We start from the raw sequence: 55317 nt of genomic DNA, 5'->3' as shown, positions 1-55317 counted from the left end.
TTCGCGGTCGAAGACGAGAAGGCCCAGTCCGAACTCGAAGCGCTTCGCGGTCAGTACGACGAGTCCAAGTCGCGCCTTGAACAGCGCTTCATGGACAAGGTCGAAAAGGTCCAGCGCGGCGATGAAATGCCTCCGGGCGTCATGAAGATGGTCAAGGTCTTCGTTGCTGTTAAGCGCAAGATCCAGCCGGGCGACAAGATGGCCGGCCGTCACGGTAACAAGGGCGTCGTCTCGCGTATCGTTCCTGTCGAGGACATGCCGTTCCTCGAAGACGGCACGCATGTCGACATCTGCTTGAACCCGCTCGGCGTGCCTTCGCGCATGAACGTCGGCCAGATCCTCGAAACCCACCTCGCATGGGCATGCGCAGGCATGGGCAAGAAGATCGGCGAGATGCTCGAAGAGTATCGCAAGACGATGGACATCAGCGAGCTTCGCAGCGAGCTGACGGAAATCTACGCGTCTGAAGCCAATGACGAGGTTCAGCGTTTCGACGACGACTCGCTGGTGAAGCTTGCCGAAGAAGCCAAGCGCGGTGTTTCCATCGCGACCCCGGTCTTCGACGGTGCGCATGAGCCCGACGTCGCCGCGATGCTGAAGAAGGCAGGTCTGCATGAATCCGGTCAGTCCGTCCTTTATGACGGTCGTACCGGTGAGCCGTTCGACCGTAAGGTCACCGTCGGCTACATGTACATGATCAAGCTGAACCACCTTGTCGACGACAAGATCCACGCTCGCTCGATCGGTCCTTACTCGCTCGTTACCCAGCAGCCGCTGGGCGGCAAGGCGCAGTTCGGCGGACAGCGCTTCGGGGAAATGGAAGTCTGGGCTCTGGAAGCATACGGCGCGGCCTACACGCTGCAGGAAATGTTGACCGTCAAGTCGGACGACGTGGCCGGCCGCACCAAGGTCTACGAAGCGATCGTCCGTGGCGACGATACCTTCGAGGCCGGTATTCCGGAGAGCTTCAACGTTCTCGTCAAGGAAATGCGGTCGCTCGGTCTTTCGGTTGAGCTGGAAAACTCGAAGATCGAGAACCAGCCAGAAGACCAGCTGCCCGACGCGGCGGAATAAAAATGAGAGAGGCGGGCGCCTTCCGGGCGCCTGCCGGTTTCCCGTCAGCCCGGCTGGCGTGGGACACTTTCGCCGCATTGTGCGGTTAATCCGTATTTAAAGCTCTGGACGGCGACCCGGGAAGAAACCGGTCCGGATGCAAACAGGGGCAGCAGCTAGCCTCTCAAGGAGACAAGGCATGAACCAAGAGGTCATGAATCTTTTCAATCCTCAGGTGCCTGCGCAGCATTTCGATTCCATCCGGATTTCGATTGCTTCGCCGGAAAAAATCCTGTCGTGGTCCTACGGCGAGATCAAGAAGCCGGAAACCATCAACTACCGTACGTTCAAGCCGGAACGCGACGGCCTTTTCTGCGCGCGCATCTTCGGACCGATCAAGGACTACGAGTGCCTGTGCGGCAAGTACAAGCGCATGAAGTACAAGGGCATCATCTGCGAAAAGTGCGGCGTCGAAGTCACGCTGTCGCGCGTTCGCCGTGAGCGCATGGGCCATATCGAGCTCGCAGCGCCGGTTGCCCACATCTGGTTCCTGAAGTCGCTTCCCTCGCGTATCTCGACCCTGCTCGACATGACGCTGAAGGATGTCGAACGCGTTCTTTATTTCGAGAACTACATCGTCACCGAGCCTGGCCTCACTTCGCTGAAGCAGAACCAGCTTCTGTCCGAAGAAGAGTACATGATCGCCGTCGACGAGTTCGGCGAAGACCAGTTCACCGCCATGATCGGCGCTGAAGCCATTTACGAGATGCTGGCTTCGATGAACCTCGAAAAGATCGCCGGCGACCTGCGTGCCGAACTTGCTGAGACCACGTCTGATCTCAAGCAGAAGAAGCTGATGAAGCGCCTGAAGATCGTCGAGAACTTCATGGAGTCGGGCAACCGTCCTGAATGGATGATCATGAAGGTCGTTCCGGTCATTCCGCCGGACCTGCGCCCGCTGGTTCCGCTGGATGGCGGCCGTTTCGCGACGTCCGACCTCAACGATCTCTATCGCCGCGTCATCAACCGTAACAACCGTCTGAAGCGCCTGATCGAGCTTCGCGCACCTGGCATCATCATCCGCAACGAAAAGCGTATGTTGCAGGAATCCGTCGATGCGCTGTTTGACAACGGCCGTCGCGGTCGCGTCATCACGGGTGCCAACAAGCGCCCGCTGAAGTCGCTCTCCGACATGCTCAAGGGCAAGCAGGGCCGCTTCCGCCAGAACCTTCTCGGCAAGCGCGTCGACTATTCCGGTCGTTCGGTCATCGTGACCGGTCCGGAACTGAAGCTGCACCAGTGCGGCCTGCCGAAGAAGATGGCGCTCGAACTGTTCAAGCCGTTCATCTACGCCCGCCTCGACGCCAAGGGTTACTCCTCGACCGTCAAGCAGGCCAAGAAGCTGGTTGAAAAGGAAAAGCCTGAGGTCTGGGATATCCTCGACGAGGTCATCCGCGAGCATCCGGTTCTTCTGAACCGCGCACCGACGCTGCACCGTCTGGGTATCCAGGCTTTCGAACCCATGCTGGTCGAAGGCAAGGCCATCCAGCTGCACCCGCTCGTCTGCACGGCCTTCAACGCCGACTTCGACGGTGACCAGATGGCTGTCCACGTGCCGCTTTCGCTGGAAGCCCAGCTGGAAGCACGCGTGCTGATGATGTCGACCAACAACATCCTGCATCCGGCGAACGGTCATCCGATCATCGTTCCGTCGCAGGACATGGTTCTCGGCCTCTATTACCTGTCGATCATGAACCAGAACGAGCCGGGCGAAGGCATGGCCTTCTCGGATATCGGTGAGCTGCATCACGCGCTTGAAAACAAGGTCGTGACGCTGCATGCCAAGATCCGCGGCCGCTTCAAGACCGTGGATGCCGATGGCAAGCCGGTTTCGAAGATCCATGAAACGACCCCTGGCCGTATGCTGATTGGCGAACTTCTGCCGAAGAACGTCAACGTGCCTTTCGACGTCTGCAACCAGGAAATGACCAAGAAGAACATCTCCAAGATGATCGACACGGTCTACCGTCATTGCGGCCAGAAAGACACGGTCATCTTCTGCGACCGCATCATGCAGCTCGGCTTCAGCCACGCCTGCCGCGCCGGCATTTCGTTCGGCAAGGACGACATGGTTATTCCGGACAGCAAGGTGAAGATCGTTGGCGACACCGAAGCCTTGGTGAAGGAATACGAACAGCAGTATAATGATGGTCTCATCACCCAGGGCGAAAAGTACAACAAGGTTGTCGACGCCTGGGGCAAGGCAACCGAAAAGGTCGCCGAAGAAATGATGGCACGCATCAAGGCTGTCGAGTTCGATCCGGAAACGGGCCGCCAGAAGCCGATGAACTCCATCTACATGATGTCCCACTCGGGCGCCCGTGGTTCTCCGAACCAGATGCGTCAGCTGGGCGGCATGCGCGGTCTGATGGCGAAGCCGTCGGGTGAAATCATCGAGACGCCGATCATCTCGAACTTCAAGGAAGGCCTGACCGTTAACGAGTACTTCAACTCGACCCACGGTGCCCGTAAGGGTCTTGCAGACACCGCCCTGAAGACGGCGAACTCGGGTTACCTTACCCGTCGCCTCGTCGACGTCGCGCAGGATTGCATCGTCGTTTCCACCGATTGCGGCACCGACAAGGGCCTCACCATGACCGCCATCGTCGATGCCGGTCAGGTCGTTGCCTCGCTCGGCGCGCGTATCCTCGGTCGTACGGCTCTTGATGATATCGATCATCCGGTTTCGGGCGAAAACCTCGTCAAGGCCGGCACGCTCATCGATGAAGCCGATGTGGCCGTCATCGAAAAGGCGGGCATCCAGTCCGTGCGCATCCGCTCGGCTCTGACCTGTGAAGTGCAGGTTGGCGTCTGCGGCGTCTGCTACGGTCGTGACCTTGCACGCGGTACGCCTGTCAACATGGGCGAAGCCGTTGGCGTCATCGCCGCACAGTCGATCGGTGAACCGGGCACGCAGCTCACCATGCGTACCTTCCACCTTGGCGGTACGGCGAACGTGGTTGACCAGTCGTTCCTCGAAGCCTCTTACGAGGGCACGATTGCGATCAAGAACCGCAACATTCTGCGCAACTCCGAAGGCACTCTCATCGCGATGGGCCGTAACATGGCCGTCACCATTCTCGATGAGCGCGGCCAGGAGCGGTCTTCGCAGCGCGTTGCCTATGGTTCGAAGATCTTCGTGGACGATGGCGACAAGGTAAAGCGTGGCCAGCGTCTGGCAGAGTGGGACCCCTACACCCGTCCGATGATGACGGAAGTGGAAGGTACCGTTCACTTCGAGGACCTCGTCGACGGTCTTTCCGTTCTGGAAGCCACCGACGAATCCACCGGCATCACCAAGCGTCAGGTTATCGACTGGCGTTCGACGCCGCGCGGTTCGGACCTCAAGCCCGCGATCGTCATCAAGGACGCTTCCGGTGCGGTCGCAAAGCTTGCCCGTGGTGGCGAAGCCCGCTTCCAGCTGTCCGTGGACGCCATCCTGTCGGTCGAGCCGGGTTCCAAGGTCTCCCAGGGTGACGTGCTTGCACGTTCGCCGCTGGAAAGCGCCAAGACGAAGGACATCACCGGTGGTCTGCCGCGCGTTGCCGAACTGTTCGAAGCACGTCGTCCGAAGGATCACGCCGTCATCGCAGAGATCGACGGTACGATCCGCCTGGGTCGCGACTACAAGAACAAGCGTCGCGTGATGATCGAGCCTGCGGAAGACGGCGTCGAGCCGGTCGAATACCTGATCCCGAAGGGCAAGCCCTTCCATCTTCAGGAAGGCGACTACATCGAGAAGGGCGAATACATTCTCGACGGCAACCCGGCACCGCACGACATTCTGGCAATTAAGGGCGTGGAGGCTCTGGCTTCCTATCTCGTGAACGAAATCCAGGAAGTCTACCGACTGCAGGGCGTTGTGATCAACGACAAGCACATCGAGGTGATCGTTCGCCAGATGCTGCAGAAGGTCGAAATCACCGATGCCGGCGACAGCCAGTACATCGTCGGCGACAATGTCGACCGTATCGAGTTGGACGACATGAACGACCGCCTGATCGAGGAGGGCAAGAAGCCGGCTTACGGCGATCCTGTTCTGCTCGGCATCACCAAGGCTTCGCTGCAGACGCCGTCCTTCATCTCGGCCGCATCCTTCCAGGAAACCACCAAGGTTCTCACGGAAGCTGCGATTGCCGGCAAGACGGACACGCTGCAGGGCCTCAAGGAAAACGTCATCGTCGGCCGTCTCATCCCGGCCGGTACTGGCGGCACCATGACGCAAATCCGCCGCATCGCCACCTCGCGCGACGACCTCATTCTCGAGGAACGCCGCAAGGGTACGGGTGCAGGTTCTGCGAACCAGATGCTGCAGGACATGACGGATCAGGTTCCGGCCGCCGAATAAGCTTGGGGCAGGGGCTTTACGAAGCCCCGCCAAAATTCAGTAAAAACGCCCGGAGCAATCCGGGCGTTTTTTGTTTGGTGGGTGGGAGAGCTGATCCGATCTTTCAGATCATCAGTGCCGGCGTGTTCTCAGCCCTGTTCGCCGATGGTGTAGCGCGTCAGAACGGAGAGGCGGCGGACGAGATCGGTCTGGCCGGTACTGCCGGTTTTGGCATAGATCGACTTGGCGTTGCTGCGCACCGTTTCGTGGGAAATCCGCAATTGCTTTGCCACGGCGGGAAGGGAAAGTCCCTTCATGATTTCCAGCGCAACACGGGCTTCGCCCTTGGTGAGGTCATAAAGCCCCTTCAGCAGCGGCGTGGCGTCGAAGACCGTGTCTGAGGGCTGGGATATCAATACGATGGCCGAGCCGTTCGGGGAAAGGTCCAGCGCGTCCTTACGTAGCGGTATGACGTGCAGTATGCATGCCCTGTCTTCGGTCGGCAGGGGGAAGGAACCGACGCTATGTCCGGCAAGTGCATTGTAAAGCAGCCGGTTGACCCTTTCATCGGAAATCAGAATCCTGTCACGGGCGCGTGTAGAGATACATTTCTGAAGTGAAAGAAACAGGTCATTGGCGGAGAGAAGGCGTCCGCTTGCCTGAAGCACTGCCGCCGGCGCGCCGATGGCGTTGAGGCCAAGCGTCATCGCATCGGCTTTCTGACGCTGCAGCCGGGTCGCCAGCGTGAGGCTGCGGGCGATATGCGGTCTCAGCCCGCCGAGAGCCGCCATCGTCTCCGGGCCAATGATGCCGCTGTCGAGCTTGCGTTCGAAAATCACCGTCATTTCCGGATGATCGGGTGGAGCGACCTGGGTCGCCACACCATAGCCCAGTCCGCGCGGCATCAGGAAGTCACGCACGATCGGCAGCCCGGCCCATTCATCATGGGTAAAAACATCAAAATCATGCACGAAGGAAAATTGTCCCTCGCGGATTGCGCGGGTGAGGCGGTCATTGCGATGATTCCAGCCGCCCTCCATGAAGGCCTGCATCAATTCCTGGAAATTGGGCGTGAAAAGCCAGGCTTCTTCCTCTCCCTTGCCCCAGGTAAGGGCGCCGCCCCAGAAATCCAGCTGTTGACCGATTGTGGCGATGACTTTCGCCCAGCGGTCGGGAAAAAGCGCCGCTTCGTAAATGTCATCGATGATGTCTGCCGAAGATATATGATCCAACCTGCCACCGGAGATTCATGTCAGGATTGTTTTACGCCAATATATTCGCGTTGTTCAACAGAAATGAAATAATACTACTGAACTTAAAGTATATAATCTATAAGTGACTTAATATGTTGATCAGTCTGCCAAAGGGATCGCGCAGGAACAGGCGGCGCACACCCCATGTTTCGATGGCCGGGCCGTATTCGACCGGTAGTCCGGCTTCAACTATGCGGGCGTGAACCTCGTCGAAATTGTCGACCTCGATGGAGATGTCGGGGACCGCCGTGCCGGAGCCGCCTTCACGGGCAAAGCTGATCTGGGCAGGTGTTTCAACCGGGCTTGCATAGGTCACGATCCAGCCGTGATCCATGGCGATGGTCATGCCGAGAATATCGCCATAAAAGACACCCGCCCGTTCAAGGTCGGGTGTCGCGATGTTGGTGACGATGCGTCTCACCACCATGGCCGCGCCTCAGGCGAAGCGGATGATGGCCACTTCGCCTTCCAGTGCGCCCTGATAGGCGGAAGCGTGCGGCTCTTCATCGGGGATTTCGGTCAGCATGCCGATCTGGTCGAGGTCGGCCTCGATGAAGCCTTCCTCGGAAAGCGCGTTCAGCGTTTCACGCACGGCGGTGTCGTCGTCCGGGGCGCGAAGGATGACGTGGATGTCGATGCCCTCGGAGTTATCGGTCTCGTAAGCCTTGCCGATGACGATGAAGACCATCGGCTCGTCGCGTCCATTGTCGTTGTCGGGGAGGGTGCTCATGACGCGGTTCCTTGATCTGTCGTTGCTATGTACGCGGGTCGACCGGAGCGGGTCTTGCGCGTGGCGGGCCAAGTCTGGCCGCTTGAGGGAATCAATAGACGGATTTTATGAAAAGCCAAAGGCCGGAGCGCAAAATCGCTGTTGCCGATGGTGACTTCTGTTAGAAGGAGGGCGAAATGGCCCGCCTGCGGGCTTTGTGGCCGCGGGCGCGGGCGCAAAATGCGGATTCGGCCTTGACGAAAGCTGGCTAAAACAGTAGTACGCCCGCCATCGGAGCCTCTGTGGGTGCTGGCCGTTCGGAAACCTTTTTTCCGAACATCATCTCAAACAAGACTCCATTGCACGTAGAAGACACGAATGTTGCATGCAAGACGCCTCGTTGAGGTGTCCTCTGCTCTTGGTGGTCCATCCGTGAAAACGGATCGGGCCACGTTTTGCGCATGAGGATATATACGTGCGTCGTCGCCGGCAACGGCATAGCCGCCACCCGTTCGGGTGGCTAAAGTAGTTTTTGCAAGGGATGGTTATATGCCTACCGTAAACCAGCTGATCCGCAAGCCCCGCCAGGCACAGGTAAAGCGCAACAAGGTTCCTGCTCTTCAGGAAAACCCGCAGAAGCGTGGTGTTTGCACCCGCGTTTACACGACGACCCCGAAGAAGCCGAACTCGGCTCTGCGTAAGGTTGCCAAGATCCGCCTCACCAACGGCTTCGAAGTCATCGGCTACATTCCGGGCGAAGGTCACAACCTTCAGGAACACTCCGTGGTCATGATCCGCGGCGGCCGCGTAAAGGACTTGCCGGGTGTGCGTTACCACATCATTCGCGGTGTTCTCGATACCCAGGGCGTCAAGAACCGCAAGCAGCGCCGCTCCAAGTACGGTGCGAAGCGTCCGAAGTAATTCGGTTTAAACAAATTCCGGCGCTGCGCGAGGTTCTCCGCGTGGTAAAGCGTCAATAACATTGAGAGACAAAGAATATGTCCCGTCGCCATAGTGCAGAAAAGCGTGAGATCAACCCGGATCCGAAGTTCGGCGATCTGATCGTTACCAAGTTCATGAACGCCATCATGCTTCACGGCAAGAAGTCGGTCGCAGAAAGCATCGTTTACGGCGCGTTCGACGTCGTTCAGGGCAAGACGAAGCAGGAGCCGCTCGGCGTGTTCCATTCCGCCCTCGACAACGTTGCTCCGCACGTTGAAGTGCGTTCGCGCCGCGTTGGTGGTGCTACGTATCAGGTTCCGGTCGACGTTCGCCCCGAGCGCCGTCAGGCTCTGGCCATCCGCTGGCTGATCACCGCTGCGCGCAAGCGCAACGAAACGACCATGGTCGATCGCCTTTCCGGCGAACTCATGGACGCTGCGAACAACCGTGGTTCGGCTGTCAAGAAGCGCGAAGACACGCACAAGATGGCTGACGCCAACCGCGCATTCTCGCATTACCGCTGGTAATCTTAACCGGTCGCATATCGAAAGGCAGTCCATTATGGCTCGCGAATATAAAATCGAAGACTACCGCAATTTCGGTATCATGGCGCATATCGACGCCGGCAAGACGACGACCACCGAGCGTATCCTTTATTACACCGGTAAGTCGCACAAGATCGGCGAAGTCCATGATGGCGCTGCCACGATGGACTGGATGGAGCAGGAGCAGGAGCGTGGTATCACCATCACGTCTGCTGCGACCACGACCTTCTGGAAGGGCCGTGACGGCAAGATGCGCCGTTTCAACATCATCGACACCCCCGGCCACGTTGACTTCACCATTGAAGTCGAGCGTTCGCTGCGCGTTCTCGACGGCGCCATCGCGCTGCTCGACGCCAACGCCGGTGTTGAGCCGCAGACGGAAACCGTCTGGCGCCAGGCTGAGAAGTATCATGTTCCGCGCATGATCTTCTGCAACAAGATGGACAAGACCGGTGCTGACTTCTACCGCTCGGTAGAAATGATCAAGACCCGTCTCGGCGCCATTGCCGTCGTCATGCAGCTGCCGATCGGCGCTGAGACCGAGTTCAAGGGCGTTATCGACCTGATCGAGATGAACGCACTCATCTGGCGCGACGAATCGCTCGGCGCTCAGTGGGACGTCGTCGAAATTCCCGATGACATGAAGGCCAAGGCTGACGAATATCGTGAAAAGCTGATCGAGACCGTTGTCGAGATCGACGAAGAAGCGATGGAAAACTACCTGAACGGCATCATGCCCGACAACGAACAGATTCGTGCACTGGTTCGCCGCGGCACCATCGACGTGAAGTTCCACCCGATGTTCTGCGGTACCGCGTTCAAGAACAAGGGCGTTCAGCCGCTTCTCGACGCCGTCGTCGACTACCTGCCTTCGCCGCTGGACATTCCGGCGATCAAGGGCATCGACTTCAAGACCGAAGCCGAGATCGAGCGTCATGCTGACGACAGCGAGCCGCTTTCCATGCTCGCGTTCAAGATCATGAACGACCCCTTCGTCGGTTCGCTGACGTTTGCGCGCATCTACTCGGGCAAGCTCGAAAAGGGTACGTCCGTCATCAACACGGTCAAGGACAAGCGCGAGCGCGTCGGCCGTATGCTGCAGATGCACTCCAACTCGCGTGAAGACATCGAAGAAGCCTTTGCAGGCGACATCGTTGCTCTGGCCGGCCTCAAGGAAACCACCACTGGCGATACGCTCTGCGATCCGCTGAAGCCGGTTATCCTCGAGCGCATGGAATTCCCCGAGCCGGTCATCCAGATCGCGATCGAGCCGAAGACCAAGGGCGACCAGGAAAAGATGGGCCTTGCGCTCAACCGTCTGGCTGCTGAAGATCCTTCGTTCCGCGTCAAGACCGACGAAGAGTCCGGTCAAACGATCATCGCGGGCATGGGCGAACTTCACCTTGACATTCTCGTTGACCGTATGCGTCGCGAGTTCAAGGTTGAAGCAACCGTTGGCGCGCCGCAGGTTGCCTATCGCGAAACGATCACGCGTCAGCACGAAGAAGACTACACGCACAAGAAGCAGTCCGGTGGTACCGGTCAGTTCGCGCGCGTCAAGATCATCTTCGAACCGAACCCTGAAGGCGAAGACTTCAAGTTCGAATCCAAGATCGTCGGTGGTGCTGTTCCGAAGGAATACATCCCGGGCGTTCAGAAGGGTATCGAAAGCGTTCTGTCTTCCGGTCCGCTCGCTGGCTTCCCGATGCTCGGCGTCAAGGCGACGCTGATCGACGGTGCATTCCACGACGTCGACTCGTCGGTTCTCGCCTTCGAAATCGCATCGCGTGCCTGCTTCCGTGAAGCAGCCAAGAAGGCTGGTGCACAGCTTCTCGAGCCGATGATGAAGGTCGAAGTCGTAACGCCGGAAGACTATGTCGGCGACGTTATCGGCGACCTGAACTCCCGTCGTGGTCAGATCCAGGGCCAGGAAAGCCGTGGTATCACCATCGTCATCAACGCGCATGTTCCGCTCGCGAACATGTTCAAGTACGTCGACAACCTGCGCTCCATGTCGCAGGGTCGCGCTCAGTACTCGATGACGTTCGACCACTACTCGCCGGTTCCGTCGAACGTGGCGCAGGAAATCCAGGCAAAGTACTCCGGTCAGAAGTGATCGGGGTACGCCCCACCAGATTTGAAGATTATTCCCGTCAAGGGACAAGAATGGAGAGCCACTAATGGCAAAGAGCAAGTTTGAGCGCAATAAGCCGCACGTCAACATTGGCACGATCGGTCACGTTGACCATGGCAAGACGTCGCTGACTGCCGCGATCACGAAGTTCTTCGGCGAATTCAAGGCGTATGACCAGATCGACGCCGCGCCTGAAGAAAAGGCCCGTGGTATCACGATTTCGACGGCACACGTTGAGTATGAGACGCCTGCCCGTCACTACGCGCACGTCGACTGCCCCGGCCACGCCGACTACGTGAAGAACATGATCACCGGTGCTGCGCAGATGGACGGCGCGATCCTGGTTTGCTCGGCTGCTGACGGCCCGATGCCGCAGACCCGCGAGCACATCCTGCTTGCCCGTCAGGTTGGCGTTCCGGCAATCGTCGTGTTCCTCAACAAGGTCGACCAGGTTGACGACGCCGAGCTTCTCGAGCTCGTCGAGCTTGAAGTTCGCGAACTTCTGTCGTCCTACGACTTCCCGGGCGACGATATCCCGATCGTCAAGGGTTCGGCACTTGCCGCTCTTGAAGATTCTGACAAGAAGATCGGTGAAGACGCGATCCGCGAGCTGATGGCCGCTGTTGACGCCTACATCCCGACGCCTGAGCGTCCGATCGACCAGCCGTTCCTGATGCCGATCGAAGACGTGTTCTCGATCTCTGGCCGTGGTACGGTTGTGACGGGTCGCGTTGAGCGCGGTATCGTCAAGGTTGGTGAAGAAGTCGAGATCGTCGGCATTCGTCCGACCTCGAAGACGACGGTTACCGGCGTTGAAATGTTCCGCAAGCTGCTCGATCAGGGCCAGGCTGGCGACAACATCGGTGCTCTGGTTCGCGGCGTTACCCGTGACGGCGTTGAGCGTGGTCAGATCCTGTGCAAGCCAGGTTCGGTCAAGCCGCACAAGAAGTTCATGGCCGAAGCCTACATCCTGACGAAGGAAGAAGGCGGCCGTCATACGCCGTTCTTCACGAACTACCGCCCGCAGTTCTACTTCCGCACGACGGACGTTACCGGCATCGTTTCTCTGCCGGAAGGCACGGAAATGGTTATGCCTGGCGACAACGTCACGGTTGAAGTCGAGCTGATCGTTCCGATCGCGATGGAAGAAAAGCTGCGCTTCGCTATCCGCGAAGGCGGCCGTACCGTCGGCGCCGGCATCGTGGCCTCGATCGTCGAGTAATTTCGACTTTTAAAATTCGCTCCGACGGCGGTGTCACAAACACCGCCGTCGGGCTTTTAATAAAAAGCCTGGCGGCGTTGCATTTTTAGTGCTTGAAAAATTCGGTGAAAGCGCGTAAACGCGCACTCACACTCACCGCTGGATTCGCAAGAATTTGCGAAACGCGGTGTTTTAGCACAATACAGACTACTGAAATGATTGGGGTGCGAGGCGCATCTCTCTCGATTTTTGAAAATCTGCGGCGCCACGATCAATAGAAGTTCATGTGTTTCCGCGTGCGGAAACGAATAACAAAGAACAAGGACAAGACGAATGACCGGCCAGAATATCCGTATCCGCCTCAAGGCGTTCGATCACCGGATCCTCGATGCCTCTACCCGTGAAATCGTGTCGACCGCAAAGCGCACCGGCGCCAGCGTTCGCGGCCCGGTTCCACTTCCTACCCGCATCGAAAAGTTTACCGTCAACCGCTCTCCTCACGTTGACAAGAAAAGCCGTGAACAGTTCGAAATGCGGACGCACAAGCGTCTTCTCGATATCGTTGACCCCACCCCGCAGACTGTCGATGCTCTTATGAAGCTCGACCTCGCTGCTGGCGTTGACGTGGAAATCAAGCTCTAAGACCCGGCCCGATCCATCCAAGGTGAGGGCTGAAATAACAAGGAAGGTACGTGGAGCAATCCAACGACTTCCAAACCGGAGACCGGAAACATCGTGAGATGTCGAAGGGCACTCCTTAACAAAGGCCAGAGAGGGTTTTCCCTTCAAGGCTCGCAAGAGGATGAACCAATGCGTTCAGGTGTGATTGCACAGAAAGTGGGTATGACACGCGTCTATAACGACGCAGGTGAACATATCCCCGTAACAGTATTGCGACTGGATAACGTACAAGTCGTTGCCCAGCGCACGGAAGACAAGAATGGCTATACCGCAGTTCAGCTCGGTGCCGGCCAGTCCAAGGTCAAGAACACGACGAAGGCGCTTCGCGGTCATTTTGCCGCTGCCAATGTCGAACCGAAAGCCAAGCTCGTCGAGTTCCGGGTTTCCCCCGAGAACCTGATCGACATCGGTGCAACACTGACCGCAACTCATTTTCAGAACGGCCAGCTGGTGGACGTCACTGGAACCACGATCGGTAAAGGTTTTGCCGGTGCTATGAAGCGTCACAACTTCGGTGGTGGCCGCGCTTCGCACGGTAACTCCGTATCGCACCGTGCACACGGTTCGACCGGTAACAACCAGGATCCGGGCCGCGTCTGGAAGGGCAAGCGCATGGCTGGTCATATGGGCCAGACGCGCGTTACGACCCAGAACCTTGAAGTCGTTTCGACTGATGAAGACCGTGGCCTCATCCTCGTGAAGGGTGCAGTTCCCGGTTCCAAGGGTTCCTGGATCATCGTCCGCGACGCCGTCAAGTCGGCTGCGAAGTAAGGGAGCCTTATCATGGAATTGAACGTCAAGACCCTCGAGGGAAAAGACGCCGGCAAGGTTTCTCTGTCGGATGAGATCTTCGGCCTCGACCCCCGCCAGGACATTCTGGCCCGCATGGTTCGCTGGCAGCTTGCAAAGAAGCAGCAGGGAACCCACAAGACCAAGAACCGGTCGGAAGTTTCCCGCACCGGTGCCAAGATGTACAAGCAGAAGGGTACGGGCCGCGCTCGTCACCATTCGGCTCGCGCACCGCAGTTCCGCGGCGGCGGCAAGGCCCATGGCCCGGTCGTTCGCAGCCACGCCCATGATCTTCCCAAGAAGGTTCGTGCGCTTGCTCTGCGTCACGCCCTGTCTGCAAAGCTGAAGGCTGAAGAACTGATCATCGTTGATCAGCTCGTAGCATCTGAAGCAAAGACCAAGGCTCTGCTGGGCAGCTTCGCTTCGCTTGGCCTGACCAACGCTCTCGTTATCGGTGGCGCTGAACTTGATGGCAACTTCAAGCTCGCAGCCCAGAACATCCCGAATGTGGACGTTCTGCCGGTACAGGGCATCAATGTTTACGACATCCTGCGCCGTGGCAAGCTGGTGCTTTCCAAGGCTGCTGTAGAGGCTCTGGAGGAGCGGTTCAAATGACGGATCTTCGCCACTACGATGTGATCGTATCTCCTTCGATCACGGAAAAGTCGACGCTGGTATCCGAACAGAACCAGGTCGTATTCAACGTCGCCAAAAGCGCTTCCAAGCCTGAAATCAAGGCTGCCGTGGAAGCTCTCTTCGGCGTCAAAGTCACGGCTGTGAACACGCTTATCCGCAAGGGTAAGACCCGTCGTTTCCGTGGGTTCGCCGGTAAGCTGAAAGACGTCAAGAAAGCCGTCGTTACGCTCGCCGAAGGTCAATCCATCGACGTGTCCACCGGACTCTAAAGGTTAGGCCCAAGCGGGCAAAGACCCAAAAGGGAACAATAAAATGGCATTGAAAAGTTTCAATCCGACCACGCCAAGCCAGCGCCAGCTGGTTATCGTGGACCGCGCTTCGCTCTACAAGGGCAAGCCGGTAAAGGCTCTGACCCAGGGCCTCAGCTCCAAGGGTGGCCGCAACAACCAGGGCCGGATCACCGTCCGGTTCCAGGGTGGCGGTCACAAGCGGACCTACCGTCTGGTGGATTTCAAGCGTCGCAAGTTCGACGTTGAAGGCACCGTTGAACGTTTGGAATACGACCCCAACCGCACCGCGTTCATCGCGCTGGTTACGTATACCGACGGCGAACAGGCTTACATTCTCGCGCCACAGCGTCTCGCTGCTGGTGACAAGGTGATCGCCTCCGACAAGGCAGTGGACGTGAAGCCCGGCAACACCATGCCGCTTCAGTACATTCCGGTCGGTTCGATCATCCACAACGTCGAGATGAAGCCGGGTAAAGGCGGTCAGATCGCCCGCTCCGCCGGTACGTATGTCCAGCTCGTCGGCCGCGATGCCGGTATGGCCATCCTGCGTCTCAACTCGGGCGAACAGCGTCTGGTGCACGGCTCCTGCCTCGCATCGATCGGCGCTGTTTCGAACTCGGATCACGGCAACATCAACGACGGCAAGGCTGGTCGTTCGCGTTGGCGTGGCAAGCGTCCGCACGTTCGCGGCGTCGTCATGAACCCGGTCGACCACCCGCACGGTGGTGGTGAAGGTCGCACGTCGGGTGGTCGTCACCCGGTTACTCCGTGGGGCAAGCCCACGAAGGGCAAGCGCACCCGTTCGAACAAGTCGACCGACAAGTTCATCATGCGCTCGCGCCATCAGCGTAAGAAGTAAGAGAGGTAGTCACTAATGGCTCGTTCAGTATGGAAAGGTCCGTTTGTTGACGGCTATCTTCTCACCAAGGCTGAGAAGGTGCGCGAGAGCGGACGTAACGAAGTAATCAAGATCTGGAGCCGTCGCTCCACGATCCTGCCGCAGTTCGTTGGTCTGACCTTCGGCGTTTATAACGGCAGCAAGCATGTGCCCGTCTCGGTCAACGAAGACATGGTCGGACACAAGTTCGGTGAATTCTCTCCGACCCGTACCTATTACGGTCACGGCGCGGACAAGAAGGCAAAGAGGAAGTAATCATGGCGAAGGCTAAGACCGAACGCCGGCTGAAGGACAATGAGGCTCAGGCCATTGCCCGTACGCTCCGCGTCAGCCCCCAGAAACTGAACCTGGTTGCCGCTCTTATCCGTGGCAAGAAGGTTGATCGCGCTCTCGCCGAGCTCGAATTCTCCCGCAAGCGCATTGCAGGCACCGTCAAGAAGACGCTGGAATCTGCAATTGCCAATGCGGAAAACAACCATGACCTCGACGTCGACGCTCTCGTCGTCGCCGAGGCCTATGTTGGCAAGTCCATCACCATGAAGCGTTTCCACGCTCGTGGCCGTGGTCGTGCGTCCCGCATTGAAAAGCCGTTCGCTCACCTCACGATCGTTGTTCGTGAAGTTGAGGAAAAAGGGGAGGCCGCATAATGGGTCAGAAAATCAATCCAATCGGCTTCCGCCTCGGCATCAACCGTACCTGGGATAGCCGCTGGTACGCTGACACCGCGGAATACGGCAAGCTGCTGCATGAAGACCTGAAGATCCGGGCATACCTGATCAAGGAACTCAAGCAGGCCGGTATCGCCAAGGTGGTCATCGAGCGTCCGCACAAGAAGTGCCGCGTTACGATCCACTCGGCGCGTCCGGGTCTCATCATCGGCAAGAAGGGCGCGGACATCGAGAAGCTTCGCAAGAAGCTTTCCGAGATGACCAACTCCGAAACGCACCTCAACATCGTTGAAGTGCGCAAGCCGGAAATCGACGCAACTCTGGTTGCCCAGTCGATCGCCCAGCAGCTCGAGCGTCGCGTGGCTTTCCGCCGTGCAATGAAGCGCTCGGTTCAGTCTGCAATGCGTCTTGGCGCCGAAGGCATCAAGATCACCTGCGGCGGCCGTCTCGGCGGTGCTGAAATCGCTCGTACCGAATGGTACCGCGAAGGTCGCGTTCCGTTGCACACGCTGCGTGCGGACATCGACTACGGTACAGCTGAAGCTGAAACCGCATTCGGCATTTGCGGCATCAAGGTCTGGATCTTCAAGGGCGAAATCCTTGAGCACGATCCGATGGCTTCTGAGCGTCGCGGTCTCGAAGGCGATGCGCAGGGCCCTGCAAGCCGTGAGCGTGGCGATCGTCCCGATCGTCGTCGCGAAAACGCTTGATTGACGCTGGCGAAAGATAAGCTCGGAGAAGTAAGAAAATGTTGCAGCCAAAGCGTACTAAGTACCGTAAGCAGTTCAAGGGACGCATCAAGGGCGTCGCCAAGGGCGGCTTTGACCTGGCATTCGGTGAATTCGGCTTGAAGTCGCAGGAACCGAACCGCGTGAATGCACGCGAGATCGAAGCGGCCCGCCGCGCGATCACGCGTTACATGAAGCGCGCAGGTCGTGTGTGGATCCGCGTATTCCCTGACGTTCCGGTAACGGCAAAGCCGACCGAAGTTCGTATGGGTAAGGGCAAGGGTTCGGTCGAATACTGGGCATGCAAGGTCAAGCCCGGTCGTATGATGTTCGAGATCGACGGTGTTACCGAGGAGATCGCCCGTGAGGCGCTTCGTCTCGGCGCTGCCAAGCTCTCGGTCAAGACGCGCTTCGTACAGCGCATCGCAGAGTAAGGAGCAAGGCACATGAAAGCCGATGAAGTTCGCGGCCTCAGCGCCGACCAGCTCAAGGACAAGCTCGCCGATCTGAAGAAGGAGCAGTTCAACCTGCGCTTCCAGAAGGCGACCGGCCAGCTGGAGAAGTCCTCGCGCATCAACGAAGTCCGCAAGGACATCGCCCGCGTTAAAACCATTGCCCGCCAGAAGGCGGCAGAAGCCAAGGCCTAAGGAAAAATAATATGCCGAAACGCATTCTGCAGGGCGTCGTAGTGTCCGACAAGAACGAGAAGACTGTCGTGGTCCGGGTTGAGCGTCGATTCGCTCACCCGCTCATGCAAAAGACCGTTCGTCGTTCGAAGAAGTACAAGGCACACGACGAAAACAATCAATACAAGGTCGGCGATGTCGTTTCCATCGAGGAATGCGCACCGATCTCCAAGGACAAGCGCTGGACGGTTGTCGCCGCCCAGGCTTAATTTCATCAGAATCGCGCCAGGCATCTTGTACTTGGCGCGAATTCCTGTATGAAGCAGCGCAAGGACGCTCGTGAATCGAGCGTCTTTTGCTTTGATGCGCACGGAAGGTCCTTCGGGAAACCACCCTGTCACGACATTTCCGCGCAAAAAAAGAGATATTCATAAGCTGGAGCAGGGGGCTCACTCGGGAGAGTTTGCCCAACCGTTCCGGTAACAACAAGAAGGCGACCTGACATGATTCAGATGCAAACAAACCTCGACGTGGCGGATAATTCCGGCGCACGTCGTGTCATGTGCATCAAGGTGCTGGGCGGCTCGAAGCGCAAATATGCTTCTGTTGGCGACATTATTGTCGTTTCCATCAAGGAAGCTATTCCGCGCGGCCGCGTCAAGAAGGGCGATGTGATGAAGGCGGTTGTCGTGCGCACCGCCAAGGACATCCGTCGCGCTGACGGCAGCGTCATCCGTTTCGATAACAACGCAGCCGTTCTTATCGACAACAAGAAAGAGCCCATCGGCACCCGTATCTTCGGACCGGTTCCGCGCGAACTTCGCGCCAAGAACCATATGAAGATCATCTCGCTGGCTCCGGAAGTACTGTAAGGAGCAATCGCGATGCAGAAAATTCGTAAAGGCGACAAGGTTGTCGTATTGACCGGTAAGGACAAGGGCCGTACCGGCGAAGTAATCCAGGTTTTGCCGAAGGAAGACCGGGCTGTTGTGCGTGGCGTAAACATGGTGAAGCGTCACCAGCGCCAGACCCAGGGCCAGGAAGCCGGCATCATCAACAAGGAAGCATCCTTGCACATCTCCAACATTGCCATCGCCGATAAGGATGGCAAGCCGACCCGCGTTGGCTTTTCTGTTGTAGAAGGCAAGAAGGTCCGCGTGGCCAAGCGTTCGGGAGAAGTGATCGATGGCTGACAAGTACGAGCCGCGTCTCAAGACGGAATATGTGTCGCGTATCCGCGGCGCCATGCAGGAGAAGTTCTCCTACGCCAACGTGATGATGATCCCGAAGATCGAAAAGATCGTGATCAACATGGGTGTTGGCGAAGCGACTGCTGATTCCAAGAAGCCCACCATTGCTGCCGGTGACCTGGCTGCGATTGCCGGCCAGAAGCCGGTCGTTACCCGCGCTCGTAACTCGATCGCTGGTTTCAAGCTTCGCGAAGGCATGCCGATCGGTGCGAAGGTTACCCTTCGTGGCGCACGCATGTATGAATTCCTTGATCGTCTGATCAACATCGCGCTGCCGCGCGTTCGCGACTTCCGGGGTCTGAACCCCAAGAGCTTTGACGGCCGTGGCAACTTCGCCATGGGCATCAAGGAACACATTGTGTTCCCTGAGATCAACTACGATAAGGTTGATCAGATGTGGGGCATGGACATCATCGTTTGCACGACGGCGACGTCGGACGACGAAGCTCGGGCTCTGCTTACAGAGTTCAACTTCCCGTTCCGTCACTAACCGTAACGACGAGCGTAGAAAAGGAACTCCGATATGGCGAAAACAAGCGCAGTTGAAAAGAACAAGCGCCGCCGCAAGTCGGTCGCCCAGCAGGCTACCAAGCGTGCTGCACTCAAGGCGATCGTAATGAACCAGTCCCTTCCGATCGAAGACCGGTTCAAGGCCACTCTGAAGCTCGCTTCGCTGCCGCGTGACGGCTCGAAGACGCGTATCCGCAACCGCTGCGAAGTAACGGGCCGTCCGCGCGCGTTCTATCGCAAGCTCAAGATGTCGCGTATCGCGCTTCGTGAGCTGGGCAATTCCGGCAAGGTGCCGGGCATTGTCAAGTCGAGCTGGTAAGGAGACGGGCACATGACCATGACTGATCCTTTGGGTGATATGCTCACCCGCATCCGCAATGGTGCCGCTCGCCGCAAGTCTGCGGTCAGCACGCCTGCTTCCAGCCTCCGCGCACGCGTTCTCGACGTGCTGCAGGCTGAAGGCTACATTCGCGGTTATTCCAAGGTCGATTTCGAAAACGGCAAGTCCGAATTCACCATCGAACTGAAGTACTACGAAGGCGCGTCCGTGATCCGTGAGATCGGCCGCGTTTCCAAGCCGGGCCGCCGGGTTTATGTCTCGGTAAAGTCCATTCCGCAGGTCGCGAACGGCCTCGGCATCACCATCCTTTCGACTCCGAAGGGTGTGATGGCCGATCACCAGGCTCGCGAACAGAACGTTGGTGGCGAGGTTCTTTGCTCGGTCTTCTAAGATCGAGCACGGATCTCCATAACGAACAGACAGGATTGAACAATGTCTCGTATCGGTAAAAAGCCCGTTCCGGTTCCCGCAGGTGTGACGGCCAATGTTGACGGCCAGAAGGTCACTGCGAAGGGCCCGAAGGGTGAACTGTTTTTCGTCGCAAACGACGATATTCAGCTGAAACTCGAAGATAACGGCGTTTCCGTAACGCCGGCCAATGGCACCAAGGAAGCTCGCTCGAAGTGGGGCATGTCCCGCACGATGATCGAGAACATCTTCAAGGGTGTTAAGGACGGTTACGAACGCAAGCTCGAAATCAACGGCGTTGGTTATCGTGCCGCCCTGCAGGGCAAGAACCTGCAACTGGCGCTCGGTTTCTCCCACGACGTGGTTTATGAGCCGCCGGTCGGCATCACCATTGCCGTGCCGAAGCCGACGGAAATCATCGTTTCCGGTATCAACAAGCAGCAGGTCGGTCAGGTAGCCGCGGAAATCCGCGAATACCGTGGTCCCGAGCCCTATAAGGGCAAGGGCGTGAAGTACGCTGAAGAGCGTATCGTCCGCAAAGAAGGCAAGAAGAAGTAAGGATCACGCGAAATGGCTAGCAGGAAAGAAGCACTTGCACGTCGCGCGAGCCGTGTGCGCCGCCAGATCAAGGCGGTTGCCAACGGCCGCCCGCGCCTGTCGGTTCATCGCTCGTCGAAGAACATCTACGCCCAGATCATCGATGATGTTGCTGGCAAGACGCTTGCGTCTGCCTCCACGCTCGAAGCTGATCTGCGCGGCTCGCTCAAGACCGGCGCCGACGTTGCTGCGGCATCTGTCGTGGGCAAGCTGGTTGCCGAGCGCGGCGTCAAGGCTGGCGTCAAGGATGTCGTATTCGACCGAGGCGCGTTCATCTATCACGGCCGCGTCAAGGCCCTGGCAGATGCTGCCCGCGAAGGCGGTCTGAACTTCTGATATTTTTCCGCCCGGGCAACGATCCGGGCGGAATTTCACCGGGCCATGCGGATCTCTTCATCGAGGCCGCTGGTCTTTTCGTTTGCCGTTCCACCCGTAAAAGAAAAAGGACAAGGACAATGGCACAGGATAAAAGAGGTTCTCGCGAAGATCGCCAGAACCGCGAAGAGCGCGATAGCGAATTCGTCGACAAGCTGGTCGCGATCAACCGCGTTGCAAAGGTTGTTAAGGGTGGCCGTCGCTTCGGCTTCGCCGCTCTCGTCGTCGTCGGCGACCAGAAGGGCCGCGTCGGCTTCGGCCACGGCAAGGCTCGTGAAGTTCCGGAAGCGATCCGCAAGGCAACTGAAAGCGCAAAGCGCGATCTGATCTTCGTTCCGCTGCGCGATGGTCGCACGCTGCATCACGACGTCAATGGCCGTCATGGCGCAGGCAAGGTTCTGCTGCGTTCGGCCAAGGCCGGTACCGGTATCATCGCCGGTGGTCCGATGCGCGCTGTTTTCGAAACGCTGGGCGTTCATGACGTCGTTGCGAAGTCGACCGGTTCGTCGAACCCTTACAACATGGTTCGCGCAACGTTCGACGCTCTGAAGCATCAGGTTCATCCGAAGGACATCGCTGCACAGCGCGGTCTTAAGTTTGCGACCCTTCAGGCTCGCCGCGCCGCGTCCGGCAACGCTTCTGAAGAATAAGGAGCTGGATCATGGCCAAGAAAACTACTGAAGCCAAGAAGACTGTTACGGTCGAACAGATCGGCAGCCCTATTCGCCGCCCGGCAATCCAGCGTCAGACGCTGGTCGGTCTGGGTCTCAACAAGATGCATCGTCAGCGCACCCTGGAAGATACTCCGGCGGTTCGTGGCATGATCCGTGCGGTCCAGCATCTCGTTCGCGTCGTTGACGAGAAGTGAGACGGAGTAACCTATCATGAAACTCAATGAAATCAGAGACAACGAAGGCTCCTCCAAGGATCGTATCCGCGTAGGTCGCGGTATCGGTTCTGGCAAGGGCAAGACCGGTGGTCGCGGTGTGAAGGGTCAGAAGGCTCGTTCGGGCGTCGCCATCAACGGCTTCGAAGGCGGTCAGATGCCAATCTACCGTCGCCTGCCGAAGCGCGGCTTTAACAACATCTTCGGTTCCGAATATGCTGTTGTGTCGCTCGGCCGCATCCAGACCGCCATCGACGCCAAGAAGCTCGATGCTTCCGCAACGATCGATGCTGCTGCTCTCAAGGCAGCCGGCGTTATCCGCCGCGTCAAGGACGGTGTCCGCATCCTCGCCGACGGCGAGCTGAAGGCCAAGGTTGCCTTCGAAGTTGCCGGCGCTTCCAAGCCCGCGCTCGAAAAGATTGAGAAGGCCGGCGGCTCGATCAAGCTTCTCGTGGTTGCAGCCGAAGCTTCCGAGTAATATATAGACTTCAGGCGCCCGGGGCTTCGTGCTCCGGGCGTCTGCGCTCCCTGGCCAATGTTGCTTTCGATCTAAATCGATTTAGAGATGCATCATGGCAAACTCTTCGCGGTGCAGCTGTTATGCGCGCCGCTTGCGGCATAAAGTGCTGCAGGGAGAGCCTCACAGTTCTTGAACTTCCGTAGGGGAGGGGATAGGACATAAAAAAACAGGGTGAGGCATGATGGCGGCGCAAAGCCGTGTTCGTCCGAAGCCCGGTTTTTGAACCGGTATCTTTTAGACCTTTCCGCATCGGCCGGTTTTGCTGGCTGGCAAGGGTCATTCGGAGAAATTTATGGCTTCCGCAGCGGAACAACTGGCTTCGAACCTGAATTTTTCGACCTTCGCTAAGGCGGAGGATCTGAAAAAGCGTCTCTGGTTTACTCTTGCCGCACTTCTCGTCTACCGTCTTGGCACCCATATTCCGCTTCCGGGCCTGAACCCAGAAGCCTATGCGCAGGCCTTCCAGGGCCAGGCCAACGGTATTCTCGGTCTTTTCAACATGTTTGCGGGTGGTGCTGTCGAGCGTATGGCGATTTTCGCCCTCGGCATCATGCCTTACATCTCCGCTTCTATCATCGTGCAGCTCATGACCTCGGTCGTGCCCTCGCTCGAAGCGTTGAAGAAGGAAGGCGAAGCCGGCCGCAAGATCATCAACCAGTACACCCGCTACGGCACGGTGCTGCTCGGTACGCTGCAGGCATATGGCATTGCGGTCGGCCTTGAAAGCGGCAGCGGCCTCGTGGTCGATCCGGGCTGGTTCTTCCGTATCTCCACCGTTATCACGCTGCTCGGCGGCACGATGTTCCTGATGTGGCTCGGTGAGCAGATCACCTCGCGCGGTATCGGCAACGGTATTTCGCTGATCATTTTCGCAGGTATCGCTGCTGGCCTGCCCAAGGCGCTTGCCGGCACGCTGGAACTCGGCCGCACCGGTGCGCTTTCGACCCCGCTCATTCTGATGGTCGTCGTCGTGGCTATCGGCGTTATCGCGCTGATCGTCTTCGTGGAACGCGCCCAGCGTCGCCTGCTGATACAATATCCGAAGCGACAGGTCGGCAACCGGATGTTCCAGGGCGATACCTCGCATCTGCCGCTGAAACTCAACACCGCCGGCGTTATTCCCGCGATCTTCGCATCCTCGCTGCTGCTTCTGCCGGCGACGGCTGCCGGTTTTGCCGGAAACACCAATCTGCCCGGGTGGGCGACGTCCATCATTGCGTCGCTGCAGCATGGACAGCCGCTGTTCATGGCGCTCTACGGCCTGCTGATCGCGTTTTTCGCATTCTTCTACACGGCTATCGTCTTCAATCCGAAGGACACGGCCGATAACCTCAAGAAGCATGGCGGCTTCATTCCGGGCATTCGTCCGGGTGAGCGCACCGCGGAGTACATCGATTACGTCCTGACCCGTATCACGGTTGTCGGCGCTGTTTATCTTGTCTTCGTGTGTATCCTTCCTGAGACACTTATCGCACGCACGGGCATTCCATTAGCCCTTGGTGGTACTTCGCTTTTGATCGTTGTCAGTGTAACTCTGGACACGGTTGCGCAGATCCAGGGCCACCTGATCGCGCAGCAATATGAAGGGCTGATCAAGAAGTCGAAGTTGCGTGGAGGAAAGAGGGGACGATGAGACTGATATTTTTGGGTCCGCCGGGTGCGGGCAAGGGAACCCAGGCCAAGCGGCTGACTGACAAGTACGGGATCCCGCAGCTTTCCACCGGTGACATGCTTCGCGCTGCGGTCAGCGCGGGCACCGAAATCGGCAAGCGCGCCAAGGCCGTCATGGACGCCGGCGGGCTGGTTTCCGACGATATCGTCAATCAGATCGTTTCCGAACGTATCGAAGCACCTGACTGTGCCAAGGGCTTTATTCTAGACGGCTATCCGCGCACCGTTCCGCAGGCCAAGGCGCTTGCCGAGAACATGCGCAACAAGAATCTTGCCCTTGATGCCGTCATCGAACTGAAGGTGGACGAAGAGGCGTTGATTCGCCGAATCGAAAACCGCGTCGCAGAAACCATTGCCGCCGGTGGTACGGTTCGTTCGGACGACAATCCGGAAGCCTTCCGCAAGCGCCTGACGGAATATCGCGAGAAGACCGCGCCGCTGTCGAACTATTACAGCGAGCAGGGTGAACTTGTGACGCTGGATGGCATGGCGGATGTCGATGCCGTGACCGAGGCTATCGAAAACGTCCTCGAAAAAGCTTCTGCCTGACGGCTGTGGCAGGGTGGCAAAATCTGCCGGCGATTTTCGCCCGATTTGCCGCTCTTATGATTTAGCTCGTCCTTTGGATGGCAAAAGAATCTTGGCGGAGCCGGTTGCTTTTTTGCGCTGATTCCGTTAAACACCGCGCCAACTCGCGACATCCCAAGCGACTGGCGCAGATTTCCCTTAAGGGAGGGAGATCCGGGTTCGGTCGTTTTGACCTGTCACGGACATCAATTTTGAACTGGCGACCCTGTTGGTCGCTCGACTGGAATCACCACTTGCCGGATGGCAACTGGAACCAAGGAGAAAAGACGTGGCACGTATCGCTGGCGTCAACATCCCGACTGCGAAGCGCGTTGTTATTGCGCTGACCTACATTCACGGGATTGGTCCGAAATTCGCGCAGGAAATCATGGACAAGGTCGGTCTTCCGGCTGACAAGCGCGTTCATCAGCTGACGGATGCTGAAGTTCTTCAGATCCGCGAAGCCATCGACCGCGACTACCAGGTCGAAGGTGACCTGCGTCGTGACACGTCGATGAACATCAAGCGTTTGATGGACCTCGGCTGCTACCGCGGCCTGCGTCACCGTCGTGGCCTTCCGGTCCGCGGTCAGCGCACGCACACCAACGCCCGCACCCGCAAGGGTCCGGCGAAGGCTATCGCTGGTAAGAAGAAGTAATTTTCCGGTTCTCCGGAAAGGGGAGGCTGGTGCAGTCCGCGCCAGCCTTTCTGAGTTTGGCGAAAAGCTCGAATACGGGCTGATTGCCGGTGTAGCCGCTGGTGTTACGGCGGTGAAGAGATCAATGAAAGGTATAACATGGCCAAGGAAGCCGCACGCGTCCGTCGTCGCGAACGCAAAAATATCACGTCGGGCGTCGCGCACGTCAACTCGACCTTCAACAACACGATGATCACCATCACCGACGCACAGGGCAATGCTATTGCCTGGTCGTCCGCTGGTGCCAAGGGCTTCAAGGGTTCGCGTAAGTCGACCCCGTTCGCTGCCCAGATCGCTGCTGAAGATTGCGCGAAGAAGGCTCAGGAACACGGCATGAAGTCGCTTGAAGTTGAAGTTTGCGGTCCGGGTTCCGGCCGTGAATCGGCACTTCGCGCTCTGCAGGCTGCCGGTTTCATGATCACTTCCATTCGCGACGTGACGCCGATCCCGCACAATGGTTGCCGTCCGCGCAAGAAGCGCCGCGTCTGACGCGACCGTGGTTCGGAAATTCCGCCTTACCTCAGGTCTGGCGGAATTTTCGTGTATCTGGCGTGTGCGCGTCGATTTCGATCGACGGACTTGCGCTCAAGAACCCACTGATGAACCACTGAATTAGGTTCCTCTCGGTGTTTTCATGCTCGGTCCGTCACGATTGGATGGTGGCGGCGAACGGAAGGTTTAAAGATGATTCAGAAGAACTGGCAGGAACTTATCAAGCCGAACAAGGTCGAGTTCACCTCGTCCAGCCGCACCAAGGCAACGCTGGTTGCCGAGCCGCTGGAACGTGGTTTCGGTCTTACTCTCGGCAACGCGCTGCGTCGCGTTCTGTTGTCTTCTCTGCGTGGCGCCGCTGTAACGGCCGTGCAGATCGACGGTGTCCTGCATGAATTCTCCTCCATCCCCGGCGTTCGGGAAGATGTGACGGATATCGTGCTCAACATCAAGGAAATCGCCATCAAGATGGATGGCGACGATTCCAAGCGCATGGTCGTGCGCAAGCAGGGCCCTGGTGCCGTAACCGCTGGTGATATCCAGACGGTTGGCGACATCGAGATCCTGAACCCCGACCACGTGATCTGCACGCTTGATGATGGCGCTGAAATCCGCATGGAATTCACCGTCAACAACGGCAAGGGTTACGTACCGGCTGAGCGCAACCGCGCGGAAGATGCCCCGATCGGCCTCATTCCGGTGGACAGCCTCTATTCTCCGGTCAAGAAAGTGTCCTACAAGGTGGAAAACACCCGTGAAGGCCAGGTTCTCGACTATGACAAGCTGATCATGACGATCGAGACCAACGGTTCGGTTTCCGGCGAAGACGCCGTTGCCTTCGCCGCTCGCATTCTTCAGGACCAGCTGGGCGTCTTCGTCAACTTCGACGAGCCGCAGAAGGAAGCAGAAGAAGAATCGGTTACCGAACTCGCGTTCAACCCGGCGCTTCTCAAGAAGGTCGACGAGCTCGAGCTGTCCGTTCGTTCGGCAAACTGCCTGAAGAACGACAACATCGTTTACATCGGCGACCTGATCCAGAAGACCGAAGCCGAAATGCTCCGCACGCCGAACTTTGGTCGCAAGTCGCTGAACGAAATCAAGGAAGTTCTCGCTTCCATGGGTCTGCACCTCGGCATGGAAGTGCCGGCATGGCCGCCAGAGAACATCGAAGATCTCGCCAAGCGTTACGAAGACCAGTACTAACAATCAAAAAGGCAGACCCTTTAAAGACTGCCTTTCCCCGTCAAACAGCAGATAAGTCATCTGCATGTGCCAGGAAACGGCAGGCCTTAGAGAAGGAACCTGCGTAGAAGGAGAATAGCAATGCGCCACGGAAATTCAGGCCGCAAGCTCAATAGAACCGCCAGCCACCGCAAGGCAATGTTTGCCAACATGGCTGCTTCGCTCATCACCCATGAGCAGATCGTCACCACCCTTCCGAAGGCGAAGGAAATTCGTCCGATCGTCGAGCGTCTCGTGACCCTCGGCAAGCGCGGCGACCTGCACGCTCGTCGTCAGGCGATCTCGCAGATCAAGGATCAGGACGCCGTTCGCAAGCTGTTCGACGCGATCGCTTCGCGTTACGCAACCCGCAATGGCGGCTACCTGCGTATCATGAAGGCCGGCTACCGCCAGGGCGACAACGCGGCTCTCGCCGTCGTTGAATTCGTCGAGCGCGACGTTGACGCCAAGGGTGCAGCCGACAAGGCTCGCGTTGCTGCTGAAGCTGCTGCTGCCGAAGCTGCGTAATATGTGACGCCTTCGGGTGTCACGAGTTAGAAAGCCGGGTGAGAGATCGCCCGGCTTTTTTGCGTTTCGTATCGGGAGGAGGGCAGGCGCGGATCTCGCCACCTTGAGCACATTCGTGCGGGTACTTTAATTTGCGAATATTGCCGCAGCCGTGAGCTGCCCAGCCAGTTGCTTGGCTGCAGAGAATCCTCTCTCACTCCGGAACGTGGATACGGGCCTTGATGTGCTTGAGATGCGCGACGATGGTGAAGGTCATGATGACCAGCAGCGACCATGAACTCCATTTCCCGATATGCACCACGGACCAGGCGCCGAGTTGGTCGGGATATTTCCAGATGCCGAAGAAGGTGGAGATGTTTTCCGCCAGCCAGACGAAAAATCCTATGAGGACGAATGAGAGGAGCAGCGGCATCTTTCGATCCCGATCATAGGGGCGATAAATCACGGTCGCGCGGGAATAGAGCCCTATGGCGCAGGCGGCGATGTACCAGCGGTAGTCGCCGATGAAGTGATGGGTGAAGAAGTTGGCATAGATGGCGATGCCGATCAGCGTCGCCATCCAGTAGGTTGGATAGTGGCGAATGCGCACATCCAGAAGGCGCCATGCCTGAATGATGTAGCTGCCAACGGCGGCATACATGAAGCCGGAGAAAAGCGGCACGCCGAGGACCTTGCTATAGGCGAAATCCGGATAGGACCACGACTGGATGGCGCTGGATGTCTTGAATACTTCCAATACGAAACCGACGACGTGAAACAGCAGGATGGCCTTGGCCTCATCAAGCGTTTCAAGCCTGCTCCAGATCATGAAGAACTGGATGGCGAGCGCAATGATCAGCAGTACGTCATAACGCGGGATGCCGAACAACCCGCCATGCGGCACGACGAAGATGGAGATGAAAAACAACCCCGCAAACAGGCAGGCGCGGGCCTCCTTGATGCCGAAATAGAGAAATTCGACAATAAAGCGCCTGAAGCCCTTGAGTTCGCCCCAGGGATAGGTATCGCAAAGCAGATTGTCCAAAACCGAGAGGCGGCTTGTGGCTGGGCTGGTCCCTGTGCTCATGTTCTCGCCTCGATCTGCATCCGCCACGTTCATACGAAAACCGGAAGGAGCCTGCATGGGCCCGCCAAGCCTATCCCCGTCTTATTTTGCGCGCCTCCGGCTTTTGGGAGCTGCTATCGCGGTGATCATGTGCGGTCTTTGCCTGCGGGCATTCGGTTATGACGTTGGGTTACCGTTCGTGGCGGTAAAATATGGCGGATCCGTGCTGTGGGGAGCTATGGTTTTTCTGTTGCTGGCGGCGGTGTTTCCGTCCGGTTGGCGTGGTTATGAGGCTCGGGCCGCCATTCTCGTCGCTGTTGCCGTGGAATTCATCCGGCTTGTCCATTTTCCGGCGCTGGACGCGTTTCGATCGACGACGGCCGGAGCCTTGCTGCTCGGTCGCGTTTTTTCCCCATGGAATATCGTCTGTTACATCACGGGCATCGCGGCCGCATTCTTCATGGCCGGGCGGGTTTCGCGCGTTTCGCCCTCTTCGCCGCCATGATCGTCGGCCGCACCAGCCGATATCCGAGCAATACCACCATTGTGCTGATGTAAAACACCGGCTCCAGCGTGATCGATTTTCGTGCCAGCACGAAATGCAGCACGCCAACGATGAGCACGAGATAGACGAGCTTGTGCAACGTGTTCCAGCGGCTGCCAAGCTTGCGGATGGACCAGCGGTTGGAGGTGAGCGCAAGCGGCGTGAGCATGACAAGCCCGGCCATGCCGAGCATGATATAGGGGCGTTTGAGAATATCTCCGGCGATGGAGCCCAGCATCAGGCCGCGATCCAGCACCATATAGACGGTGAAGTGCGCCAGCACGTAATAAAAGGCAATCAGGCCCAGTGCCCGACGATAGGCGATGAGGTTGATGTTGAAGAGGTCGCGCAACGGCGTCACCAGCAGGCCAAGGCAGAGAAAGCGCAGCGCCCAGATGCCGAGCAGGTGCTCGAAATCCTTGACCGGGTTAAAGCCGAGGCCGCCGGTTGCGGCGAGGTAGAAATACCAGACGGCCGGACAGAGACCGATCACATATAGCGACCAGATAGCCGCCGGCTGGTAACGCTTCGGCAGCGATGGAAGCGACAGGGCAAAGGCCATGGTCAATAATTCGCTTTCAGGTCCATTCCGGTATAAAGGCTTGCCACCTCGTCATACCCGTTGAACATCAGGGTAGGGCGGTTCTGGGTGCCGAAAAAGCCGCCTTCGCCGATACGCTGTTCGGTCGCCTGGCTCCAGCGGGGATGGTCCACATGCGGATTGACGTTGGAATAAAAGCCGTATTCGCGGGCATTGGAATTTTTCCACGTCGTTTCCGGCTGCTTTTCGACCAGCGAAATCTTGACGATGGATTTGATGCCCTTGAAGCCGTATTTCCATGGAACGACCAGCCGGATCGGTGCGCCGTTCTGGTTGGGCAGTGTTTCTCCGTATAGGCCGACGGCAAGCAGGGTCAGCGGGTGTCGCGCCTCATCGAGGCGCAGGCCTTCGATATAGGGCCAGGACAGCGGCTGGAACAGGCCGGTTTGGCCCGGCATTTCCTCCGGCCGCACCACGGTTTCGAAGGTGACGTATTTCGCGCTGCCAAGCGGCTCGACCTTGTCGAGCAGGCTTGCAAGGGGAAAACCGATCCACGGAATGACCATCGACCAGCCTTCGACGCAGCGCATGCGATAGGTGCGCTCTTCAAGCTGGTATTTCATCAGCTCTTCAATGCCGAATTCCTGCGGCTTGGAGACGAGACCATCCACCTTCACCGTCCATGGGGTGGGCTTGAACTTGCCGGAATTTTCCTTCGGGTCGGATTTTCCGACGCCGAATTCGTAGAAATTATTGTAGCTGGTGACGGCATCGAGCGGGGTGAGCTTGTCATCCAGCTTGTAGGCGCCGGGTTTTGCGGAAAGCGGTGCGGCGATCGCTTCGCGACCGGTAAGTCCAACTGCCGCAAGTCCGGCCGCCGTGCCGAGAAAGCCGCGTCGGGACAGGTAGGTACTCTTCGGCGTGATTTCACTTGCCGCGATGAGGGGCGGACGATAGGCGGGCATTTCAACCTCCACAAAAGCCGGGTGCATCGGCGATAAATCGATTATGATAACCAATACGACCGCTGCACAGATATGTTTCAGCGCTGTGCGAAAAAACAACGACCGCACGGTGAAAATCGCGCATTTGTGATGAGCCAGTGCCGGAATGGCAGCAGCAGACGGAGCGTACCGTACCGAACCGTACTGTTTTGCCGGAAGGTGACAGTGACAGGGCTTGCGGTTTGCGCTAGAAAAACCGCAAAATAGGGCAGAGGCTGTTTTGACCGCGCTGCGGAAGACGGCCCTTCTGTTCAAGAGATCGAGGAAAACACCATGCCAGCCTATCGCTCCAGAACGACAACCCACGGCCGCAACATGGCGGGCGCGCGCGGCCTTTGGCGCGCCACCGGCATGAAGGACAGCGATTTCGGCAAGCCGATCATCGCGGTGGTCAACTCTTTCACGCAGTTCGTACCGGGCCATGTGCATTTGAAAGATCTCGGCCAGCTGGTTGCCCGCGAAATCGAAGCGGCGGGCGGCGTTGCCAAGGAATTCAACACGATTGCAGTCGATGACGGTATCGCCATGGGTCATGACGGCATGCTTTATTCGCTGCCGTCGCGCGAGATCATCGCTGACTCTGTAGAGTATATGGTCAACGCCCATTGCGCTGACGCCATGGTGTGCATTTCCAACTGCGATAAGATCACCCCCGGCATGCTGAATGCTGCGATGCGGCTCAACATCCCCGCCGTCTTTGTGTCCGGCGGCCCGATGGAAGCGGGCAAGGTGGTTCTGCATGGCAAGACCGTCGCGCTTGATCTGGTCGATGCCATGGTGGCGGCTGCCGATGACAAGATTTCCGATGAGGACGTCAAGATCATCGAACGCTCTGCCTGCCCGACCTGCGGTTCCTGTTCCGGCATGTTCACCGCCAATTCGATGAACTGTCTGACCGAGGCGCTGGGTCTCTCGCTGCCCGGCAACGGCTCGACGCTTGCCACCCACTCGGATCGCAAGCGCCTTTTCGTCGAGGCCGGCCATCTGATCGTCGATCTGGCCCGCCGTTATTACGAGCAGGATGATGAGACCGTTTTGCCGCGCACAATCGCCAACAAGGCGGCGTTTGAGAACGCCATGTCGCTGGACATCGCCATGGGCGGCTCCACCAACACGGTTCTGCATATTCTGGCTGCTGCGCACGAGGGCGGTGTCGATTTCGGCATGGAGGACATCGACCGTCTTTCCCGCAAGGTTCCATGCCTTTCCAAGGTCGCGCCGGCCAAGCAGGACGTGCATATGGAGGACGTTCACCGCGCCGGCGGCATCATGCGCATTCTCGGCGAGCTGGAGCGTGGCGGTCTCATCAACCGCGATACCTATACCGTGCACGAGGCGACGCTGGGCGATGCCATCGATCGCTGGGACATTACCCGCACCAACAGCGAGACGGTTCGTGAATTCTTCAAGGCGGCCCCGGGCGGCGTGCCGACCCAGGTTGCCTTCAGCCAGTCTTCGCGCTGGGATGATCTGGATACCGACAGCGATAACGGCGTCATCCGCTCGGTCGAAAAGCCGTTCTCCAAGGATGGCGGTCTAGCCGTGCTTTATGGCAACATCGCGCTCGATGGCTGCATCGTGAAAACGGCGGGTGTTGATGAATCGATCCTGAAATTCAACGGTTCGGCCGTCGTTTACGAAAGCCAGGACGCCGCGGTGAAGGGTATTCTCGGCAATGAGGTCAAGGCGGGCGATGTTGTCGTCATCCGTTACGAAGGGCCGAAGGGCGGACCGGGCATGCAGGAAATGCTCTATCCAACCAGCTACCTGAAATCCAAGGGTCTCGGCAAAGCCTGCGCGCTGATCACTGACGGTCGCTTCTCTGGTGGCACGTCAGGTCTTTCCATCGGTCACGCCTCGCCGGAAGCGGCACAGGGCGGCGCCATCGGCCTCGTGCGTCAGGGTGACCTGATCGAGATCGATATTCCCAACCGCACCATCAACCTCAAGGTCACGGATGCGGAACTTGCAGCGCGCCGGGCCGAACAGGAAGAGCTCGGCTGGAAGCCGGTAGCACCGCGCAAGCGCAATGTCACGACGGCGTTGAAGGCCTATGCGGCCTTTGCGTCGAGCGCGGACAAGGGCGCGGTGCGGATTTTGCCGGAGTAAGCCTGCAGGGTTTTGACACGCGAATACCTCTCGGCCGTCATGCTCGGGCTTGTCCCGAGCATCTGCAACCCTTCGATTTTGTGCGACGTGGATGGATTCTCGGGACAAGCCCGAGGATGACGTGGCATGTGACGCAAGATTGCTATCCTCAAGTCAGCCGCCTTCCGGGGCGGTTTTTTAATGCCCTTCCGGCGAATGCCGCGTCGGGGTTCGCAAACTGATTCAACTGCCTCAGAGGATCATTCTCCAAGTCCACGCAACATGCTGTTTTCATGATAAAATTCGAAACTATCCAACCGGGTGCCAGCCTTCATCTTGGTCACATTGGAGTGATGTTCGTCCATCGGCTCTTTTCCGTAGCGTAGCGATGCCTAACTTCATCAGCATGAAAAGACGAACCGCACTCGCCCTCATCGCCTCGCTGCCTTTCGCCCCGCTTGCGCGCGCGCAAAGCTCCGGAAATGGCGCCCGTTTTGATCCATTGCTGAGGGACGCGGATGCGCTTTCGAGCCTCAAGGCCGTCATCGTCAGCATCGACGGGGCGGAGGTTGTCAGCCGCGCCTATCATGGTGCGACCCTTAACGGCTCCACCAACATCAAGTCGGCATCGAAATCGGTCATTTCGGCACTGGTCGGCATGGCGATCGACCGGAAGATACTCTCTGGTGCCGATCAGCCGATTGCGACCATCCTGCGCAGCGATTTTCCGCCGAATCCCGATCCGCGGCTGGAGAGGGTCACCATCGGCAACCTGCTTTCGATGCAATCCGGTCTGGAGCGCATGTCCGGCCCGAATTATGGGCGCTGGGTTGCCAGCCGCAACTGGGTGCGCATGGCGCTGGGGTCCGGTTTTGCCGGAGAGCCTGATGGTGGCATGCTTTATTCCACCGGCTCCACACATCTGCTTTCGGCGATATTGACCAGGGCCTCCGGCCGCTCGACGCTCTCTCTGGCGCGAGACTGGTTCCGGCCGCTGGAGGGATTTGCCATTGGTGGCTGGGAGCGCGATCCGCAGGGCATTTATCTCGGCGGTAACCAGATGGCGATGACGGCGCGCTCATTGTTGGCCTTTGGCGAGCTTTACCGGCGGGGCGGGGTGACGCCCGGCGGTGAGCGGCTGATCTCGCAGGAATGGATCGACCAGTCCTGGCAACAGCGCACCAACTCCGTCTTCAACGGTGATGGATACGGCTATTGCTGGTTCATCAAGGAGATGGCGGGAGAAAAGGTCTATTACGCCTGGGGTTATGGTGGGCAGATGCTCTACATCGTTCCCGCCAAGCGCCTGTCCGTGGTCATGACCTCACGTGAGGATGCGCCGTCGGCCAGAACCGGTTATCGCGATCAGCTGCACGGTTTAATGGAGAACATCATCCGTGCAGCCTGATAATCACCGTATCGATTAAAGGGGTCTGTTGATGCTCTGGAAAGCTTCTCCGAGCTTCTTCATACGCTCGTCGTAAGCGCCCGTCAGGCAGGCGACATCCGCCGCGCATTCCTGGCGTTTCTTCAACCATTGGCTCTGCTCCTCGCGCAGTGTGTCACGGGCGCCCATGGCCATCAGCTGGGTGAGGATATCGAAGGTGGTGGCCATCTTCACGTCCTGGTCGTTCAGGGCACGGTTGTCGCAGATCGCCTTTTCATCCGCCGCCAGATCGGTCTTGGTGCAATCAAAGCTGGCTGCCGAAGCTGGCGAGCCGAGAGTGGAGGCGCAGAGGAGGAGGCCGCAGGCGAGGAAAGTCTGTTTCAGATGCATGGATCGTTTCTTTCAAGGACAATCGATGCGGATGAAACCAAAAAGGGGCGTCGGTGGTTCCAATTGCCGGAACCGGCCTGCACAGGGAAAAGGCTGGCCATCATCTTGCCGCTCTTTGCTTTACAGGCTTTGGCGTTATAACTCCATCATACTGATGACGATGAGGAATCACATGCGAAGCGTGTTGAAGTATCTGTCCACCGGCTTTTTCGCCGCGCTCATTCTCCTGCCCGCGGGCGCGCAGGCGCAGGACAACAAGACCGTACCGTCAAGCCACACGGAAATGCAGCTTTCCTTCGCGCCGCTGGTCAAGCGCACCGCGGGTGCTGTGGTCAATGTCTATGCCGAACGTGCCGTGCAGCGGCGTCTGTCGCCCTTTGCCGGCGACCCGTTCTTCGAGCAGTTCTTCGGCCAGCAGATGCCGAACCGCACGGAAAAGCAGTCGTCGCTCGGCTCGGGCGTGATCGTCACCGCCGGCGGTCTGGTCGTGACCAACAACCATGTCATCGATGGTGCCGACGACATCAAGGTAGCGCTGGCGGATGGACGCGAGTTTTCCTCCAAGGTGCTGATGAAGGACGACCGTATCGACCTTGCCATTCTGCAGATCGATGCCAAGGAGCAGTTCCCCGTGCTGTCGCTTGGCAATTCTGACACCATCGAGGTGGGTGATCTGGTGCTGGCCATCGGCAACCCCTTCGGTGTCGGCCAGACGGTGACCAGCGGCATCGTTTCGGGTCTGGCGCGTAATCAGGTGACGCAGGGCGATTTCGGCTTCTTCATCCAGACCGATGCTTCCATCAACCCCGGCAATTCCGGTGGTGCGCTGATGAACATGGCCGGTGAGCTGATCGGCATCAATACCGCGATCTTCTCCAAGGGCGGCGGGTCTAACGGCATCGGCTTTGCCATTCCTGCCAACCTCGTCCGCGTGTTCGTCGCTGCGGCCGAACGCGGCGATGCAAACTTTCAGCGGCCCTATATTGGCGCGACTTTCGATCCCGTAACCTCTGATGTCGCCGAGGCGCTTGGTCTGCATCGCGCCCGTGGGGCGCTGGTCGTCAGTGTCGTCAAGGATGGCCCGGCGGAGAAGGCGGGCATCGAGCCGGGGCAGGTTGTTACTGCCGTCAATGGTTTCGAGGTCGAGCATCCCGATGCACTGGGTTATCGCCTGACGACGGCGGGCATCGGCAAATCCGCCGAGCTTACCGTGATGGACAAGGGCAAGGAAAAGAAGCTGACCATCGCACTCGACACGGCGCCGGAAACCGCGCCGCGTGATGAGCGCCTGGTTGAAGGCCGCAATCCCTTCGCTGGCGCCACCGTCGCCAATCTTTCGCCCAAGCTTGCCGATGAGCTGCGCATGCCGTCGCAGGTGACGGGCGTGGTCATCACCGATGTGAAGCGCGGTTCGCCAGCCTATCGCGTCGGTTTCCAGCCGAAGGACGTGATCCTGTCGCTGAATGGCGCGGATATCGGCTCCACGGCTGCGGTCGAGAAGGCGCTGGATGACAATCCCGGTTTCTGGCGGGTCGAAATCCTGCGCGACGGCCAGCGCATCCGGCAGTTCCTGCGATGAGTGACGACCTCTTCGCCCCGCAAGTGCCTGTCGAGGTCGCCAATCGGCGGCCTCTTGCCGATCGCCTGCGTCCTAAGACACTGGCCGAGGTAAGCGGGCAGGCGCATCTGACGGGTGAAGAGGGCGTACTGCGCCGGATGATCGACAGTGGCTCTTTGGGCTCGATGATCTTCTGGGGGCCGCCCGGAACCGGCAAGACGACGGTTGCCCGTCTGCTTTCGGGTGAGGCAGGGCTGGCTTTCGAGCAAATCTCGGCGATCTTTTCCGGGGTCGCTGACCTCAAGAAAGTATTCGAGGCAGCGCGTACCCGCCGGATGAACGGCCGGCAGACGCTGCTGTTCGTTGACGAGATACACCGTTTCAACCGCGCCCAGCAGGATAGCTTCCTGCCGGTGATGGAGGATGGCACCATCATTCTGGTGGGCGCCACCACCGAAAACCCGTCCTTCGAACTCAACGCCGCTCTTTTGTCGCGGGCGCGGGTGCTGACATTTGGTTCGCATGATGAGGATAGTCTCAGTGAACTTCTGAAGCGCGCCGAGGAAGCGGAGGGCAAACCTCTGCCACTGACGGAAGACGCGCGAGCGAGCCTCATCCGCATGGCGGATGGCGATGGCCGCGCCGTGCTGACGCTTGCCGAAGAGGTCTGGCGGGCGGCGCGCAAGGATGAGGCCTTCGATACCGAAGGGCTGACACGCATCGTGCAGCGACGCGCCCCGGTTTATGACAAGAGCCAGGACGGTCACTACAATCTCATTTCGGCGCTGCATAAGTCGGTGCGCGGCTCGGATCCGGATGCGGCGCTTTATTATCTGGCCCGCATGTTCGATGCCGGCGAAGATCCGCTTTATCTGGGGCGGCGGCTGGTGCGCATGGCGGTGGAAGATATCGGCCTTGCCGATCCGCAGGCGCTTGCCGTCTGCAATGCCGCCAAGGATGCCTATGATTATCTCGGTTCACCCGAGGGCGAGCTGGCGCTGGCGCAGGCCTGCGTTTATCTCGCCACCGCACCGAAATCCAACGCCGTTTACACCGCCTTCAAATCGGCAATGCGGGCGGCCAAGGAAAACGGCTCGCTGGTGCCGCCCAAACACATTCTCAATGCCCCGACTAAGCTGATGAAGGGCGAGGGGTACGGCGACGGCTACCGTTATGACCATGACGAGCCGGATGCTTTTTCGGGACAGGATTATTTCCCGGAAAAAATGGGCCGCACGACTTTTTACGATCCGCCCGACAGGGGTTTCGAGCGGGAAATCCGCAAACGTCTCGACTGGTGGGCGAAGCTGCGCCGTGAGCGTGGCGCGCGTTAGGCGGCATTCTTCACAAACAGAATCATGTGCTTGGCAAAAAGAGTCGCAAAGCCGCGCTATCTCTTTGTTTATTAGTGAATTTCCGTCAAAATACGTGGCGCTTTTACGCTCGGAAAATGCGTAAGGATACGAGAGCGTGTGGCGTTTCCGAGAAAAGCCGAAATGCTTTGAAGAAATCAGGACGCTTTGCGCTGTGGCGCGACCTGCGGCTGTGCCGGCAGCATCTTTACCGAGGACTCCGCCAGGCCACTATGCCCCTCGGCGTCGATCACCAGGTGCCAGTGCATCGTTTCCGGAATGGCGATGCGGATCGGTGATTTTTTCGCGACACCGCCGAGATATTTGAAGTCGAGCAGTTCGGTGAAACGCTGGAAATTCGCGCCTGTCATCAGCCGCACATTGTTGACGGCCGACAGCGATATTTCAATGGTCGTCCCAGCCCGCAATTCCTTCAGGTCGTAATGCGTAAAGCGGAAATTCGGCCGTGCCATCGCGTGCTTCCCATACCGTATATTTGGCAAAGGAGGATAGGACGCCAGAGTTAACGAGCCCTTTAAAGCCAGGCGCGCGCTCGTCGAATTTCGGACAGCCGTGCCGCTTTTGAATGGCTGTGGAGAGTATCGACGGGTTTCACGGAGACGGCCGGGAATAATACTAACGTATAAGATGCGTATTTAATGATAATAAATTTTTCAACTTTAACATCGGCTGATGGGAATGCCATCGTCGGCGTTGGGGGGAATATGAAAAACGTTACGATATCTATGCGTCTTTATGCGCTTGTCGCATTGTTTCTGACAATATTGACCGCGGCGCTGACATTCAGCCTTTTTGAAACCTTCCACGAGATGGAGCGCGAGCGCAAAGCCGGGCTTGCGGCGATGAACGAAACCGCCGTTGCCATTCTCGAGCAATATTATCGTCTGGAGCAGAATGGCAGCCTGACACGGGAAGCCGCGCAGCAGCAGGCCAAAACGACAATCGCGGCGATGCGTTATGGCAATGGCAGCGGTTACTTCTGGATCAACGACATGCATCCCAATATGGTGATGCATCCGATCAAGCCTGAAATGAACGGCACCGACCTTACCGCCAACAAGGATCCGAACGGCAAGGCGCTGTTCGTCGAATTCGTGAACACGGTGAAGGCGGGCGGTCAGGGTTTTGTCGATTATTATTGGCCGAAACCCGGTGCGCCGGACCCGGTGGAGAAGTTTTCCCATGTCGCCGGTTTCGCCCCCTGGGGATGGATTGTCGGCACCGGTGTTTATGTGGACGATCTTGAGGCGGTGTTCTGGAGCGATGCCTATTTCAACATCGGTCTGTGCGTTCTGTCTGCCCTTCTGGTCATCGGCGTGGCAGCCGCCGTCGTGCGCAGCGTGACGCGACCGATCGATCTTATTCGCCAGAGCATGAAGCGGATCGCCGATGGTGACGGCGCGGCCGAAATCCAGTTCGCTGACCGCCGCAACGAAATCGGCGCGATTGCCAAGACGCTTCTGGTCTTGCGTGACAGCGTCAATGAGCGCAGCGCCCTGCAGGCCCGTGAGGCTGACCAGCAGCGGGCACTGGAAGAGGCGCGGCGGGGCAATGAAACGGTTCTGCGCTCCGCGTCTGAACGTCAGGCCCATGCCATGACCCAGCTCGGCAATTCGCTGGAGGCGCTTGCCAATGGCGATCTGACCGTCGAGCTTGCCGATATTGGCGCGGATTATGAAAAACTGCGCATGGATTTCAATCGTGCGGTTGGCGCGTTGCACGGCGCCATCGAGGCGATTGCCAGAACCGGCGATGTCGTCAATGACAGCGCCTCCGATATCAGCGGCGCGACGGGTAATCTTTCACGCCGGACCGAACAGCAGGCGGCGGCGCTGGAGGAGACGGCAGCGGCCCTTGACGAGATCACCGCCACCGTGCGCACCGCTTCCGAACGGGCCAATGAGGCGCGGCAGATGGTGCAGGACACGAAAACCAGCGCCGGCCGCTCGGGCGAGATCGTTCGAAACGCCGTTGATGCCATGGGTCGTATCGAGGATTCCTCCAAACGCATCGGTCAGATCATCTCCGTCATCGACGAAATCGCTTTCCAGACCAACCTGCTGGCGCTGAATGCCGGGGTTGAGGCCGCACGGGCGGGCGAAGCGGGACGTGGTTTTGCCGTGGTGGCACAGGAGGTGCGCGAGCTGGCGCAACGCTCCGCCAACGCGGCCAAGGAGATCAAGACCCTCATCAACCGTTCGGCGGAAGAGGTCGGCGGCGGTGTCGCGCTCGTGCGTTCCACGGGCGATGCGCTGGAAGAGATCGTGGCGCTGGTCAACCGCGTCGAAGGCCATGTGAACTCTATCGCCACGGCGGCGCGGGAACAGGCAACCGGCCTGCAGGAGATCAATACCTCCGTCAACCATATGGATCAGATGACGCAGCAGAATGCCGCCATGGTGGAAGAAACGACGGCGGCCAGCCAGACGCTTGCCGAGGAAAGCCAGCAGCTGCGCTCGCTGCTTTCCCGTTTCGAACTTGGACAGGGGGCAGGGCGCGAGGTTTCTCGGGCCGCGTGAGTTGATCCGCTTGGGGTAATTGGAGGGCGCGGCTTTGGCTGCGCCCTTAGCTTGTTGACGGACCTTCATCCACACTCGACGTCATCTTCGGGCTTGACCCGAGGATCCATCCCTCGTGCGGCTGTAGATCCTCGGGTTAAGCCCGAGGATGACGCTGGAAGATTTAAGCGTCGTTTGGTGAGGAGAGGTTTCAGCGTTTTCGTCATCGCCTTTGATACAATTTCCGACGGCCCTTCACCATTCCCCGTGCCGCGAAACACAGCATTCGTTATTTCCCGCAACCAATAAGGTTTCGTTTACCTCATTTCTTTAAAATTTGACCTGTATTGCCGCGTTTGCGGCCGCTGAAGGTACAGGTTCTCGTATGGCGTATGTTTCCCTTCCGCGTCGTCTTGTGACGTTGCTGATGATTTCCACGGTCATGGTGTCGTGTTCGGCGGAAGGCCTCGTGCCACCGGCGGAGGTGGATGGCACCACGCGTGTCAGCGCCATAAGGTCGTCGCGGCAGCAGGGCTACAGCGCACCGTCAGGCGCGGTCTATCAGGCCGAGCGGGCCGGGCAGGCCTCCGATTATCCCACAGCCGTGTCGCAGCCGATGCCGGAGCCTTACGCTTCGCAGGACCCCCTGCTGCAATCGCCACAGGGCGGACAGGGCTATTCCACACTCGACACCCAGCATCAGGCGCGCATGGCCGCGAGCGGCCACAGCGCCCCGACGCAGACGATGTCAAATCAGGCGATGCCAAACCAGGCGACGCAAGGTCAGACCATGTCTCCGCAACCGATGGCCGGCAGCCAGATTGCCGAAGGTGAGGGAGGGGTGAACATGGATTCCATGCTGGGCGTGGAACCGGTTCGTGGACTTGCGGAAGAGCAGGATGCCGATATTGCCGAAGGTGTTTCGGAGCAGCCGGTGGTGGATGGTATCGGCACCGACAATCCGATGGCCGTTTCTCCTCCTCGCCGGCAGCAGAGCGCCGGTCAATCGCGGTTGATACCGCCGCCACCCGTTGGCTCATCTTCCCGCCGCCAGCCGGTGGAGGAGGTTGCGATGTTGATGCCAAATGATCCGATGGCGCGCGGTGGGCAAAGCAACCGGTCGTCGATGCCGCCCGGCGTCATGCCTTCCTCCGAAGTTGCCTGTCGCTCCGAGCTGCGTCGTCTTGGCGTCGCTTTCCGCGATGTTGCGCGTATCGCCGATGGTCCGACCTGCGGCATCGATTATCCGATCGAACTCAGCGGTCTCGCCAGCGGCGTCGCCATCCGCCCGGCGGTGAAGCTTAATTGCCAGGTCACGCTTGCCTTTGCCAAATGGGTCAAGTTCGAACTCGTGCCATCCTCGCGCTTCCGTTATCTCTCCGGCGTCGGCCGTATCACGCCGATGGGTGGCTATTCCTGCCGCAAGATGAATTCGCGCTCCAGCAACCCGTGGTCGGAACATGCGCGCGGCAACGCCATCGATATCGGCACCATCACGCTCAAGAACGGCAAGGAAATCGACGTCCGCAGCAAGAACTTCTTCGCCTTCCGCGAAAAGGCGCTGCTGAAGGCGGTGAGGTCCGACAGCTGCAAATATTTCTCGACCGTTCTCGGGCCGGGCAGCGATCCCAACCACTGGAACCATTTTCACTTCGACCTGCGCACCCGCAAGTCGGGTTACAGGCATTGCGATTAGAGCAGCGAGAGATAAATCGAAATCGGTCCCGCCGCTCTCAGTTTTTGTTTGAGCATCGGGTTTTCCGAAAACCGCAATGCAGTTTTCGTTCCGATGCTTCAGGTGTGAGTTTTCAGTGGGTTGTCTATTGGCAGCGGACTGGAGGTGTGTGGGGCTTACCCCCCTCTGCCCTGCCGGGCATCTCCCCCTCAAGGGGGGAGATCGGCAGGAGGTGCTACCTCCACTTCATTCTCAAGCTTCGAGATGAGCGAGACCTTGCCACAGATCGATCTCCCCCCTTGAGGGGGAGATGCCCGGCAGGGCAGAGGGGGGTAGGCCCCACGCACCCTCGACCAGTTTCCAATGGACACCCCCTGAAATCTAACATCTAGGACGTTCGGTGAGACCTGCCTTGTGGTGCGGGACGATATTCGCTGGGCAAATCGGCGTTTGTTGCGACGCCGTGTATTTTCCGTCATTCCCGTCGCCGAAGCCCGAGGATGAGCCGCAATGACGGAGGGACGGCGTTGGCATCCATCTCCCAACACATATGCCCCTGTCATATGCACAAAAAAAGACCGGCCCGAAGGCCGGTGAAGAAGACTGCCTTATCGGGGGGATATCGGCGTCTTTGCAAGGGCATGCAATGGGACATGGTCCCAAGAAGTGGTCCATCCGGCGCGGATATGCGGCAAAAGACATCGTGCCGTACTGACCTGCGGCCAACATGGCTTGCCGCCCGTCTCTGATACGCTATGAGGGTCACATGTTTGTGACAACGGCCGCCAGGAGCCCACCTTCATGCCCCCTGTTTCAGAGGTAATGGTCTTCGCTGCGGCGCTTGCGGCGGCCGGCGTCATCGCCGGCCTTCTTGCAGGGCTGTTCGGCATTGGTGGCGGCGCGGTTCTGGTGCCGGTTTTCTACCATGTCTTCGGGCTTCTGGATGTGCCGGAAGCGGTCCGCATGCATCTTTCACTCGGCACCTCGCTTGCCATCATCGTGCCGACCTCCATCCGCTCGTTTCTAACCCATCGCCAGAAGGGCGCGGTTGATATCGACCTTCTGAAGGGCTGGATCGTCGCCGTACCGCTTGGCACCATCCTCGCATCCGTCGTGGCCGCCCATGCCTCCAGCGTCGCGCTGCGACTGATCTTCGCCTTCATCGCACTGGCGCTCGCCTTTCGGATGGTCTTCAACCGGGCGAGCTGGCATCTCGGTTCCGACCTGCCGCAAAATCCGGTCCGGTTTCTGGTGGGCACCGGCATCGGCCTTCTCTCCGGCCTGATGGGCGTGGGCGGCGGGGTGATGAACAATACTTTCATGACGCTTTACGGGCGCACCATCCATCAGGCGGTTGCCACGTCCTCCGGCGTCGGTGTGCTGATTTCGCTGCCGGGGCTGCTGGGTTACATCTGGGCCGGCTGGGGTGATGCGGGCCTGCCGCCATTTTCAACCGGCTTCATCAATTGGATCGCCGTGGTGCTCTTGATCCCCATTACGCTCGTGGTCGCGCCCTATGGCGCCCGGCTGGCGCATGCGCTCAGCAAAACGCAGCTGGAGCGGGCCTTCGGGGTGTTTCTGGTCTTCGTCGCGGCACAGTTTTTCTACAGCGTTTACGGCTGATTTTCCTCGATTGCCGAACGCAGTGTTCAGGCCTCCGGGCTGGCATTTGCGCATTCTACGGCCTATATGGCGTGCATCTTACTCGGTTTTTCGAAAGATTCGCGATGAATGCCATTGTTTCGATACGGAATCTGACCAAATCCTACGCAAATGGCTTCCAGGCGCTCAAAGGCGTCAGCCTTGATATCAGAGAGGGAGAAATCCTCGCTCTTCTGGGTCCGAACGGTGCAGGCAAGACGACGCTGATCTCCATCGTTTGTGGTCTCGTCAATCCGGGTGAAGGTTCCGTTTTTGTCGGCGGGCATGATGTGGTGAAGGATTTTCGCCAGACCCGCGCCCTGATCGGTCTCGTGCCGCAGGAGTTGACGACCGACCAGTTCGAAACTGTGTGGAACACCGTCAGCTTTTCGCGCGGCCTGCACGGGCAGAAGAAGAACCCGGAACTGATCGAGCGCATCCTCAAATCCCTGTCGCTGTGGAGCAAGAAGGACAACATGCTGCGGGAGCTTTCCGGCGGCATGAAACGGCGTGTGCTGATTGCCAAGGCGCTGGCGCATGAGCCAAAGGTGCTGTTCCTCGACGAGCCGACCGCCGGTGTGGATGTGACCCTGCGCCGTGACATGTGGAATGTCGTCTCCGAGCTGCGCGCCAAGGGCGTCACCATCATCCTCACGACGCACTACATCGAAGAGGCGGAAGAGATCGCCGACCGCGTGGGCGTCATCAATGGTGGCGAGTTGCTGCTGGTCGAGGAAAAGACGGCGCTGATGAAGAAACTCGGCCGCAAGCAGCTTTTCCTTGAACTCGCGCAGCCGGTGGAGCAGTTGCCGGAAAGCCTTGCGCCCTTCGGGCTTACGCTTTCAGACGATCGCTGCACCATCACCTATGAAATCGAGGATAATGGCGAGCAGGGGCGCATGGCCGATCTTCTGGGTGCCCTTTCCGCCGCCAACATCCACTTCAAGGATATTTCCACGCGACAGAGTTCGCTGGAGGATATTTTCGTTTCGCTGGTGGGAGACCAGAAATGAATTTCGAAGCCATCAAGGCCATCTATCTTTTCGAAATGGCGCGCACGCGGCGCACCCTGTTGCAGAGCGTGGTGTCTCCGGTCATTTCCACCTCGCTCTATTTCATCGTGTTTGGAACCGCGATCGGCTCGCGGATTCAGGAAGTTGGCGGCGTTTCCTATGGCGCTTTCATAACGCCCGGCCTGATCATGCTGACGCTTCTGACTCAATGTATCAGCAACGGCTCCTTCGGCATCTATTTCCCGAAATTTACTGGCACGGTCTATGAGATATTGTCCGCGCCCGTCTCGATGACGGAAATCGTCGCCGGTTATGTCGGGGCGGCGGCGACCAAGGGGCTGATGATCGGCACGATCATTCTGATCACGGCCACGTTCTTCGTGGATATCCACATTGCCCACCCGTTCATGATGGTGCTGTTCTTCGTGCTGACGGCTGTCAGTTTCAGCCTGTTCGGTTTCATCATCGGCATATGGGCGACGAATTTCGAGCAGCTGAATCTCATTCCCATGCTGGTGGTGCCGCCATTGACCTTCCTCGGTGGCAGCTTCTATTCCATCGACATGCTGCCGCCCTTCTGGCAGACGGTCAGCCACTTCAATCCGGTGCTTTATCTCATCAGCGGTTTCCGCTGGAGCTTTTACGAGATCGCCGACGTCAATCCCGTCATCAGCCTTGCGATGATCACGTTGTTTCTGGGGCTCTGCCTTGGCGTTGTCGCCTGGATGTTCAAGACCGGGTATCGGCTGCGTAACTGACGGCATCCGCATTCCCCTCGTTCCTGTGCCTGTCACAGGAATCCAGCCGACGCGCGTCTGCGCGGCGGGGAGGCTCTTTTCAGCCCAAGGACTTGGGCTGGCTGGATCCCTGTGACAGGCACAGGGATGAGGGAGATCGGGGCGTGCTGCCCAGTTCCCAAACAAGCCTCAAGACATGATCAACCCACCATCGACATTGATCGTCTGGCCGGTGATGTATGCCGCATCTTCGGACGCCAGAAACGCCACCAGTGCGGCCACTTCGGCAGGCGTTCCGGCGCGGCGCATGGGGATGTTGCGTACCCATTCGGCCATTAGTTCGCCCGGCTTGTAATCGCCCAACATCTGGCCCCAGACGCGGTCGTTATAGTCCCACATTTCGGTGTGGATGATGCCCGGGCAAATGGCGTTGACGGTGATGCCCTCAGGCGCCAGTTCCTTGGCAAGGCTTTGCGTCAGGCCGATAACGCCGAATTTCGAGGCGGCATAATGCGGGGTATAGATGAAGCCCTGACGCGCCTGGCCGGAAGCGGTGTTGACGAGACGACCTTTGATGCCGCTTTCGCGGAAGCGGCGGATCGCCTCCTGGCAGCAGAGGAACGCGCCCTTGGTGTTGACGTCGAGATTGAAATCCCACTGTTCCTGCGTCAGTTCCTCGATCTTGGAAATGGTGATGACGCCGGCATTCTGGACGGAGATGGAAAGCGCGCCGATCGCTTCTTCGGCAGCACCATAGGCCTCGCGCACGGCTGCCGCGTCGCGCACATCGAGGATGACGCCGTGTGTGACGGCGCCGGTTTCGTCCGCCAGTTTTTTGGCGGCGTCATGCGTGTCCCTGTCGACAGAGGCGATGGCGACTTTCGCGCCTTCCTCGGCAAAACGGCGGGCGATGCCGTATCCGATGCCCTTATTGCCTCCGGTCACGAATACGGATTGACCTTCAAAGCGCCTCATGTCTCCTCCTTTATGGGATTTCGGCTATGTTTCCTTGCCGACCAGTCGTTCGGCGGTGAATTTATCGGTGACGAGCACGTCGATCACACCGGTTCTGAGTGCGCCGGCAATCGCCTCGGTCTTTTTCGAGCCTCCGGCCAGCGCAATGACGCGGTCGACATTGGAGAGGTTTTCCAGCGGCAGGCCGATGACCCGGTCGTCGAGCGGCGTCTTCACCGGCTTGCCTTGCCTGTCGAAGAAGCGCAGCGAGATGTCGCCCACCGCACCCGCCTGGGCGAGATCGGCCAGTTCCTTGGCGGAAAAGATGTTGCCAGAACGGGCGAGAAGCTCCGATGGTTCGACGGCGCCGACGCCGACGATGGCGAGCGTGATCGACCCGAAAAGATCGATGGTTTCGCGCACGAAGGGATCGGCGAGCATCAAGAGCTTGGCTTCGCGCGAGGTGGCGACGCCCGGCACCGGCAGCAGTTTCGGTTCGGCCTCCGTCAGCCGCGCCAGCCGGGTGGTGATCTGGGTCGCATGCGTCTGCACGGAAGGATCGCCCATGCCGCCCAGCGTCTGGACGATGTAGCGCGCCTTGGCACCTTTAAGCGGGTGGATGTTCTCCACCATCTTGAAGATTGTCTGGCTCCAGCTGGAGACGCCGATGATCTCATTCTGCGACAGCGTTACCTCGAGAAAATGCGCCGCTGCCTCGCCAATGCGGGCCATGATTGCGCCGTCGCGATCCTCGCTGCAATCGACAACGATGGCTTCCGGCAGGTCGAAACGTTCGCGCAGCTGCGCTTCCAGATCGCTATAGGTGCCGGGCGGCGGAATGATGCTGGTGCGGACGATGCCTTCCGCCTCGGCACGCTTCAACATGCGCGAGACGGTGGCCTGCGACAGGTTGAGATGCTGCGCAATTTCCGCCTGCCTTTTGTGCTCGCTGAAATACATCTGCGCCACGCGGGATATCATTCGAAGTTCGTTTAGCCTGCCCATAAGCCCTCCAGGGTGAATTTTTATTCACCATTACCCGAGGTTACAGGCAAGGTCGAGCGGGCAATCGCATCGCGCCAGACGCTGAGCCGCTGGCTGTTTTCGCTCGCGGACGGCGCGATGGTGTTGCCGTTGCTGTTCAACGCCGCGATGGCATCGAGGTCGCTCCAGACACCGAGGGCGAGGCCGGCGAGATAGGCGGCACCCAGTGCCGAGGCTTCCGGCGCGTCACGCTGGATGACGGGGTGTTGCAGCATGTCGGCAACGCATTGCATCAGGAAACGGTTCTGGCTCGGCCCGCCATCCACGAACAGCCGTCCAAAGCCCGAAGGCGACTGCGCGCGCATGGCCGCGAAGACGTCATGGACCTGAAAGGCAATCGAGTCGGTGACGGCGCGGGCCATCTGGGCACGCGTGGTGCTGAAATTGATCTGCGAGAACAGGGCGCGCGCATTGGTATCCCAATAGGGTGCTCCAAGGCCAACGAAGGCCGGCACGAAACCGGGACCGTTTGGCTCGGCAGTGGCGGCGAGTTCCACCAGCGCGGCGACATCCGGCAGGCCGAGAATCTCCGTCATCCAGGGCAGGGAGGCTGCCGAAACGAGAACATTGCCTTCAAAGGCGAAGGTCGGTTTACCGCCGAGCCGCCATGCAACGGTGGTGGTGATGCCGCGTTCGGGCGCGATGAAATGCGGCAGGGTGGTCATCACAGATGAGCCGGTGCCGAAAGTGACCTTGCCGTCGCCGGGGTTGAAGGCGCCGTGGCCGAAGAGGGCTGCGTGGCTGTCGCCGATGGCGGCGAGGATCGGTGTGCCGTCCTTGATACCGGGAACGCCCGATGTGGTGCCGAAGTCGCCGCTGCTGTCGCGCAGATCGGGCAGGGTGTTGATATCGATGCCGAAGAGCTCGCAAAGCTCATCGCTCCAGACCTGCCGGTTGAGATCGAGCACCTGGCTGCGGGCGGCGTTGGAGGCGTCGCAGGCATGGACTTTACCGCCCGTGAAGCAATGGATGAGCCAGCTATCGATGGTGCCGATGCGGAGCCTGCGCCCCTTCGGCGCGCGCTCCAGAAGCCAGCGCATTTTTGCGCCGGGAAACATGGGGTCGATCGGCAAGCCGGTCAGCGCCATGACGCGCTCGGAATGGCCTTTCTCGATCAGCTCAGCACAGTCTTGCGCCGTTCTTCGGCATTGCCAGCTGAGCACCGGGCCGAGCGGCTCGCCGGTCTCGCCATCCCATATGGTGACGGATTCGCGCTGGTTGGAAATGGCGATGGCCGCGACATCGATGTCAGAGGGCGCGGCGGCGAGGCAGGCGGAGATCGCTTCACTGACCGAGGCCCAGATGCGGTTCGGATCCTGTTCCACCCAACCGGGCTGCGGATAGGCGATGCCGACGGGAGATGAGCCGCGCGCCAGCAGCTCTCCGCTTTCCGAGACGAGTATGGCCTTGGAATTGGTGGTGCCCTGATCGATGGATAGAATGGCGCGCATCATGGGAGTCTTTCGTCGGCAGTTTTTCGTTTCCGCCTTGCGGCGATTAAACGACGATATTGCAGAAAGGGTGTCGCCGCGCATCCGAAGACACGCGACGACTCTGGGAGGAGACTTTATTTTCTCTTGATCAGCGCTTCGGCCGCATCCGCAATGGCGGCCGGCGCCATGCCGAATTCATCCAGCAGCCATTCGGCCGAACCGGTGTGAGCGAAGACGCCGGGAACGCCGAGACGTTTCATCGGCACGGGGGCTTGCTCGACCACGACTTCGGCAATGGCCGAACCAAGGCCGCCGAAGATCGAATGTTCTTCAGCCGTCAGGATCGCGCCGGTTTCCTTCGCTGCGGCGACGATCGCCGCCTCATCGATGGGACGTACGGTCGCCATGTTCAGCACACGCGCCTTGACGCCACGGCTCGCCAGAATATCGGCGGCCTTGACGATGCGGTGGGTCAGCGTGCCATTGGCGATCAACGTCAGGTCGGAACCTTCACGCAACAGGTTGGCGCGGCCAAGTTCGAAGACATGGCCTTCCGGGAGCAGATCAGGCACGCCGACGCGTGACAGGCGCAGGAAGCAGGGGCCGGCATAGTCCGCCGCCCATTTGACGGCGGCGGCCGTTTCGATGCGGTCGCAGGGGGCGATGACCGGCAGGTTCGGCAGAACGCGGGTCCAGGCGAAATCTTCGATGGAATGATGCGTCGGGCCGAGTTCGCCATAGGCCATGCCCGAGGAGATGCCGATCAGCTTCACATTGGCGTTGGAATAAGCAAGGTCGGCCTTGATCTGCTCCAGCGCGCGGCCGGTGAGGAAGCAGGATGCGCCGCAGACGAAGGGTAATTGGCCGCCATTGGCGAGACCGGCGCCGACGCCGACCATGTTCTGCTCGGCAATGCCGACATTGACGAGACGTTCCGGGAATTTCGACTTGAAGCCGCCGAGCTTGGAGGAGCCGACCGAATCGTTGCAGACGGCGACGACCCTGTCATTGCCGGCGGCCAGCGCTTCCAGCGTTTCGGCGAAGGCGTCGCGGCAGTCATAAAGCTTGGCGGCGGTTACGGGCGCGTTCATTACAATGTCTCCGAAAGTTCTTTGACGGCGATTTCATATTGTTCCCTGCTCGGAACCTTATGGTGCCAGTCAACGCGGTCCTGCATGAAGGAAATGCCGTGACCCTTGTTGGTGTGGGCGACGATGCAATGCGGGCGGTTGCCGCGATGCTCCAGCGCCGGCACGACTTCCGCCATGGCGTTGCCGTTGATTTCGCTGACTTCCCAGCCGAAAGCCTCGAGCTTCGGGCGAAGCGGCGCGACATCATTGGTTTCCGAAAGCGCCGCACCCTGCTGGAAGCGGTTGTGATCGACGATCAGCGTCAGATTGTTGAGGTCGAATTGCGCGGCGGACATGATGGCTTCCCAGTTGGAGCCTTCCTGCATCTCGCCGTCGCCGGTCATGACATAGGTATGGTAGTCCGCACCGGAAAGCTTGGCCGCCTTGGCCATGCCGACGGCAACCGGCAGACCGTGGCCGAGCGGGCCGGTATTGGTTTCCACACCCGGCACCTTGTTACAATTCGGATGGCCGTTGAGGCGCGAATTCGGCTGCAGGAAGGTCGAGATTTCCTCTTCCGGGATGAAACCGCGCTTGGCAAGCGTCACATACAGCGCGCAGGCCGTATGGCCCTTGGAAAGCACGAAGCGGTCGCGGGCAGGGTTCTTCGGATCATCCGGCCAGATGCGCAGGACGCGGAAATAAAGGGCCGTCATGATGTCGATAGCCGACATTTCGCCGCCGACATGGCCCGCACCCGCTTCAAAAACAGCCTGTACGTCGCGAAGGCGAATCTGGCGCGCAATGCGCTCTAGCTCCTGGGACTGCATGGAATCCTCTTCAAAACATGCGTGTGAATATTTATGCATCTATTTATATAATTGCAGAGATGGCGTTTCTGTCAAGATGGAATTGCGGATTGTTTATCGTCAGGCGGTATCGGCATTGCCGTTAAAGCCCTATTGACAAGCTTCTCTCAACTGGCTTATGCATGTTTCGCCGACGATGAATAATTATTCTAATCGGTTTAAAAAATGCAAGACAGTCATCGGGAGGAGCCATGTCCGCGCTTGAACGCAATGAGGGGGTCACGCACACCAGGAGCCCGCTTGCCTGGCTGAGTGGTGCGACCGGACCGCTTTTGGGCCTGCTGCTGCTGTGTGTCTTTTTGACTTTCGCCAGCGAGAACTTCCTGTCGCTCCGAAACGGGCTCAACATTCTCGACCAGATCACCGTGCTCGGCATCATGGCCGTCGGCATGACCTTCGTGATCCTGCTTGGCGGCATCGATCTGTCCGTCGGCTCGGTGCTGGCGCTGTCGATGATGATCATGGGCTGGACGGCCAATGTCGCGGGCATGCCGATGGGCATGGCCATCGTGCTGGCGCTTGTCGCCTCTGCCGCCTGCGGCCTCGTGGTCGGTATTCTGGTGACGGCCTTTCGGGTGCCTGCTTTCATTGCCACGCTGGCGATGATGTCGGTGGCCCGCGGTCTCGCCAATATGATCACCGATGGACAGCAGATCGTCGGTTTTCCTGACTGGTTCATGATGCTGGCGATTGAGCGCCATTTCGGCGTGTTGACCGCAACCGTGCTGCTGATGCTGGTCGTGGTGCTTGTTACCTGGATTTTCCTGCGTTTCCGCTCCGAAGGCCGCACGGTTTATGCTGTTGGCGGCAACCCGGAAGTGGCGCGTCTTGCCGGCATCAATGTGCCGCTGGTGACGATCTGCGTTTATGTCGCCTGTGCGGTTCTGGCCGGTCTGGCCGGCATCGTTCTTGCGGCACGTCTCGACTCGGTGCAGCCCTCAAGCGGCTTTGGTTACGAGCTGGATACGATTGCGGCTGTCGTCATCGGCGGAACCTCACTTTCGGGCGGTGCGGGCGGTATTGGCGGCACCCTCATCGGCGTGCTGATCATCGGCGTGCTGCGCAATGGCCTCAATCTGCTCAACGTCTCTCCCTTTTTGCAGCAGGTCATCATCGGTGTGGTCATCGTGCTGGCCGTGGGTGCTGAAACCTTGCGTCGCCGCAGAAGCTGAATTTGCCTGCGGATGGCGAAGAGCCGTCCGCGCAATAAACGACCCTCCCGGCATGGGAGGCGTGAAAAACGGCCGGAGGGGAGGAGGTTTGATCTGCCCGAAGGTCAACAATCAACAAATGGAGGAATAATCATGAAATTTTCACGCATTCTGCTGACATCCGCCGCCCTTCTCGCCATGTCGCTCGGCCAGGCCAATGCCGCCGAAGTCAAGAAGATCGGCCTTGCCGTCGCCAATCTGCAGGCGAACTTCTTCAACCAGATCAAGCAGGCCGTTGAAGCCGAAGCCAAGACGCGCGGCATTGCCGTCGTCACCGTTGACGCCAAGGGCGATGGCCCGACGCAGGTGAACCAGATCCAGGATCTGCTGACCCAGAACATCGATGCGCTGATCTACATTCCGGCCGGTGCCGCCGCCGCGACCGTTCCGGTAAAGCTTGCAAAGGCCGCCGGCGTTCCGGTCATCAACATCGACCGCAATGCCGATGGCGCGCCGGGCGATACCTTCCTTGCCACCGATTCCGTCGCCTCCGCCAAGGCGGTTTGCGATTACATCATCAAGCAGGCCGGTGGTTCGGGCAAGATGGTCATCATCCATGGCCAGAAGGGCACGACACCGGAAGTGGACCGCACCAAGGGCTGCATGGAATCGGTAAACGCCAATTCCGGCGTGAAGATCGTCGCCGAACAGTGGTCCAACATGTGGAGCCAGGATGAAGGCTTCCAGATCATGCAGAACATGCTGCAGGCCAATCCGGATGTTTCCATCGTCTTTGCACAGGCCGACGGTCTGGCGCTCGGCGCGGCGCAGGCGATCAAGGTCGCCAACCCTTCGCAGAAGATCGTCGTTGGCGGCTTTGATGGTGATACGGCAGCGCTTGAAGCGCTGAAGAACGGCGTGTTCGACGTGACCGCGACGCAGCAGACCCAGAAGATGGGCCGCATGGCTGTCGAAATGGCCGTCAAGATCGTCGGTGGCGAGAAGGTTCCGGCCGTGCAGCTCTCCGATGCGACGCTGACGACAAAGGAAAATGTCGAAGGCTTCATCGCCAACCATCCCTGATCCTGCTGCCCCGCGCGACCCATGGGATGCGCGGGGCATTCACTGGTTTGTCTTTAGGTTATTTCGGACGCAAGGCTTGGGCATTGCCGCTGCTTATGTGTCCTGGGAGGTCCCGTCATGCGCGAGCCGGTTCTTTCGCTCCGTGGCATCAGCAAACGTTATGGTCCGCTTGAGGTTCTGAAAGCCGTCGATCTCGATGTCTATCCGGGCGAAGTGGTGGCGTTGCTGGGTGAAAACGGCGCGGGCAAATCCACGCTGTCAGGTATCATCGCCGGTTCGCGTGAGCCGTCCGAGGGCAAGATGACATGGCTTGGGCAGCCATACGCGCCTGCATCGCCGCGCGAGGCGATCGATAAGGGTATCGTGCTCATCCATCAGGAGCTGAAGCTTCTGCCGGAGCTTTCCATTGCCGAGAACGTGTTCATCGGCCGCTGGCTTATGAAGAACGGCGTTATCGACCGCGCCGAGATGGTGCGCAGAGCCCAGCAGCAGCTGGCGCGCCTCAATCTCCACATTCCCGCCACCCGCAAGGTGGCCGGCCTTTCCACCGCCAACCAGCAGCTGATCGAAATCGCCAAGGCGCTGGCGCTGGACGCGAAACTTCTGATCCTCGATGAGCCGACGGCGGCACTTGGCGGCGCGGAAACGCAGGCGCTGTTCGAGCAGGTGCGCAAGCTGCGCGCTGAGGGCGTCGGCATCATCTATATTTCCCACCGCATGGAAGAAATCAGACAGATTACCGACCGTATCGTCGTGTTGCGCGACGGCGAGCGTGTGCATGAATTTGCAGACAGCGCGACGCCGGTGCGCACCATCGTCGAAAGCATGGTCGGCCGCTCGCTGGAGCGCCTGTTCCCGGCGCTGCCGGAACCGCAGGACAAGATGGTGCTGGAGGTCAAGGGGCTGACCGGCGCGACCAATGCCTTCCGCGACATCAGCTTCGGCGTTCGCGCCGGTGAAATCCTTGGTATCGCCGGTCTTATCGGCGCGGGACGCACCGAGCTGGTGCGGGCGATTTCCGGTGCCGACCCGACGAGTGCGGGTGAGGTGCTGCTGGATGGCAAGGCGCTGACGCTGAAAAGCCCGGCGGACGCTATAGAGAAGGGCATCGTCATGGTGCCGGAAGACCGCAAATTGCAGGGGCTGGTGGTGGAGCACGAGATCGGTGAGAACCTGATCTATGCCAATCTCGACCGCGTCGGCACCGGCTGGATCACGCCACGCATCAAGCGCGCCTTTACCAAAGAGGCTATTGCCAAATTCGGCGTGAAGGGCCGCAGCGAACAGCCGGCATCGGATCTTTCCGGCGGCAACCAGCAGAAGGTGGTCATCGCCAAGTGGCTGGCCCGCAATCCGCGTGTGGTGGTGCTGGACGAGCCGACGCGTGGCATCGATGTGGGTGCGCGTGCGGGCATCTACGATATTATCGTCGGTCTGGCGAAAGACGGTGTGGCCGTCATCGTCGTCAGCTCCGATCTGGAAGAAGTGCTGGGCGTTTCGAACCGCATCCTCGTGCTTGCGCAGGGAAAACAGGCCGGCATCCTCAACCGCGACGAGGCCAACGACGTCTCGGTCATGGAACTGGCAACCATCTGAAGAAGGAAATATCGATGTCCACCATCACGCTCAACGCGCCGAAACTGTTCGATCTTGCCGGTCAGGTGGCTCTCGTCACCGGCGCCGGTTCCGGCATCGGCCAGCGGATCGCCATGGGGCTTGCCCAGTCCGGCGCCAATGTCGCGCTGCTTGATCGCCGCACCGATGACGGTCTGGCGCAGACGGCCGATTTTATCGCCAAGGCCGGGCGCAAGTCGATCCAGATTGCGGCTGACGTCACCAGCAAGCAGGCATTGACTGAAGCGGTTGCGCGTACTGAGGCCGAGCTTGGCGCGCTTTCACTCGCCGTCAATGCCGCCGGCATCGCCAACGCCAATCCAGCCGAGGAGATGGAGGAAAGCCAGTTCCAGACGATGATGGACATCAACCTGAAGGGCGTTTTCCTCTCCTGCCAGGCGGAAGCCAGTGCCATGCTGAAGAACGGTCGTGGTGCAATCGTCAACATTGCCTCCATGTCCGGCGTCATCGTCAATCGCGGGCTGATGCAGTGCCATTACAACGCCTCGAAGGCCGGCGTCATCCACATGTCGAAATCCATGGCGATGGAGTGGGTGGGGCGCGGCATTCGCGTCAACACCATCTCGCCGGGTTACACGGCAACACCGATGAATACGCGGCCGGAGATGGTGCATCAGACCAAGCTGTTCGAAGAACAGACGCCGATGCAGCGCATGGCGGGCGTCGATGAGATGGTCGGTCCGGCGATCTTCCTGCTGTCAGATGCGGCGAGCTTCGTGACGGGCGTGGATCTGCTGGTGGATGGCGGTTTCTGCTGCTGGTAGGGTTTTGGCGTCGTGGAAGTACTGACTTACTGGTCTGATGAACATAAACGTCCGCGCCAACCGGCGGTTCACCACACTCCACGTCATCCTCGGGCTTGACCCGAGGATCCATGGGCGGCCGAGTTGTGGATCCTCGGGTCAAGCCCGAGAATGACGGAGCTGAGAGGTTTCAGCGCTTCAGTTACGCATTTCACGCCCGGCTTGCGCCGGGCGTTTTT

At 59.0% G+C, this 55317-nt stretch carries 60 protein-coding genes (1 of these 60 only partly in view); 47 read left to right on the top strand and 13 right to left on the bottom strand.

Annotation, left to right across the window (positions count from 1 at the left end):
- Positions 1 to 1074, top strand: partial view of a DNA-directed RNA polymerase subunit beta gene (gene rpoB, locus EXN68_RS06985; RefSeq protein ID WP_142840176.1) — the end only. Its footprint begins 3063 nt before the window's first position; the window shows 1074 of its 4137 coding nt (coding positions 3064-4137); the start codon falls outside the window, past its left edge; its stop codon occupies positions 1072 to 1074.
- Between the two features lie 178 nt (positions 1075 to 1252).
- Entirely contained in the window at positions 1253 to 5461 is a 4209-nt protein-coding gene (gene rpoC / locus EXN68_RS06980; protein ID WP_142840175.1) for a DNA-directed RNA polymerase subunit beta', read from the top strand.
- A 128-nt stretch (positions 5462 to 5589) separates the two neighbouring features.
- Here the strand turns inward: rpoC and EXN68_RS06975 are convergent, their stop codons facing one another.
- The 3 genes from EXN68_RS06975 to EXN68_RS06965 form a co-directional block, all read right to left on the bottom strand.
- Positions 5590 to 6672, bottom strand: a complete 1083-nt coding sequence (locus tag EXN68_RS06975) for a helix-turn-helix transcriptional regulator (RefSeq protein ID WP_142840174.1) — start codon at positions 6670 to 6672, stop codon at positions 5590 to 5592.
- A 97-nt stretch (positions 6673 to 6769) separates the two neighbouring features.
- Positions 6770 to 7120 (bottom strand): VOC family protein, encoded by a 351-nt coding sequence (locus EXN68_RS06970; protein ID WP_142840173.1) that lies wholly within the window; start codon positions 7118 to 7120, stop codon positions 6770 to 6772.
- A 9-nt stretch (positions 7121 to 7129) separates the two neighbouring features.
- Positions 7130 to 7423 carry a hypothetical protein gene (locus tag EXN68_RS06965; protein ID WP_003523731.1) on the bottom strand — a complete coding sequence of 98 codons (294 nt, stop codon included), beginning with the start codon at positions 7421 to 7423 and terminating at the stop codon, positions 7130 to 7132.
- Between the two features lie 528 nt (positions 7424 to 7951).
- Here EXN68_RS06965 and rpsL point away from each other — a divergent pair.
- The 31 genes from rpsL (at position 7952) to rplQ (ending at position 27602) form a co-directional block, all read left to right on the top strand.
- Positions 7952 to 8323 (top strand): 30S ribosomal protein S12, encoded by a 372-nt coding sequence (rpsL, locus tag EXN68_RS06960; RefSeq protein WP_003507760.1) that lies wholly within the window; start codon positions 7952 to 7954, stop codon positions 8321 to 8323.
- A 77-nt stretch (positions 8324 to 8400) separates the two neighbouring features.
- Positions 8401 to 8871, top strand: coding sequence for a 30S ribosomal protein S7 (gene rpsG / locus EXN68_RS06955; RefSeq protein WP_046798164.1), 471 nt, complete (start codon positions 8401 to 8403; stop codon positions 8869 to 8871).
- A gap of 34 nt (positions 8872 to 8905) precedes the next feature.
- Complete coding sequence (gene fusA / locus EXN68_RS06950) at positions 8906 to 11005, top strand: elongation factor G (protein WP_052817949.1); 2100 nt, start codon at positions 8906 to 8908, stop codon at positions 11003 to 11005.
- A gap of 64 nt (positions 11006 to 11069) precedes the next feature.
- The gene (gene tuf, locus EXN68_RS06945) at positions 11070 to 12245 is read left to right on the top strand and encodes an elongation factor Tu (protein ID WP_080824790.1); all 1176 of its coding nucleotides are present in this window, start codon (positions 11070 to 11072) and stop codon (positions 12243 to 12245) included.
- Positions 12246 to 12557: 312 nt separating this feature from the next.
- The gene (rpsJ, locus tag EXN68_RS06940) at positions 12558 to 12866 is read left to right on the top strand and encodes a 30S ribosomal protein S10 (RefSeq protein WP_003495158.1); all 309 of its coding nucleotides are present in this window, start codon (positions 12558 to 12560) and stop codon (positions 12864 to 12866) included.
- A 168-nt stretch (positions 12867 to 13034) separates the two neighbouring features.
- Positions 13035 to 13676 carry a 50S ribosomal protein L3 gene (rplC, locus tag EXN68_RS06935; RefSeq protein WP_046798167.1) on the top strand — a complete coding sequence of 214 codons (642 nt, stop codon included), beginning with the start codon at positions 13035 to 13037 and terminating at the stop codon, positions 13674 to 13676.
- 12 nt (positions 13677 to 13688) lie between these two features.
- Positions 13689 to 14309: a 50S ribosomal protein L4 gene (gene rplD, locus EXN68_RS06930; RefSeq protein ID WP_010971963.1), complete on the top strand. Its 621-nt coding sequence runs from the start codon at positions 13689 to 13691 to the stop codon at positions 14307 to 14309.
- Complete coding sequence (locus tag EXN68_RS06925) at positions 14306 to 14599, top strand: 50S ribosomal protein L23 (RefSeq protein WP_003495178.1); 294 nt, start codon at positions 14306 to 14308, stop codon at positions 14597 to 14599. The genes rplD and EXN68_RS06925 overlap by 4 nt, the downstream gene beginning before the upstream one ends.
- 43 nt (positions 14600 to 14642) lie before the next feature.
- Positions 14643 to 15479, top strand: coding sequence for a 50S ribosomal protein L2 (gene rplB / locus EXN68_RS06920; RefSeq protein ID WP_003507771.1), 837 nt, complete (start codon positions 14643 to 14645; stop codon positions 15477 to 15479).
- Between the two features lie 15 nt (positions 15480 to 15494).
- On the top strand, positions 15495 to 15773 hold the full coding sequence (gene rpsS, locus EXN68_RS06915) for a 30S ribosomal protein S19 (RefSeq protein WP_003507772.1): 279 nt from the start codon (positions 15495 to 15497) through the stop codon (positions 15771 to 15773).
- 2 nt (positions 15774 to 15775) lie between these two features.
- A complete protein-coding gene (gene rplV, locus EXN68_RS06910; protein WP_006313972.1) occupies positions 15776 to 16165 on the top strand; it encodes a 50S ribosomal protein L22 in 390 nt (129 codons plus the stop codon).
- On the top strand, positions 16165 to 16896 hold the full coding sequence (rpsC, locus tag EXN68_RS06905; protein ID WP_003516138.1) for a 30S ribosomal protein S3: 732 nt from the start codon (positions 16165 to 16167) through the stop codon (positions 16894 to 16896). Before rplV ends, rpsC begins: the two co-directional genes overlap by 1 nt.
- A 38-nt stretch (positions 16897 to 16934) precedes the next feature.
- Positions 16935 to 17348 (top strand): 50S ribosomal protein L16, encoded by a 414-nt coding sequence (gene rplP / locus EXN68_RS06900; protein ID WP_006313973.1) that lies wholly within the window; start codon positions 16935 to 16937, stop codon positions 17346 to 17348.
- A 12-nt stretch (positions 17349 to 17360) separates the two neighbouring features.
- A complete protein-coding gene (gene rpmC / locus EXN68_RS06895) occupies positions 17361 to 17561 on the top strand; it encodes a 50S ribosomal protein L29 (RefSeq protein WP_003495193.1) in 201 nt (66 codons plus the stop codon).
- Positions 17562 to 17572: 11 nt separating this feature from the next.
- A complete protein-coding gene (rpsQ, locus tag EXN68_RS06890) occupies positions 17573 to 17809 on the top strand; it encodes a 30S ribosomal protein S17 (RefSeq protein WP_006313974.1) in 237 nt (78 codons plus the stop codon).
- A gap of 234 nt (positions 17810 to 18043) precedes the next feature.
- Positions 18044 to 18412: a 50S ribosomal protein L14 gene (gene rplN / locus EXN68_RS06885; RefSeq protein WP_003495199.1), complete on the top strand. Its 369-nt coding sequence runs from the start codon at positions 18044 to 18046 to the stop codon at positions 18410 to 18412.
- 12 nt (positions 18413 to 18424) lie between these two features.
- Entirely contained in the window at positions 18425 to 18733 is a 309-nt protein-coding gene (gene rplX, locus EXN68_RS06880; RefSeq protein ID WP_046798168.1) for a 50S ribosomal protein L24, read from the top strand.
- A complete protein-coding gene (rplE, locus tag EXN68_RS06875) occupies positions 18726 to 19280 on the top strand; it encodes a 50S ribosomal protein L5 (RefSeq protein WP_142840172.1) in 555 nt (184 codons plus the stop codon). The genes rplX and rplE overlap by 8 nt, the downstream gene beginning before the upstream one ends.
- 33 nt (positions 19281 to 19313) lie before the next feature.
- Positions 19314 to 19619, top strand: a complete 306-nt coding sequence (rpsN, locus tag EXN68_RS06870; RefSeq protein ID WP_003495202.1) for a 30S ribosomal protein S14 — start codon at positions 19314 to 19316, stop codon at positions 19617 to 19619.
- Positions 19620 to 19631: 12 nt separating this feature from the next.
- Positions 19632 to 20030, top strand: a complete 399-nt coding sequence (gene rpsH / locus EXN68_RS06865) for a 30S ribosomal protein S8 (RefSeq protein WP_003507786.1) — start codon at positions 19632 to 19634, stop codon at positions 20028 to 20030.
- Positions 20031 to 20072: 42 nt separating this feature from the next.
- Complete coding sequence (gene rplF, locus EXN68_RS06860) at positions 20073 to 20606, top strand: 50S ribosomal protein L6 (protein ID WP_006313979.1); 534 nt, start codon at positions 20073 to 20075, stop codon at positions 20604 to 20606.
- Between the two features lie 12 nt (positions 20607 to 20618).
- Complete coding sequence (rplR, locus tag EXN68_RS06855; protein ID WP_046798170.1) at positions 20619 to 20981, top strand: 50S ribosomal protein L18; 363 nt, start codon at positions 20619 to 20621, stop codon at positions 20979 to 20981.
- A gap of 119 nt (positions 20982 to 21100) precedes the next feature.
- On the top strand, positions 21101 to 21670 hold the full coding sequence (gene rpsE / locus EXN68_RS06850) for a 30S ribosomal protein S5 (RefSeq protein ID WP_046798171.1): 570 nt from the start codon (positions 21101 to 21103) through the stop codon (positions 21668 to 21670).
- A gap of 11 nt (positions 21671 to 21681) precedes the next feature.
- Entirely contained in the window at positions 21682 to 21888 is a 207-nt protein-coding gene (gene rpmD / locus EXN68_RS06845) for a 50S ribosomal protein L30 (protein ID WP_003495212.1), read from the top strand.
- Positions 21889 to 21904: 16 nt separating this feature from the next.
- A complete protein-coding gene (rplO, locus tag EXN68_RS06840) occupies positions 21905 to 22384 on the top strand; it encodes a 50S ribosomal protein L15 (protein ID WP_046798172.1) in 480 nt (159 codons plus the stop codon).
- Between the two features lie 334 nt (positions 22385 to 22718).
- Positions 22719 to 24059: a preprotein translocase subunit SecY gene (secY, locus tag EXN68_RS06835; protein WP_142840171.1), complete on the top strand. Its 1341-nt coding sequence runs from the start codon at positions 22719 to 22721 to the stop codon at positions 24057 to 24059.
- Positions 24056 to 24646, top strand: coding sequence for an adenylate kinase (locus EXN68_RS06830; protein WP_142840170.1), 591 nt, complete (start codon positions 24056 to 24058; stop codon positions 24644 to 24646). The genes secY and EXN68_RS06830 overlap by 4 nt, the downstream gene beginning before the upstream one ends.
- Positions 24647 to 24953: 307 nt before the next feature.
- A complete protein-coding gene (rpsM, locus tag EXN68_RS06825; RefSeq protein ID WP_003507791.1) occupies positions 24954 to 25322 on the top strand; it encodes a 30S ribosomal protein S13 in 369 nt (122 codons plus the stop codon).
- Between the two features lie 138 nt (positions 25323 to 25460).
- Positions 25461 to 25850, top strand: a complete 390-nt coding sequence (gene rpsK, locus EXN68_RS06820; protein WP_003495225.1) for a 30S ribosomal protein S11 — start codon at positions 25461 to 25463, stop codon at positions 25848 to 25850.
- 195 nt (positions 25851 to 26045) lie between these two features.
- Positions 26046 to 27056 (top strand): DNA-directed RNA polymerase subunit alpha, encoded by a 1011-nt coding sequence (locus EXN68_RS06815; RefSeq protein ID WP_003495228.1) that lies wholly within the window; start codon positions 26046 to 26048, stop codon positions 27054 to 27056.
- Between the two features lie 120 nt (positions 27057 to 27176).
- Positions 27177 to 27602 (top strand): 50S ribosomal protein L17, encoded by a 426-nt coding sequence (gene rplQ / locus EXN68_RS06810; RefSeq protein ID WP_006313985.1) that lies wholly within the window; start codon positions 27177 to 27179, stop codon positions 27600 to 27602.
- Positions 27603 to 27795: 193 nt separating this feature from the next.
- Here rplQ and EXN68_RS06805 read toward each other — a convergent pair whose 3' ends face one another.
- The gene (locus tag EXN68_RS06805) at positions 27796 to 28668 is read right to left on the bottom strand and encodes a DUF817 domain-containing protein (RefSeq protein WP_142840169.1); all 873 of its coding nucleotides are present in this window, start codon (positions 28666 to 28668) and stop codon (positions 27796 to 27798) included.
- A gap of 55 nt (positions 28669 to 28723) precedes the next feature.
- Here EXN68_RS06805 and EXN68_RS06800 point away from each other — a divergent pair, with 55 nt between their 5' ends.
- A complete protein-coding gene (locus EXN68_RS06800) occupies positions 28724 to 29152 on the top strand; it encodes a ribosomal maturation YjgA family protein (RefSeq protein WP_142840168.1) in 429 nt (142 codons plus the stop codon).
- Here the strand turns inward: EXN68_RS06800 and msrQ are convergent.
- On the bottom strand, positions 29106 to 29753 hold the full coding sequence (gene msrQ, locus EXN68_RS06795; protein ID WP_142840167.1) for a protein-methionine-sulfoxide reductase heme-binding subunit MsrQ: 648 nt from the start codon (positions 29751 to 29753) through the stop codon (positions 29106 to 29108). The genes EXN68_RS06800 and msrQ overlap by 47 nt on opposite strands.
- A gap of 2 nt (positions 29754 to 29755) precedes the next feature.
- Positions 29756 to 30697 (bottom strand): protein-methionine-sulfoxide reductase catalytic subunit MsrP, encoded by a 942-nt coding sequence (gene msrP / locus EXN68_RS06790; protein WP_142840166.1) that lies wholly within the window; start codon positions 30695 to 30697, stop codon positions 29756 to 29758.
- Between the two features lie 312 nt (positions 30698 to 31009).
- On the opposite strand from msrP, the gene ilvD reads away from it, so the two are divergent.
- Both ilvD and EXN68_RS06780 read left to right on the top strand, forming a co-directional pair.
- A complete protein-coding gene (gene ilvD, locus EXN68_RS06785) occupies positions 31010 to 32845 on the top strand; it encodes a dihydroxy-acid dehydratase (RefSeq protein WP_142840165.1) in 1836 nt (611 codons plus the stop codon).
- Between the two features lie 385 nt (positions 32846 to 33230).
- Positions 33231 to 34232: a serine hydrolase domain-containing protein gene (locus EXN68_RS06780; RefSeq protein WP_142840164.1), complete on the top strand. Its 1002-nt coding sequence runs from the start codon at positions 33231 to 33233 to the stop codon at positions 34230 to 34232.
- A gap of 15 nt (positions 34233 to 34247) precedes the next feature.
- Here EXN68_RS06780 and EXN68_RS06775 read toward each other — a convergent pair whose 3' ends face one another.
- Complete coding sequence (locus tag EXN68_RS06775; protein ID WP_142840163.1) at positions 34248 to 34601, bottom strand: lysozyme inhibitor LprI family protein; 354 nt, start codon at positions 34599 to 34601, stop codon at positions 34248 to 34250.
- Positions 34602 to 34773: 172 nt separating this feature from the next.
- Here EXN68_RS06775 and EXN68_RS06770 point away from each other — a divergent pair, with 172 nt between their 5' ends.
- On the top strand, positions 34774 to 36180 hold the full coding sequence (locus EXN68_RS06770) for a DegQ family serine endoprotease (protein WP_142840162.1): 1407 nt from the start codon (positions 34774 to 34776) through the stop codon (positions 36178 to 36180).
- Complete coding sequence (locus tag EXN68_RS06765; RefSeq protein WP_142840161.1) at positions 36177 to 37493, top strand: replication-associated recombination protein A; 1317 nt, start codon at positions 36177 to 36179, stop codon at positions 37491 to 37493. Before EXN68_RS06770 ends, EXN68_RS06765 begins: the two co-directional genes overlap by 4 nt.
- Positions 37494 to 37669: 176 nt before the next feature.
- On the opposite strand, the gene EXN68_RS06760 is transcribed toward EXN68_RS06765, so the two are convergent.
- On the bottom strand, positions 37670 to 37984 hold the full coding sequence (locus tag EXN68_RS06760) for a DUF1883 domain-containing protein (RefSeq protein ID WP_046798183.1): 315 nt from the start codon (positions 37982 to 37984) through the stop codon (positions 37670 to 37672).
- Between the two features lie 252 nt (positions 37985 to 38236).
- On the opposite strand from EXN68_RS06760, the gene EXN68_RS06755 reads away from it, so the two are divergent.
- The 5 genes from EXN68_RS06755 (at position 38237) to EXN68_RS06730 (ending at position 45117) form a co-directional block, all read left to right on the top strand.
- Positions 38237 to 40051 carry a methyl-accepting chemotaxis protein gene (locus tag EXN68_RS06755; protein WP_142840160.1) on the top strand — a complete coding sequence of 605 codons (1815 nt, stop codon included), beginning with the start codon at positions 38237 to 38239 and terminating at the stop codon, positions 40049 to 40051.
- A 364-nt stretch (positions 40052 to 40415) separates the two neighbouring features.
- Entirely contained in the window at positions 40416 to 41726 is a 1311-nt protein-coding gene (locus EXN68_RS06750; protein ID WP_142840159.1) for an extensin-like domain-containing protein, read from the top strand.
- A gap of 780 nt (positions 41727 to 42506) precedes the next feature.
- On the top strand, positions 42507 to 43328 hold the full coding sequence (locus EXN68_RS06740) for a sulfite exporter TauE/SafE family protein (protein WP_142840158.1): 822 nt from the start codon (positions 42507 to 42509) through the stop codon (positions 43326 to 43328).
- 104 nt (positions 43329 to 43432) lie between these two features.
- On the top strand, positions 43433 to 44359 hold the full coding sequence (locus tag EXN68_RS06735; protein ID WP_142840157.1) for an ABC transporter ATP-binding protein: 927 nt from the start codon (positions 43433 to 43435) through the stop codon (positions 44357 to 44359).
- Positions 44356 to 45117, top strand: coding sequence for an ABC transporter permease (locus EXN68_RS06730; RefSeq protein WP_142840156.1), 762 nt, complete (start codon positions 44356 to 44358; stop codon positions 45115 to 45117). The genes EXN68_RS06735 and EXN68_RS06730 overlap by 4 nt, the downstream gene beginning before the upstream one ends.
- Positions 45118 to 45285: 168 nt before the next feature.
- On the opposite strand, the gene EXN68_RS06720 is transcribed toward EXN68_RS06730, so the two are convergent.
- The 5 genes from EXN68_RS06720 to EXN68_RS06700 all read right to left on the bottom strand — a co-directional run bounded on the left by EXN68_RS06720 (position 45286) and on the right by EXN68_RS06700 (position 50427).
- A complete protein-coding gene (locus EXN68_RS06720) occupies positions 45286 to 46071 on the bottom strand; it encodes an SDR family oxidoreductase (RefSeq protein WP_142840155.1) in 786 nt (261 codons plus the stop codon).
- 24 nt (positions 46072 to 46095) lie between these two features.
- On the bottom strand, positions 46096 to 47055 hold the full coding sequence (locus EXN68_RS06715) for a sugar-binding transcriptional regulator (RefSeq protein ID WP_003520399.1): 960 nt from the start codon (positions 47053 to 47055) through the stop codon (positions 46096 to 46098).
- Positions 47056 to 47075: 20 nt separating this feature from the next.
- On the bottom strand, positions 47076 to 48545 hold the full coding sequence (locus EXN68_RS06710; RefSeq protein WP_142840670.1) for an FGGY family carbohydrate kinase: 1470 nt from the start codon (positions 48543 to 48545) through the stop codon (positions 47076 to 47078).
- Positions 48546 to 48661: 116 nt separating this feature from the next.
- Positions 48662 to 49618 (bottom strand): transketolase family protein, encoded by a 957-nt coding sequence (locus EXN68_RS06705; RefSeq protein ID WP_127758018.1) that lies wholly within the window; start codon positions 49616 to 49618, stop codon positions 48662 to 48664.
- On the bottom strand, positions 49618 to 50427 hold the full coding sequence (locus EXN68_RS06700) for a transketolase (RefSeq protein ID WP_003520402.1): 810 nt from the start codon (positions 50425 to 50427) through the stop codon (positions 49618 to 49620). The genes EXN68_RS06705 and EXN68_RS06700 overlap by 1 nt, the downstream gene beginning before the upstream one ends.
- A 230-nt stretch (positions 50428 to 50657) precedes the next feature.
- Between EXN68_RS06700 and EXN68_RS06695 the strand changes: the two genes are divergently transcribed.
- The 4 genes from EXN68_RS06695 (at position 50658) to EXN68_RS06680 (ending at position 55099) form a co-directional block, all read left to right on the top strand.
- Complete coding sequence (locus EXN68_RS06695) at positions 50658 to 51638, top strand: ABC transporter permease (protein ID WP_127758017.1); 981 nt, start codon at positions 50658 to 50660, stop codon at positions 51636 to 51638.
- Between the two features lie 132 nt (positions 51639 to 51770).
- The gene (locus EXN68_RS06690) at positions 51771 to 52700 is read left to right on the top strand and encodes a sugar ABC transporter substrate-binding protein (RefSeq protein ID WP_065115989.1); all 930 of its coding nucleotides are present in this window, start codon (positions 51771 to 51773) and stop codon (positions 52698 to 52700) included.
- Positions 52701 to 52817: 117 nt separating this feature from the next.
- On the top strand, positions 52818 to 54296 hold the full coding sequence (locus EXN68_RS06685; protein WP_142840154.1) for a sugar ABC transporter ATP-binding protein: 1479 nt from the start codon (positions 52818 to 52820) through the stop codon (positions 54294 to 54296).
- Between the two features lie 14 nt (positions 54297 to 54310).
- A complete protein-coding gene (locus EXN68_RS06680) occupies positions 54311 to 55099 on the top strand; it encodes an SDR family oxidoreductase (RefSeq protein WP_142840153.1) in 789 nt (262 codons plus the stop codon).
- Positions 55100 to 55317: the final 218 nt, after the last annotated feature.

Source organism: Martinezella rhizogenes (assembly GCF_007002745.1).
Taxonomy (GTDB): domain Bacteria; phylum Pseudomonadota; class Alphaproteobacteria; order Rhizobiales; family Rhizobiaceae; genus Agrobacterium; species Agrobacterium cucumeris.
This window is presented reverse-complemented; position numbering and strand designations above follow the sequence as displayed.

What these genes read in the sequence shown, in the direction of transcription:
- EXN68_RS06715 (WP_003520399.1), bottom strand. Translation starts at nt 47,055, where the DNA reads ATGGGCAGGCTAAACGAACTTCGAATGATATCCCGCGTGGCGCAGATG.
- fusA (WP_052817949.1), top strand. Translation starts at nt 8,906, where the DNA reads ATGGCTCGCGAATATAAAATCGAAGACTACCGCAATTTCGGTATCATG.
- EXN68_RS06730 (WP_142840156.1), top strand. Translation starts at nt 44,356, where the DNA reads ATGAATTTCGAAGCCATCAAGGCCATCTATCTTTTCGAAATGGCGCGC.
- msrQ (WP_142840167.1), bottom strand. Translation starts at nt 29,753, where the DNA reads ATGGCCTTTGCCCTGTCGCTTCCATCGCTGCCGAAGCGTTACCAGCCG.
- rplR (WP_046798170.1), top strand. Translation starts at nt 20,619, where the DNA reads ATGGCTAGCAGGAAAGAAGCACTTGCACGTCGCGCGAGCCGTGTGCGC.
- EXN68_RS06800 (WP_142840168.1), top strand. Translation starts at nt 28,724, where the DNA reads ATGGGCCCGCCAAGCCTATCCCCGTCTTATTTTGCGCGCCTCCGGCTT.
- rplE (WP_142840172.1), top strand. Translation starts at nt 18,726, where the DNA reads ATGGCTGACAAGTACGAGCCGCGTCTCAAGACGGAATATGTGTCGCGT.
- EXN68_RS06720 (WP_142840155.1), bottom strand. Translation starts at nt 46,071, where the DNA reads ATGAGGCGCTTTGAAGGTCAATCCGTATTCGTGACCGGAGGCAATAAG.
- EXN68_RS06685 (WP_142840154.1), top strand. Translation starts at nt 52,818, where the DNA reads ATGCGCGAGCCGGTTCTTTCGCTCCGTGGCATCAGCAAACGTTATGGT.
- EXN68_RS06805 (WP_142840169.1), bottom strand. Translation starts at nt 28,668, where the DNA reads ATGAGCACAGGGACCAGCCCAGCCACAAGCCGCCTCTCGGTTTTGGAC.
- rpsJ (WP_003495158.1), top strand. Translation starts at nt 12,558, where the DNA reads ATGACCGGCCAGAATATCCGTATCCGCCTCAAGGCGTTCGATCACCGG.
- rpoC (WP_142840175.1), top strand. Translation starts at nt 1,253, where the DNA reads ATGAACCAAGAGGTCATGAATCTTTTCAATCCTCAGGTGCCTGCGCAG.
- EXN68_RS06830 (WP_142840170.1), top strand. Translation starts at nt 24,056, where the DNA reads ATGAGACTGATATTTTTGGGTCCGCCGGGTGCGGGCAAGGGAACCCAG.
- rplD (WP_010971963.1), top strand. Translation starts at nt 13,689, where the DNA reads ATGGAATTGAACGTCAAGACCCTCGAGGGAAAAGACGCCGGCAAGGTT.
- rplQ (WP_006313985.1), top strand. Translation starts at nt 27,177, where the DNA reads ATGCGCCACGGAAATTCAGGCCGCAAGCTCAATAGAACCGCCAGCCAC.
- EXN68_RS06750 (WP_142840159.1), top strand. Translation starts at nt 40,416, where the DNA reads ATGGCGTATGTTTCCCTTCCGCGTCGTCTTGTGACGTTGCTGATGATT.
- rplO (WP_046798172.1), top strand. Translation starts at nt 21,905, where the DNA reads ATGAAACTCAATGAAATCAGAGACAACGAAGGCTCCTCCAAGGATCGT.
- rpsQ (WP_006313974.1), top strand. Translation starts at nt 17,573, where the DNA reads ATGCCGAAACGCATTCTGCAGGGCGTCGTAGTGTCCGACAAGAACGAG.
- rplF (WP_006313979.1), top strand. Translation starts at nt 20,073, where the DNA reads ATGTCTCGTATCGGTAAAAAGCCCGTTCCGGTTCCCGCAGGTGTGACG.
- EXN68_RS06705 (WP_127758018.1), bottom strand. Translation starts at nt 49,618, where the DNA reads ATGAACGCGCCCGTAACCGCCGCCAAGCTTTATGACTGCCGCGACGCC.
- EXN68_RS06710 (WP_142840670.1), bottom strand. Translation starts at nt 48,545, where the DNA reads ATGCGCGCCATTCTATCCATCGATCAGGGCACCACCAATTCCAAGGCC.
- rpsG (WP_046798164.1), top strand. Translation starts at nt 8,401, where the DNA reads ATGTCCCGTCGCCATAGTGCAGAAAAGCGTGAGATCAACCCGGATCCG.
- rplP (WP_006313973.1), top strand. Translation starts at nt 16,935, where the DNA reads ATGTTGCAGCCAAAGCGTACTAAGTACCGTAAGCAGTTCAAGGGACGC.
- rplV (WP_006313972.1), top strand. Translation starts at nt 15,776, where the DNA reads ATGGCGAAGGCTAAGACCGAACGCCGGCTGAAGGACAATGAGGCTCAG.
- EXN68_RS06700 (WP_003520402.1), bottom strand. Translation starts at nt 50,427, where the DNA reads ATGCAGTCCCAGGAGCTAGAGCGCATTGCGCGCCAGATTCGCCTTCGC.
- rpmD (WP_003495212.1), top strand. Translation starts at nt 21,682, where the DNA reads ATGGCCAAGAAAACTACTGAAGCCAAGAAGACTGTTACGGTCGAACAG.
- EXN68_RS06770 (WP_142840162.1), top strand. Translation starts at nt 34,774, where the DNA reads ATGCGAAGCGTGTTGAAGTATCTGTCCACCGGCTTTTTCGCCGCGCTC.
- EXN68_RS06765 (WP_142840161.1), top strand. Translation starts at nt 36,177, where the DNA reads ATGAGTGACGACCTCTTCGCCCCGCAAGTGCCTGTCGAGGTCGCCAAT.
- EXN68_RS06925 (WP_003495178.1), top strand. Translation starts at nt 14,306, where the DNA reads ATGACGGATCTTCGCCACTACGATGTGATCGTATCTCCTTCGATCACG.
- msrP (WP_142840166.1), bottom strand. Translation starts at nt 30,697, where the DNA reads ATGCCCGCCTATCGTCCGCCCCTCATCGCGGCAAGTGAAATCACGCCG.
- rpmC (WP_003495193.1), top strand. Translation starts at nt 17,361, where the DNA reads ATGAAAGCCGATGAAGTTCGCGGCCTCAGCGCCGACCAGCTCAAGGAC.
- rpsC (WP_003516138.1), top strand. Translation starts at nt 16,165, where the DNA reads ATGGGTCAGAAAATCAATCCAATCGGCTTCCGCCTCGGCATCAACCGT.
- rpsN (WP_003495202.1), top strand. Translation starts at nt 19,314, where the DNA reads ATGGCGAAAACAAGCGCAGTTGAAAAGAACAAGCGCCGCCGCAAGTCG.
- EXN68_RS06760 (WP_046798183.1), bottom strand. Translation starts at nt 37,984, where the DNA reads ATGGCACGGCCGAATTTCCGCTTTACGCATTACGACCTGAAGGAATTG.
- EXN68_RS06780 (WP_142840164.1), top strand. Translation starts at nt 33,231, where the DNA reads ATGAAAAGACGAACCGCACTCGCCCTCATCGCCTCGCTGCCTTTCGCC.
- EXN68_RS06815 (WP_003495228.1), top strand. Translation starts at nt 26,046, where the DNA reads ATGATTCAGAAGAACTGGCAGGAACTTATCAAGCCGAACAAGGTCGAG.
- EXN68_RS06775 (WP_142840163.1), bottom strand. Translation starts at nt 34,601, where the DNA reads ATGCATCTGAAACAGACTTTCCTCGCCTGCGGCCTCCTCCTCTGCGCC.
- EXN68_RS06680 (WP_142840153.1), top strand. Translation starts at nt 54,311, where the DNA reads ATGTCCACCATCACGCTCAACGCGCCGAAACTGTTCGATCTTGCCGGT.
- EXN68_RS06970 (WP_142840173.1), bottom strand. Translation starts at nt 7,120, where the DNA reads ATGGTGGTGAGACGCATCGTCACCAACATCGCGACACCCGACCTTGAA.
- ilvD (WP_142840165.1), top strand. Translation starts at nt 31,010, where the DNA reads ATGCCAGCCTATCGCTCCAGAACGACAACCCACGGCCGCAACATGGCG.
- EXN68_RS06965 (WP_003523731.1), bottom strand. Translation starts at nt 7,423, where the DNA reads ATGAGCACCCTCCCCGACAACGACAATGGACGCGACGAGCCGATGGTC.
- EXN68_RS06740 (WP_142840158.1), top strand. Translation starts at nt 42,507, where the DNA reads ATGCCCCCTGTTTCAGAGGTAATGGTCTTCGCTGCGGCGCTTGCGGCG.
- EXN68_RS06695 (WP_127758017.1), top strand. Translation starts at nt 50,658, where the DNA reads ATGTCCGCGCTTGAACGCAATGAGGGGGTCACGCACACCAGGAGCCCG.
- rpsS (WP_003507772.1), top strand. Translation starts at nt 15,495, where the DNA reads ATGGCTCGTTCAGTATGGAAAGGTCCGTTTGTTGACGGCTATCTTCTC.
- EXN68_RS06755 (WP_142840160.1), top strand. Translation starts at nt 38,237, where the DNA reads ATGAAAAACGTTACGATATCTATGCGTCTTTATGCGCTTGTCGCATTG.
- tuf (WP_080824790.1), top strand. Translation starts at nt 11,070, where the DNA reads ATGGCAAAGAGCAAGTTTGAGCGCAATAAGCCGCACGTCAACATTGGC.
- rpsK (WP_003495225.1), top strand. Translation starts at nt 25,461, where the DNA reads ATGGCCAAGGAAGCCGCACGCGTCCGTCGTCGCGAACGCAAAAATATC.
- rpsE (WP_046798171.1), top strand. Translation starts at nt 21,101, where the DNA reads ATGGCACAGGATAAAAGAGGTTCTCGCGAAGATCGCCAGAACCGCGAA.
- rpsH (WP_003507786.1), top strand. Translation starts at nt 19,632, where the DNA reads ATGACCATGACTGATCCTTTGGGTGATATGCTCACCCGCATCCGCAAT.
- rpsL (WP_003507760.1), top strand. Translation starts at nt 7,952, where the DNA reads ATGCCTACCGTAAACCAGCTGATCCGCAAGCCCCGCCAGGCACAGGTA.
- EXN68_RS06735 (WP_142840157.1), top strand. Translation starts at nt 43,433, where the DNA reads ATGAATGCCATTGTTTCGATACGGAATCTGACCAAATCCTACGCAAAT.
- rplC (WP_046798167.1), top strand. Translation starts at nt 13,035, where the DNA reads ATGCGTTCAGGTGTGATTGCACAGAAAGTGGGTATGACACGCGTCTAT.
- rplN (WP_003495199.1), top strand. Translation starts at nt 18,044, where the DNA reads ATGATTCAGATGCAAACAAACCTCGACGTGGCGGATAATTCCGGCGCA.
- EXN68_RS06690 (WP_065115989.1), top strand. Translation starts at nt 51,771, where the DNA reads ATGAAATTTTCACGCATTCTGCTGACATCCGCCGCCCTTCTCGCCATG.
- secY (WP_142840171.1), top strand. Translation starts at nt 22,719, where the DNA reads ATGGCTTCCGCAGCGGAACAACTGGCTTCGAACCTGAATTTTTCGACC.
- rplX (WP_046798168.1), top strand. Translation starts at nt 18,425, where the DNA reads ATGCAGAAAATTCGTAAAGGCGACAAGGTTGTCGTATTGACCGGTAAG.
- rplB (WP_003507771.1), top strand. Translation starts at nt 14,643, where the DNA reads ATGGCATTGAAAAGTTTCAATCCGACCACGCCAAGCCAGCGCCAGCTG.